This is a genomic window from Mesorhizobium sp. M0296, assembly GCF_040321675.1.
Lineage (GTDB): Bacteria > Pseudomonadota > Alphaproteobacteria > Rhizobiales > Rhizobiaceae > Mesorhizobium.
The window spans coordinates 1-40815 of the sequence record NZ_JAMYRZ010000047.1 but is presented as its reverse complement, the minus strand read 5'-3'; the positions used below and the strand labels follow the sequence as shown (position 1 = coordinate 40815).

The window sequence follows — 40815 nt, the reverse complement described above, 5'->3', positions numbered from 1 at the left end:
GCCGGGCGGATCTGCTGCACTGGTCTAGCCTGCCCTCATCACCTGCGTTGGCGTCAACGGCTTTGGCAGCGTCGCTCGACAGGGCTGGGACATCATGACGGAGTCGCGTTAGACATTCCAGCGAGACGAAGGCCATGAAGTTCGGGACGTGGGTCAGAATTCCCCGTGGTCTTGCTTTGGTAATGTCCAGGAAGGGGCGCATTGCTGCCATTCGCAACGAGAGAATGAAGGCCTCCGACGAGTCAGAAGTGCCCACCAACACGCTCCCACGCCGACGGTGCTTTCACTGCTTGTAGCAGTGCTCGCGGTGCCATTGTAGGAAATGAGGATGCGGGCGTTCAAAATGTCGACTGGGCGTAAGTGCTCGACCGGTTTTGTTTATGAATCCCTGCACGCTGTCGAGATCGTTGACCTGCCGGGAGATCATGATTTCCAAATCGTCGGATAGGCTGATCAACCCGCGATCGAACATCCAATGCGCGGTGCCGGACAATGCGATCCCATTGTTGATGATATCGGGACCATTGGCTTCAACCGGTCGAACATGCGCGGCGGAGACCTCCGCTCGGCCGCCGCCGTTTATCAACTTGAGTCCCGTGATCGCACAGCGCTCATCATAGGCGCGCAAGACGATGCGGCGAAAAATACGATCCCGCACGATTCGCGACGCGATGTAACTCACGCGATCACGGCTCTGCTCCAACTCAAATGGCGCCTGCTCGTCTTGAAAGCCAAGCGACGTCCCGATCTCATCAACGCGCGGCAGCAACGACTCATTGCTGCCCAGGCCGAGATCGATAATGCGGTTGAAGTCACTTAGACCGATTGGGCGGACGGCAGATTGGGCGCGACCGGAAATCCGTCCTTCCTCGTTGAGTTCACTCTTCTCCACGATGCCATTCGCCCCGTTGAACGAAACAGGATTGGCGAAGTCGAGATAGGTCCCGGGCTCAATCAGAGCGAGGTACATGTCAGGCTTCGCAGGATCGGGGATGACCTGTTGGACTTTGGCTACGGCGAAATAGCCGCGGCTCTCTTCTACCTTGCTGGGCTCATAATAGATGATCCAGTCGCCTACGCATGCTTCGACGCGGCGCAGATACTGGCTAGGAAACTGGTATTGCTCAGCGGGGCGGTCGTTGTAGATCGAATCTGACCGGTGAATGAAGACCCCGAATCCCATGATCTTTTTACAGTTCGTTTTTTGGAGATATCTGCCTCAGATACCAATCCGATCTTGGGAGCTTAGTCCAGGTCGGAGAAGTTTTTCCCCACAGTATCGGTCCTTGGGAGCGAATAAGCGAATAGGGAAAGCCCTCCCCTTGAAAATGCGCGGCGCTAGTTGACGGTGCAGTTCGCACAAGACCCGCACGGCCCGTCCCGACAGAGACAGAAAGGAACCCGCCATGCGAAAACTCATCGTCACCGAATTCATCAGCGTCGACGGATCGCCGAGGTCGAGAAGCTGCCGAGCGTGGCCTGGCGCGCCGAATGGCGTCGCTCTCCCGCGATTGATGCGATCGAGTTCGCAGCCACCAGGCGGAAGGCGCCCTTTCTTGCTGCTGCGGACTTCTTGATTCAGCCACAAGCCCAAATTGCTGGATTTGGCGGCCCAGGAAGTATACGCTTGGTTTTTGGTTCAGCGATGGAACAGAGACTAGCCGCAATTCTGGCTGCCGATATGGCGGGCTACAGTCGGCTAATGGAGGCCGATGAATCCGGCACGCTCGCACGCCTTCGGACCCATCGCATAGAACTGGTCGATCCCGCCATCGCGAAGAACAAGGGCCGGATCATCAAGACCACCGGAGACGGCATGCTCGTTGAGTTCCAGAGCGTGACCGATGCCGTGAAATGCGCCGTGGAAATCCAACAGCGTATGAAACGGCGCAATTCGGATGTGCCGCAAGAACGGCGCATCGAATTCAGGATCGGCATAAATCTCGGCGACATCATTTTCGACGATGAGGATATTTTCGGCGACGGCGTCAATATTGCCTCGCGCATCGAGCAACTCGCCGACGTCGGCGGTATCTGCGTGACCGCAGCGGTGGCGACCCAAATTGCCGACCGTCTCGAAATTGCCATGGAGGACCTGGGCGAGAAGACGTTAAAGAACATCAGCCGCCCGGTTCGCCTCTATCGCGTTGGGTTTGACAGTCCTGCCCTGCCAGAAGTCGAGGCAAAGCGATCCATCTCGAAACCTTCGATAGTGGTGCTGCCATTCACCAACATGAGCGGCGATCCCGAGCAGGAATTTTTCGCGGACGGACTGACCGAGGACATCATCACCGAACTGTCCCGCCACCATGAGCTGTTCGTCATTTCGCGCAATTCCAGCTTCGTCTACAAGAACCGCGCCGTGAATGTGCGCGAGGTGGCCGAGAAACTCACCGTCCAATACCTGGTGGAGGGAAGCGTCCGCAAGATCGGCGACAGGGTGCGCGTGACGGTTCAGCTCATCGATACGGCGAACGACGCTCATATTTGGGCAGACAAGTATGACCGGAAGCTGGATGACATATTCGCGATTCAGGATGAGGTGACCGCGGCGATCGCAGCCACGCTGCCCGGTCGTGTCGAGGCGGCTCAGCGGGACCAGCTCGCGCGGGCGAAACCCGCAAACATGGCCGCGTATGAATGTGTGCTTGCTGCCAAGGTGCTGCATCACCGAAGCACCATTGCGGATAATGAACGCGCGCAAACCTTGATAGAAAGGGCCGTCACGCTCGACCCCGATTATGCCCATGCCCATGCCTGGCGGGCCTGCATTCTTGGCCAGGCCTGGGTCCATAACTGGTGCGAAGACAGGGATGCCGTCTGGAACAACATTATGACGGCGCTGGACAGGGCGCTGGCGCTGGACAACAACGATGCCGATGTCCATCGCATTCTCGCGGCCGTGAACGTGAACAACAATGAGCTGACCACAGCGCGCTACCATCAAGAACGGGCGCTGGCCCTCAATCCCAATTACGACCTCGTGGTGGTGCAGCAAGGCGAGTTATTGACGTGGCTGGGGAGGCCGGAAGAGGGAATTGAATGGATCCGCAAGGCAATGCAGTTGAACCCGCACCACCCGGAGAGGTTCTGGAGCCATCTGGGAAAGGCGCATTTCGCCGCGCGCCAGTATGGCGAGGCGATCGAAGCTTTCATGCATCTGTCAACCATGGACTCGGCTCAGCACGCTTTCGCCGCTGCCTGCTACGGCTGGCTCGGCGACGAAATCGCGGCCGCGGCGCATCTAGGCAAGATCAGAACGCTCGATCCCCAATTCGACCTCGATTCATTTATCGCCACCCTGCACTTTGCCCAGGAGTCTGATGTGCAGCACGTCCGCGAAGGACTGCTGAAAGCCGGAATTGCCCACCTGTAGGCAGCCCGTGACTACGACCCAGATCCAATCTGGGACAGGCAAAAAAAGACCGGCCCCCGATGCGGACCTTGTGGCATGACCGAACGACGGGCAGGTCGGAGAAGCTTTTCCCACGGTATCGGTCTTTGGAAGCGAACAGGGAAAACCCTCCCCGTGAAAAAGCGCCGCGCTAGTTGACGGCGCATGTCGCATAAGGCCCGCGCCATTCGGCCCTGCCAGAAAGGAACCCGCTATGAGAAAACTCATTGTTACCGAATTCATCAGCGTCGATGGCATTGCCGAGGTTGAAAAGCTGCCGAGCGTGGCCTGGAACGATGAGATGCAAAAGTTCAAGGACGACGAGCTTGCCGACAGTGGCGCCATGCTGTTGGGGCGCACGACCTATGAGATTTTTGCCGGCTCGTGGCCCAAGGAGACCGGAGACTTCGCCGACCGGTTCAATGCGCTGCCGAAATATGTCGCCTCGACCAGCTTGCAGGCGCTCGACTGGCAGCCGGCCGAGCTGCTGCAGGGCGCGTTGCCGGACGCGGTCAGAGGGCTGAAGCAAGGCAGCGGCGGCAACATCTATGTGCATGGCAGCCTCAGCGTCGCGCAGGAATTGCTGCGCCACGGCCTGGTCGACCGCATCCGCCTGCTCAGCTATCCCGGTGCCGTCGGCCAGGGCAAGCTGCTGTTCCCGCCCGGCGCGCAATTGCCGCTCGAGCTGATCTCCGCCACGCAATTCAGCAACGGCGTAGTGGCGCTGGAGTATGCGGCTGGGATGGCGTGATGAGCCAATCTCCCCCCTTGAGGGGGAGATGCCCGGCAGGGCAGAGGGGGGCGTCTCGCGTAATGCGCCAACCCCTACCGACGCAAGAGGGAGGCCGCGCCCGGTCGAACCGACCCCCTCTGGCCTGCCGGCCATCTCCCCCTCAAGGGGGGAGATCGCAGCTTCGCCCATCAGCGCCCCCGCCCGCCTGCCTCTACCTTCTGCACGGCCGCGATCAGCATCTCGACAAACCTCGTCACCTTGGGCGGGCGGAAGCGGGCGGCGGGGTAGACTGTGTAGATGCCGCCGGAGGGCAGCCGCCACTCGGGCAGGATCTGCACCAGCCGCCCGGCGGCCAGTTCGTCCCGCACCAAAAAGTCCGGCAGCACCGACAGGCCGGCGCCGGCGCGGACCGCTGCCAGCACTGCCGGCGTTGCGTCGATGGCGATCGTTGCCTGCATGCGCACGGCCTGCTGCTCGTCATCGCCGCTCGAAAATTGCCATAGCAGCGGTTCGCGCAGCGCCATGTTGGCGACGAAGGGCAGCCCGGCGAGGTCTTGCGGTTCGCCGGCGGTGAACCGGCCTGCAAAGCCGGCGCCGCATACCATGAATTGCTGGAAGGTGCCGATGCGCCGGGCCTGCAGGCTGGAATCGGCCAGCCAGCCGACGCGGATGGCCACGTCGATGTGGCCGGAAACCAGGTCGATCGTCTCGTCGCCCAGCGTCAGCTCCACCCGGCAGGCGGGATAGCGCGCGCTGAAGGCGGCGACCACCGGCACCACCGCCGATGTGCCGTAGTCGTTGGACGCGGCGATGCGCAGCGTGCCGGTCGGCTCGGCGGCGGCCTGCGCGAGCTCGTCGAATGCATCCTCGGCCTGCTGCAGGACCTGCAGGCAGCGGGCATGGAACGTTCGGCCGGCCTCGGTCGGATGGACGCGCCGCGTCGTGCGGATCAGCAGCGTCGTTCCGACATCGCGCTCCAGCCGCGCCACCTGCTGGCTGACCACCGCCTTGGTGATGCCCAGCCGCTCGGCGGCCCGCGTGAACGAGCCGGCATCGACCACCGCCGCGAAATAGGCCAGCCGGTTCAGGTTCATGCTTCGCTCATAGCAGGGGCAGTCTCATTGTCAGGCAATGGCATACATTACGTCTATTTTGTCGGCCTTCAATACGCATTCCGCTTTTGCCATCTTGCGGGCATCGAGGCCGCCGAATTCCGGATCCCAGGAGACATCCATGTTCACACGGAGAAGCATCATGAAAACCACCCTCGCCGCCGGCGCTGCCGCGGTCTTTGCTCCCGCCGGGCTTGGCCATGCGGCCGGCGGGCTTTCCTGGAAACATTTCCCCGCCGGGCAAAACGGCTTCTTCCGCGCCCCGGTGCTGGTCTCCGGCGCCACCGAAGCCGTGCTGATCGATGGCGGTTTCACTTACCCCGACGGCCGGGCCGTGGCCGAGGCGATCAAGGCGACCGGCAAGACGCTCACCACCATCTATGTCAGCCAGTCCGACCCGGACTATTATTTCGGCCTCAAGCCGATCAAGCAGGCGTTCCCGCAGGTACGGGTGATCGCCGCAGCCGAGACGGTGGCCGCCATCAACGGCAATGTCGAAAAGAAGCTCGCCGTCTGGGGGCCGCAGCTCAAGGAGAACGGCCCGCAGGCGCTAGCCGACGTCGTCATCCCCGAAGCATTCGACGGCAAGACGCTCAGCGTCGATGGCGAGACCATCGAGATCGTCGCCGCGGAAGGCCTCGCCAACCGGCGCTATCTCTTCGTGCCGTCGCTGAATGCGGTGTTCGGCGGGGTGATGATCTTTGCCGGCGTGCATGTCTGGACCGCCGACACGCCGACCAGGGAACTGCGCGCCGCCTGGCTCGCCAATCTCGAAAAGATCGCGGCGCGCAAGCCGGCAATCGTCGTGCCCGGGCACATGACGCCTGAGGCCGCTACGGATCTTTCAGGCGTCGAGCACACCAAAACCTATCTCGTCGCCTTCGAGGAAGAACTGGCCAAGGCCAAGGACGCGGCCGCACTGAAGAGCGCCATGGAAGCCCGCTTCCCCGGTCTCGGCATGGGCGTGGCGCTCGACATCGGCTCCAAGGTTGCCACCGGCGAGATGAAGTGGGGCTGAGATGGCCGCCAATCGCGAGCTGATCCGCGCCACTTACGAAGGATTACGCTCATGGTCCAGCGGGCGCTGACGCTCGACGACTGATGGCTGTCATCCGCCGAGACGGTTCGTGCGCTTGCTGGCTTCGGCCTTGGCGCGGGCCTCGACCGCCTTCTCGATCTCGCGCTTCAGCTCGTCCTTGATCGCCACCGTCTCGGCCATCAGCGCCTCGACCTTCATGAAATCGAGCACCCGGTATTTCGACACCGCCGGCCTGATCAATATGTCGGGCCGGCTCTGGTTCAGCTTGCTGGCGATGATCGACTGCATCATCAGCTGCGTGGCGCCGAACATCAGGTCGACGGAGGTCGGGAATTTGCGGCCCGCCTCGGTCGGCGCGCCGACCACGTCGACGGCGATGATGATGTCGGCGTCGAGCTCGATCAGGTCGAACGGCACGGGATTGTAGATGCCGCCGTCGATCAGCAGCCTGCCGTCGCGCATCACCGGGCGGAACACCGCCGGGATCGCCGCCGAGGCGGCCAGCGCCGAATGCAGCTCGCCTTCGTCGAACACGGCGAGCTGGTGGCCATAAAAGTCCGTTGCCGTCACCTTCAGCGGTATCTTCAATTCGGCGAAGGTTTCGGGAATGGCGTCGGGCAGGAACGCCTTGAGGATGCGCTCGACATTGAACTGGCTGACCCGCAGGCCGCCCTGCAACGCTTCGGCAAAAGTGCCGGGCCGCGCCCGCCACATGCGCGTCGCCACTTCGGCGCGGCGGCCGAGGATCGAGCGCGTATAGTCGTGGATGTCCTTGCCGGTCATGCCCGAGGCCATGCCGGCGCCCATGATGGCGCCGATCGACGAGCCGGCGATTGCTGCCGGCCTTATGCCCAGCTCGTCCAGCGCCTCGATGACATGGATATGCGCCAGCCCACGCGCCCCGCCGCCGCCAAAGGCGATGCCGAAGCTAGGGCTCATCCCTTGTTGGCCGCGCCGAGCTTCGGCCCGACCACCATGACGGCCGGCTCGGCGGAGAGCAGCTTTTTCGCCACCTCTTTCACCTGATCCAGCGTCACCGCGTTTATCAGGGCGGCGCGGCGCTGCATGTAGTCGATGCCGAGCTTGCCGAGCTGGATCTCGAGCAGCGTTGAGGCGATCGCGCCGGAGGAATTCAGATTGTTGATGGCATAGGCGCCGATCATGTATTTCTTGGTCGCCACCAGCTCGGCTTCGGTCGGCCCCTCCTCGGCCATGCGCTTGACCACGTCGCGCACCACGGCCAGCGTCTCGGCCGCCCTATCGGCGCGGGTCGAGGTGGTGATGGACAGCGCCTCGGAATGCTGGTGGTCGACGAGGTCGGAGCTGACGCTGTAGGCCAAGCCGCGCTTCTCGCGCACCTCGTCGAACAGCCGCGAGGTGAAGGTGCCGCCGCCGAGGATCTCGTTCATCAGCACCGCGGCGAAGAAATCCGGCGCATTCCGCTTCACGCCGGGATAGGCGAGTTGCAGCGAGGCCTGCGGCTGGTCGTAAACGACCTCGAGCTGCTGGCCGAGCTTCAGGTCGATGTCGGGAACGGGCGTGAGCGCCTGCTTTTCCGGCAGGCTGCCGAACACAAGGTCGAGCTTCTGCTTCAGCGTCTCGGCGTCGATGGCGCCGACCACCGCGATATGCAAGCCGTCACGGGCGAAACTTGCCTTGTGGAAGGCGCTGAGATCGGCCGGCGTAATCGTCGCGATGCTTTGCCTGGTGCCCTGGTCGGGCCGCGCATAGGGATGCCTGCCGTAGATCGCGTCCAGCCATTTGCGTTGGGCGAGCGTATCGGGATCGCGCTCGTTGGCGATGATGCCGGACAGGATTTGCGAGCGGATGCGGTCGATCGGCACCTGGTCGAAGCGCGGCTGGTTGACCGCCACCCGCAACAGGTCGAAGGCGCCGTCGCGCTGCTCGGCCAGCATGCGCATCGAGCCGTAGATGCCGTCGCGCTGCGCATCGAAGCTCATCTCGGCGCCGACATCGTCAAGCTTGATCTGGAAGGCCTCGCTGTCGAGGTTGCCGGCACCTTCGTCGAACAGGCCGCTCATCAGATTGGCAAGCCCTTCCTTACCGGGCGGATCCTGCGTCGCGCCGCCATCGAAAACGAAGCGGATGGCGACGATCGGCACCGAATAATCCTCCACCAGCCAGGCGGCAATGCCCTTCGACGAGGTCACCTCCTGGATGTTCATGGCGGCGCGAGCGGAAAGCGCCGGCAGGAGGAGGAAGACGAGGGAGAGAATGAGGGTGGCCAGAAGAGGGCCGGCGCGCCAATTGCCAAGGTCGGCGCCGCCCCTCATCGCCCTGCCGGGCACTTCTCCCCGTATAGTGACGGGGAGAAGGGGCTGGCCGCTGTCCCGGCGCTCGCTCTGCAAACGCTGAAGATTGGCGAAACCGTCGGTGGCGGCGCCCCTCTCCCCGTCCCTATACGGGGAGAGGATGCGGGCAGGCAGGTGAGGGGCGGCGCCGACGCTCAAACTCATCATCAAATCAATTCCCAGCCTGGGTTTCGGGAAGCAAATAACCGGTCGTTGCGTGGTTGAGATTGAGATAGCGGGCAGCGACTTCCTTGACCTGGTCGGCGGTGACCTTGCGGATGCGGTCCGGCCATTGCTGGACGTCCTGGACGTTACCGCCTGTGGCGAGCGTCGAGCCGTAGATGTTGGCCATGTCCTCCTGCTTGTCGCGGGCAAAGATCATCGAGCGTACGAAACGGTCCTTGGATTTTTCCAGCTCGTCGCTGGTGACGCCGTCTTTCGCGATGCGGGCGATCTCGGCGTCGACCGCGGCCTCGATGTCGGCAAGCTTGGCATCGCCGCGCGGCGCGCCGTAGACGGTGAAATTGGTGTCGTCGAGCATGGCGCCCTGGAAGAAGGCGCCGGCCTCGGCGGCGATGCCTTGCCTGACGACAAGCTCCTGGTAGAGCCGGCTGCGGTTGCCGCCCCCGAGGATTTCGGACAGCACGTCGAGCGCTTCGGCTTCGCCGGGCTTTGCCGTGTGATAGGACGGGACCACCCATTGCGTGGTAAAGCTCGGCACGCTGACGCGCCCGTCGGTCAGCGTCACCGTGCGCCTGGTGTTCTGCTCGGGCTCGACGGGGCGGATGCGCGGCGGCAGATCCGGGCCGCGCGCGATCTTGCCATAGGTCTTTTCGGCCAGCGCCTTGACCGTTTCCGGCTCGACATCGCCGGCCACCACCAGCACGGCGTTATTGGGTGTATAATATTTGTTGTAGAAAGCCATCGCGTCGGTGCGGTTCAGCTTCTCCATCTCCTGCATCCAGCCGATGACCGGAATGCGATAGGGCTGGTTCTGCCACAGCGTGGCGTCGATCTCCTCGTCGAGCACTGCCTGCGGATTGCTATCGATGCGCGAGCGGCGCTCCTCGAGGATGACGTCGCGCTCGGTTTTGATGACGTCGTCGTTGAGGATGAGATTGCGCATGCGGTCGGCCTCGAAGCCCATCATCTCACCGAGCGCCTGCGGCACCACCGTCTCGTGAAAGGCGGTGTAGTCGTAGGAGGTGAAGGCGTTGTCCGAGCCGCCGATGGCGGCGACGGCACGGTCGAGCTCGCCCGCCGCATGGTTGCTGGTCGCCTTGAACATCAGATGCTCGAAGAAATGGGCAATGCCGGACTTGCCCGGCGGCTCGTCGGCGCTGCCGATCTTGTACCAGACCATATGGGTGACGATGGGGGCGCGGTGATCGGGGACGACGACGACCTCCATGCCGTTGTCGAGCAGGAAATCGGTCACGACGCCATCGTCAGGATTGTTATCCGCCAGAGCCGGCGCGGCCATCACCAGAGCCAGTCCCAAGAGCGTTCCGCGCAGCCATTCAGCCTGAAATGTCATAGATGGCTCCGGTTTGTGGTGGGACGATAGGCGGGGTTGCTGGTCGAGGCAAAGCGAATTGTTCGTCATTTTGAAGGCGCCACCGTGGAAGCCGAACTCAGGCGGCCTCGATGAACCGGATGACCGTCTCGCCATAGTTGCGCTCGTCGACAACCGAAAAGCCCGGCGCTGCCTCGAACGGCGCCGCCGCCACTTCCTCGACGACGCAGAGCGCGCCAGGGGCGAGCCAACCACCGGCCTTGGCCGAGCGCAACGCACGTTCGCCAAGGCCTTTGCCATAGGGCGGATCGGCGAAGACCAAGCCGAATGCGGCGATGGTGCCTGCCTCGCCCAAGCCCGTCGCGTCGCGGCGGAATATCTTGGTGCGGCCGGTGAGGCCGAAGGCCTCGACATTGGTGCGGATCAGGCCGCGCCCTTCGGCGGATTCTTCGATGAAGACAGCGTAGGAGGCGCCGCGCGAAAGCGCTTCGAGGCCGAGTGCGCCGGTGCCGGCGAACAGGTCGAGCACGCGCGCGCCGTCCAGTTTTTCAGGAAAGCGATGCGCCAGCACGTTGAAGACCGCCTCACGCGTGCGGTCGGTGGTCGGGCGGATGGCAAAGGTGCGGGGCGTCGCCAGCGGACGCCCGCGAAACTCACCGCCGACGATCCGCATTGCTTCCTTTCGGGCCGCCGCGCGGCCGGTCGCCACCGCCATCCGGGCGCTCGCCGCGCGGTTTGCCGAACGGCTTTGCACCGCCGCCTTGCGGCTTGCCGCCGGGCTTGCCGTAAGACGGCTTGAACGATGCCTTGCGCGCCTTGATTTCTGCCGCCTTGGCGGCGTCTGCCTCCGCCCTGCCCTTGCCGATCGGCCGTGCGCCTGGCGCCATCCAGACATTGGCCTTGCGCTGGCCCGGCGGCTCGATCGGCCGCTGCTCGCGTTCGGATTTTTTCCCACCGAAGCCGCCACGAGGCTTGTCGCCACGGGGTTTGTCCCCGAAGTCGCTGCGTTCAGGTCTGGGGCCACGCTCGCCAAAGCTCTTTTTTGGCCCAAAGCTCCTGTCAGGGCTTGTCGACAGCTTGCCGAGCGCTTCGTCGCGGCTGCCCTCGCGCCGCTTGCGGTTCTTGATCAGGCCGCCCTCGCCGATCGGCCGGCGTTCGCCGTCGCGGGTGAATTTCGGCCGCTCGGGCTCCTCCTCGCGCTCACGCCTGACCGGCTTGTTGGAAAACGGCTTGGCGATATCGGCGTCGAAATTGGCGCCGGATTCTTCGACCAGACGCTCGCCGAGTTGGTCGCGCAGCACGCGGCCCTTGATCTCCAGTACATGGCCTTCCGGTAAATCGTCGAGCTGGAACGGCCCGTAGGAAATACGGATCAGCCGCGTCACGTCGAGACCGAGCGCGCCCAGGATGTTCCTGACCTCGCGGTTCTTGCCTTCGCGCAGGCCGAGTGTCAGCCAGGCGTTCGAGCCCTGCTCGCGGTCGAGCGTCGCTTCGATGGCGCCGTAAAAGACACCGTCGACGGCAATGCCTTCGCGCAGGCCGGCAAGCGCGCTTTCCTCGACCTTGCCGTGGACGCGCACGCGGTAGCGTCGCAGCCAGCCGGTCGCCGGCAGTTCGAGCACGCGCGACAGGCCGCCATCATTGGTGAGCAGCAGCAGGCCTTCGGTGTTGATGTCGAGCCGGCCGATGGTCATCAGCCGCGGCAGCCCAGGCGGCAGCACGTCGAAGACGGTCTTGCGGCCTTCGGGATCGCGGTTTGTCGTGACCACGCCGGCCGGCTTGTGGAACAGGAACAGCCTGGTGCGCTCGATCGGCGGGATCTCCATGCCGTCGAGATGGATGATGTCGCCGGGCATGACGTTGAAGGCCGGCGAGGACAACACCTTGCCATTGACCTTGACGCGGCCGGCCGCAATCAGTTCCTCGGCGTCGCGGCGCGAGGCCAGGCCGGCACGCGCCAGCCGCTTGGCAATGCGTTCGCCGGCTTCTTCCGTTGCCTCGACGCGACGCGGGCGCGGCTTGAAGCCGCCTTCCGATGCCGCCTGTGCCCTTTGTGCCCCTTGCGGACGATCGCCAAAATCACGCTTGGGACGGTCGAAACGCCTCTCGCCGCGCTCGCTTTCGGCAGCTGCTGGCCGGTCGCCGCGCGGTGCGTAAGGCTTGCGCGGACCTTCGCGCTTTTCATAAGGCGTGCCCTCCGGACGCGGCCCTTTGCTGAACGGCCTGTCGCCGCCTTTGAAGTCGCGCTTCGGCCGCTCGCCTTCGGCAGCTGACGGCCGGTCGCCGCGCGGCGCATAAGGCTTGCGTGGACCCTCGCGCTGTTCATAAGGCTTGCCTTCCGGACGCGGCCCTTTGCTGAACGGCCTGTCGCCGCCTTTGAAGTCGCGCTTCGGCCGTTCGCCTTCGGCCGCCGCCGGCCGGTCGCCGCGCGGAGCGTAAGGTTTTTTGGCGCCGAAGGGCGGCTTGCCGCCCTTGTCGGGAGCGCCATCGCGACCACGCGGCCCCGCCGGCTTCGGGCCGGCCTTGCGCGGGAATTTCTTGTTTTTGTCGTCCATGTGGCCTTTGCTCGTTTGCGCGGGTAGTAACAGGATCGCGCTCTAGTGGCGAGGAGATAATCGGAATGGAAACCGCGTGAAGCGGCAGGATTTCATGGCACTGGCGCTGAAAGAAGCCGAAGCCGCCGCCCTGCGTGGCGAGGTGCCGGTTGGCGCGGTCGTCGTCGGCGGCGATACGGTCGTTGCGAGTGCCGGCAACCGCACCCGCGAGTTTGCCGATCCCACCGCCCATGCCGAGATGCTGGCGATCCGCGAGGCCTGCCGCAAGCTTTCCAGCGAGCGGCTCAGCGGCCACGATCTCTATGTAACGCTGGAGCCGTGCGCCATGTGTGCCGGCGCCATCTCCTTCGCCAGGCTGCGCCGGCTTTATTTCGGCGCTGCCGACGAGAAGGGCGGCGCAGTGGTCAACGGCGTTCGCTTCTTCACGTCACCGACCTGCCACCATGTGCCCGACATCTATCCGGGCATGGCCGAGAACGCAGCAGCGGCATTGCTGAAGGACTTTTTTCGCGAGCGACGCGGAGCCTGATTTCTGGTCCGGCAGACGGTCCATCCAAGTCAGCCAATCCAGCCAGCCAATCCAGGGCAAGAACGTCTCTGGCGCCGTCAGCCTACCAGGGCAGCCAGTCGAACATGCCGCCGCTCTTACTCTTGGCGGCCGCCTCCCTCTTGAGGCGGCGTTCCTTCTTGTACTCGTCCTCGCCGAGGTCACCCTGCGGCGCGGTGGCGGCGGCAGCGCGGTATTGCACCGGTGGCTCGCTCAGATATCTGCGGGTGGTCGGGTCGCCCTGTTTGCCTTCAGCCCGGCGGCGCATGATTTCCGCGGCGCGGCTCTTGTCCGAATCGGCCGGAGTCCAGGCTGGCGGGTGGCTCGAGCCCGACAACTTCAGCGCGGCCTTGACCGACGCCGGATCCGTCTGCACGTCGTCGATGACCTGCGCCTGGTAGGCCGGGTCGTCCTGATGCAGGGTGGCATCGGCGCGCAGGCGGGCACGGCGCTGCTCCGGCGATTCGGGCCATTCGGCGCTTGCCGTCTCGATGCTTTCCTGCGGCGGCGGCAAGACTTCCTTCTGCCCCGGCCCTGGCTTCACCAGCGTGGGGCGCGGCTTGTAGTCGATACTATCCTTGCGCTTGGGTGCGAAGGAAAAAGCCCCGGTGAGGTCGCCGGCAAGCTGCGCGCCCGCAGTCTTGTCGGTCCCGTAAGTGGGCGAGCCCATGCAGCCGGACAAAGCGAGGCCCGATACGACAAGCGGCGCCAGCAGCGCAACGCGCGCGTAAGTTCTCTCGGTCATGCCAAAAAGTCCCACTGTAGACAGCCTCTCGATTGCCGCCGGCCAAAGAAAGGTCCGGTCCCCATCGCCTATGCTCTTCCGACGGAATTCCGGCGACAATTTGTCGTCCGGAGTTTCGCGTGTTTACCTCAACCACTCGTTAAGGGCAACGCGCGGGGGCCGATCGGCCGCCCGCCGTGGCATTTGTGCACCGCCTTAAAGACGGCTCAAAGCCTTCAGCTCATGCAGAACAGCGGCGTCACGGGCCGAAACATCCGGGAATTCCGGATCTGAGCCGACATCGGCGGTGTAGCGCCAGGAGCGCGCGCACTTCACCAGGCCACGGTCCTCCGCCTTCTCGACGACCACGGCGACGCCCTTGACGTCGTCGAGGGTAAAGCTGCCCGCCGGCGCTTTGCCGTGCATGATAACCAGATCGCTGGTGATCGCCATCTCGGCCATGTCGACATCGGCGATCGCCGCTTCGAGCACGGCATCGTCGAGGGTGACGACCGGCACCGCTTCCAGCGAAGAGCCGATGACCTTCTGCGCACGGGCGATTTCCAGCGCGCCGGTGACGACACGGCGGACCTGCCGCACCTTACGCCACTTCTCCGCCAGCGCCTCGTTCCTCCAGTCCGCCGGGATTTCCGGGAACTGGTCGAGATGCAGGGAGACCGCATCCGGATGACGGTCGAGCCAAGCCTCTTCCATGGTGAAGGGCAGCATCGGCGCCAGCCATTTCACCAGGCAGTCGAAGAGATGGCGTACCACCTGCACGGAAGCCTTGCGCTTCACGCTGGAAGGCGCTTCGCAGTAAAGCGCATCCTTGCGGATGTCGAAATAGAAGGCCGACAGCTCTACCACCATGAAGTCGAGCAGCGCGCGGGTGATGCGCTTGAATTCGAACGCGTCGTAGCCCGAGCGTACGACCTCATCGAGTTCAGCGAGCCGGTGCAGCATCAGCCGCTCCAGTTCAGGCATCTTATCCAGCGGCACCTCCTCGCCATCGTCGTGGGCGAGCGTGCCCAGCATCCAGCGGATGGTGTTGCGCAGCTTGCGGTAGGCGTCGATATTGGTCTGCAGCACGTTCTTGCCGAGCCGCTGGTCTTCCCAATAATCGGTCGTCACCACCCATAGCCGCAAGATGTCGGCGCCGGACTGCCTGATGACGTCCTGCGGCACGACGGTGTTGCCGAGCGACTTCGACATTTTCCGCCCCTCCTCATCCATGGTGAAGCCATGGGTGACGACGGTGTCGTAGGGCGCCCTGCCCCTGGTGCCGCAGCTTTCGAGCAGCGAGGAGTGGAACCAGCCGCGATGCTGATCGGAGCCTTCGAGATAGACGTCGGCCGGCCATTTCAGGTCGGGCCGGTCCTCAAGCGTGAAGGCATGCGTCGAGCCTGAATCGAACCAGACATCGAGGATGTCCATGACCTGCTGCCATTTCGAGGCCTCGTGATTGCCGAGGAACCGCTCCTTGGCGCCGACGGCGAACCAGGCGTCGGCGCCTTCTTTCTCGAAGGCGTCCATGATGCGCTGGTTGACTGCCTCGTCGCGCAGCACATTGCCGTCGGCATCGGCAAAGACGGCGATCGGAACGCCCCAGGCGCGCTGGCGCGACAGCACCCAGTCAGGGCGCTCCTCGATCATGGCGCGGATGCGGTTCTGGCCGGCGGCGGGTACGAAGCGGGTATCGTCGATGGCTTTCAGGGCGCGGCTGCGCAGCGTCGTGCCGTCGCCAAGCTCCTTGTCCATATAGACGAACCATTGCGGCGTGTTGCGGAAGATGATCGGCTTCTTCGAGCGCCAGGAATGCGGATAGGAGTGCTTCAGGCGGCCGCGCGCGAACAGCGCGTTGCGCTTGATCAGCTCGTCGATGACAGCCTGGTTGGCGTTGCCCTTCTTGCCATTGTCGTCGATGACGCGCGCCGCTCCACCCTCGTGGTCCGGGCCGAAGCCCGGCGCGTCCTTGGTGAAGAAGCCGGCATCGTCGACGGTGAAGGGGATCGCGGTGTCGATGCCACGCTGGCGAAGATCAGAGGCAGCATCCATCCAGGCGTCGAAGTCTTCGCGGCCATGTCCCGGCGCGGTGTGGACGAAACCGGTGCCGGCATCGTCGGTGACGTGATCGCGGGCGAGCATCGGCACGGGAAAATCGTAGCCGCCACCCAGAGCTTTGAGGGGATGCGAAAGCGTAAGGTTTTCAAGCTCTTCGGCGCCAACGCTGCGAAGCCGATTCAGAGTGACCTTGGCCTTCGCGGCAGCGTCGTCCGCAAGCTTCTCGGCAAAGATCAGCTTTTCGCCGGGCTGAGGACCAAAGGCGTTCTCGGCCGCCGTAACCTCGTAGAGACCATAGTTGATGCGCGGCGAGTAGTTGACGGCGCGGTTGCCGGGGATCGTCCACGGCGTCGTCGTCCAGATGACGACGTTGGCATCAAGCAGATCTAGCGACGTCTGCGTCAGCTTGGGGTCCAGGGCTGGCTGCCCATCCTCGATGTTGATGACCTGGCGAGCGAGGCTGACGACCGGAAACTTCGCCCAGATCGTGTCCGACTCATAGTCCTGGTATTCGACCTCCGCCTCGGCCAGCGCGGTGCGCTCGACCACGCTCCACATCACCGGCTTGGAGCCGCGATAGAGCTGGCCGGACATGGCGAATTTCAGCAGCTCGCCGGCGATCCGCGCCTCGGCATGGAAAGCCATCGTCGTATAGGGATTGTCGAAGTCGCCGACGACGCCGAGCCGCTGGAATTCGGAACCCTGCACCTTGATCCAGTGCGCCGCAAACTCACGGCATTCCTGCCGGAATTCGTTGACCGGCACCTCGTCCTTGTTCTTGCCCTTGGCGCGGTACTGCTCCTCGATCTTCCATTCGATCGGCAGGCCGTGGCAATCCCAGCCTGGTACATAGTTCGAGTCATAGCCGCGCATCTGGAACGAGCGGGTGATGACGTCCTTGAGGATCTTGTTCAGCGCGTGGCCGATATGGATGTTGCCATTGGCGTAGGGCGGGCCGTCGTGCAGCACGTATTTTTCGCGGCCGACTGCGTCTTCGCGCAACTTGCGGTAAAGGTCCATGTCCTGCCAGCGCTTGACCAGCAGCGGTTCCTTTTCCGGCAACCCGGCGCGCATCGGGAAATCCGTCTGCGGCAGGTAGAGCGTTTTGGAATAATCGATCGTCTCGGCGGTCTCGGTATCAGTCATTCGTCTGCCATATGCGTTGCCGGCGGCAAAAGAGCCCGGGCGTTGAACTATCATGATCTGGAAAAAGCGCGAGAGGCCGCGCGCAAGATTCCCGGCGGCTCCGGCGGCGGTCAGGCCGCCCGGAACACCGGGCCTGTAATTCGTATCGCAGTCGCGAATGCGCTGATAAAGTGCGTCATGACCGGGCTTTTAAACGAGGCCGGCCCTATTGAAAAGCCCGAACTCTGATGCTTCCTCCTAAGAGCATGTACCAACTGCGGTTTACATTTCACAGTTAGCGCGCCGGAAGGAACGAAATGTGACTCTGACGATTACTGAGTCCGAACGCGCCCTGCGACTTCGTATTTCAACGATGGCGGATCGTGTGTTCGGCAACCATGAAAGGGCGCAGCGCTGGCTGCGCAAGCGAAGTCGGGTGCTCAACGAGGCGCCCATCAATCTCCTACAATCCGAAACAAGTGCGATGCTTGTGGAAGAGGAACTCAACCGCATCGCCTACGGCATAGTCGCCTGAGCCATGCGGCTGCGCGCAGTATATAACCTGCGACATCACATCGAGAAATCGAAGCGATAGGTCGTCGACATGCCGATCATGAACTGATCCCTGGAGCCGCGCTCCTTGACCAGGCTGGAATCGGCGGCCGGGCCCATCAGGCGGGAATATTCGCCGAACAGACTGGCCGTCATCGGCTCGGTCACCTTCCAGGTCACCGCGCCGCCCAGGCCCGCCGACTTCACCCCGCCACCGGGATGATATTCGCTGAGCCCCGAGGCCAGGGACTCCTCGGCATCAACGCCGTAATTGGCGTCGAAATAGTCCGATGAGGCGAACGAAACGCGCGGTCCGGCCGAAATCCTGACGTCGGGCGTCACATCGTAAAAGGCGTCGGCGGCGATGTCGGCGACAAAACCGTTATGGGCGCGAATGCCGTGCCGCAATTCGGCGCGGGCACGCAGCCAATCCAAAGGATAGAATTCGAAGAAGCCGCCAGCCTCGCCGCCCCAGCGCACCGGGTCGAGACCCTTCAATTCGTCGGCGTCACCACCGTCGCGGGAAAACAGGAACTTGCCTGTCAGGCCGGCGCGGACGCCGCCATCGTCGATCAATGCCAATGAAATATTGTCGTTGCGCGAGGTGAAGCGCGCCGCGGGACCAGCCTTGCCGAGCGAGATGATCGGCGAGGCACTGAGCAGGTACTTCTTGCCGCCCTCGAAATTCGGGGCAACCATGCCGGTGGCGCCGACCGTCAGGTACCAGTCTCCGGACAGCCAGCCGAAGGTGCCCTCGCCGGCCTTGGCAACGCCGCAGGTGCCGAGCATGAATGCGGCCAAGATCGTCGGGACAGACCGCATCGTTACTCCATACGTCGAACGCATTGGCCGATACAACCAGCCTTGACTGAAGCCATGGCGCCAGTTCGGTAAAATTTGACTTAATATCCGCAACATTGGCCGCGTTGGCCGGCCTGTTCCGCGTTGCAGTCGATTGCTTGGCGCACCAAGATTCCAGATCAAGTGCTTGGAATACGATAGCAGTTGCCTCGGCAGGGGTTACAAACATTCGCGGACAAACATGCCTGCGCTGTGAAGAGCGCGGCGACCGGCGCTCAACCCCGCATTCCAAACCGGCCAAGCGTGAATCATATGCGGCCAAATTTCGAGACCTACTTTAACGTCAGCCGCGCCAGCGGCTTCGGCGAGCCGAGTTGCGTCCGACAACAGCGTCTCGGCCGAACCGGCTTGTATCAGCATTGGGGGAAATCCGCTCAGATCGGCGAACAAAGGCGAGATCAGCGGATCGCGCCGACCAACGCCATTGGGAACATAGGCCGTTGCCAGTTCCTCCAAATACGCCCGGTGGATGATAGGGTCGATTGCGTCCTTGGTTGATAATGTCGCGCCGGACATCGAAAGGTCCGTCCAGGGCGAAACCAGCCAAAGACATCGCGGCAACGGCTCGCCTGCCGTGCGCAATATACTGACCAGGCACAGAGTGAGGTTGCCGCCCGCACTGTCTCCGCCAACCACGATGCGATCCGACGCGATGCCTTGCCGGCTCAGAAAGCGCCATGCGGTGAGTGCGTCTTCATGTTGCGCAGGGAAAGGATGTTCCGGTGCGCGGCGATAGTCGATCGCAAGGGTGCGCATTCCCATTGCCCGACCTGCCTCGGTAACCATTCGACGATGACTTTTAAGGGAGCCGGAGCAGTAGCCACCACCGTGGAAAAAGAGCAGAACCTTATCCCTGTCACTCCCAGGCGCCAGAGACCACTCTCCCTCAAGGCCATCGAAAACCACGCGCTCGCATCGGATGTCCTCCGCGACCGGCCAGACCGAACCGACTTCGTCGAGCCGCGCCCGGCGTTCGTCCCAGCGGACCGTTCGTGGTTTTGACGTCAACAGCCTGCGGACGGCGTTGATCTCTGTCAGATCGAGGTGTTCGTCCACATCGCCCATTTGCTCCCCCAGTCTTGCCAAGCGCCGAGAAAGGCGAACAGCCAAACGTCATCGACAAGATAACGATTGCCCGCTTGCAAATACAGCGACGAACCAGCGCCACGATCATCTTGCGATCAGCCCGATCAGCATCAGCGAGAAATCGCCCGACGTCCGTGCCATATTTGGCGGTGCGCTGCCGTGTCAGCCAATTTTCGATTTGCTCGACGGTGCAAGGTTCAAAAGGGGGGGAATTCCGATGCCGGACAATTCGTATGCCGGAACCACTGCCGAGCGGCTTGTCAATCCGCGCAGCGTAGGACGATTGGGGCTGATCGTGATGGCGCTGTTCCCCACCCTGTGGGGTTTTCTCGGTCTGTTGAACGATGCAACCGACTTCAAAGACACTCTGGTGAATGCCGTGAAGCCGACGATCGAAATGACCAACACCTACGGCAACCCATGGCAGCAATGGCGTGCCATCACCATGCCATGGGCTGCCCCTGTGGCACTCGTCGGCATCATGGCCGTCGAGACCCTGGCGGGGATATTCGGACTGATCGGGGTTGTGCTTATGCTGCGCAAGGTGGTTGGCAGCAGCGCCGATTTCGCTCATGGCAAGGCATGGATGATGTTGGGCTGCCTGTGCGCAATCCTGGTGTGGGGCATCGGCTTCACGGTGATCGCCCCCGGCGACTATTTCCTGTCATGGGAAGCCAAGACCATGCCGCTCTCGAACCAGCTCGGCGGAACAATCTACTTCTTGCCCAACGCGCTCGGGCTAATCCTCGCGACGCTGCATCGCGAGGGCGGCGATTACTGAGACCTCGACGCAAGGTTGTGACATGCGGATGCTGATGCGACCGGCGTTGCGCGGCGTTTGGAGGTTTGGCTCTGTATCATAGCTCGACGTTGCGGCCGCTTTACGGACAGGAGCTATTCTCCAACTAAACCTCGGCGTGACCACGGTTTGGCCTGAGGGCGCAAGCCCACGTTTCACGGAAATGAACTCGCAGCGGCTGCTCTTGCCAAAAGCAGACGTCTCGCAGGCGTACCGCCCGAGCATGGGTGTGACCCTCACAGCCTGCTCGCTTTACGAGAAGGCCTATCGGCGTTACCTTCAAAGCCGACAAAAAGGCCAAGTAGCCTTGAGGGAGAGGGCGATGACACTGCACGGCGATGCCTTGAAAGATGCGATCAGCCAGACGCGGGCGAAATGGGGATGGTTCGTCGCGCTCGGGGTGCTGCTGCTTGTCTTCGGCGGCATTGCCTTCGGCAATCTGTTCATCGCAACCGTCGCCTCGGTCTTTGTCGTGGGCTGGCTGATGCTGATGGCCGGCATTGTCGAAATCATCCATGCCTTCGGCGTGAAGACATGGGGCCGCTTCTTCTATTGGCTGCTCAGCGGCCTCCTCTACGCCGTCGCCGGCTTCTTCGCCTTCGACAATCCGGTCCTCGCCTCGACGGTGCTGACCTTCCTCCTGGCGGTCGCGCTGCTTGCCTCAGGCGTGCTCAGGGCCTGGGTAGGCTACAGCCACCGGCCGCAGCCGGGCTGGGGCTGGGTGGTCGCGGCCGGCGTCATCAGCGCGCTGGCGGGACTGGTCATCGCCATGGGCTGGCCGGTCAACAGCGTGTGGGTGCTGGGCCTATTCCTGGCCGTCGACCTGATCTTCCAGGGCTGGAGCTTCATCGCCCTTGGCTTGGCGCTGAAGAGATAAATTCTGGTTGAGCATGATCTTAATCGGAAAACCGGTTCCCATTTTTTGCTTCGCTGACCTTCGGTTCGGGACCGTGCTCTAAAAAGCTATGGCCGCGTCCAGCCCGGAAAGCGGCCTGACGCCGGCGAGCAGTGCCTTCGCCTCGGCCTCGTCGCGCTTCATCTGGGCGACCAGCGCGTCAAGCCCGTCGAACTTCACCTCCGAGCGCAGGTAGCCGAAGAAGGACACGGCACAAATCTCGCCGTAGAGGTCGCCGGAAAAGTCGAAGACGAAGGTCTCCAGCAATGGCGCGCCATTGTCGTCGACCGTCGGCCGGCGGCCGAAGCTGGCGACGCCATCGTGTAGCGAACCGTCGGCGCGGCGGAAGCGGACGGCATAAATCCCTTCATTGAGGGTGACTTCCGGCGAAAGCCTCATGTTTGCGGTCGGAAAGCCGAGTGTCCGGCCGAGCTGCTGGCCGCCGATCACCTCCGCCTCGACGGTGAAACGGTAGCCGAGCAAGCCGGCGGCCTCGGCCACATTGCCCTCGCACAGCAGCGTGCGTATGCGGCTCGACGACACCACCTCGGCGCTTTCGTCGCGAAACGCATCCACCAGCGTGACGCCGAAGCCGTGGCGCTCGCCGGCAGCCATCAGATAGGCCGGACCGCCCTGGCGGTCCTTGCCGAAATGGAAATCGAAGCCGGTGACGGCGTGGCTTATGCCGAGGTTGCGCTCGAGCACGCCGGTGACGAAAGCCTCCGCCGACAAGGAGGCGAACTCGCGTGTGAACGGCTGCTCGACCAGCGCCGCAAAGCCCAGATGCGACAACAGCCGCGCCTTCATCGGCGGCGGCGTCAGCACGAACAACGGCATGTCCGGCCTAAACACCTTTCGCGGATGCGGTACGAAGGTCAGCACCAGGGCGGGTACGCCGCGACGCTCCGCTTCGGCGCGCGCGCGTTCGAGCACCGCCTGGTGGCCGCGGTGGACGCCGTCGAAATTGCCGATAGCCACCACGCCGCCGCGCAGATGGGCCGGCAGCGGTGCGGTTGCGGAAATGCGTTCGAACATGGCCGTCATGGCTTGAACCTATTGCAGCCTGGGAATCACCGCGACCGGCCTGTAGCCATATTTTTCCAGGAAGGCCGCGAGCCTGGCCGGATCCGGCTGCAGCGTCTCACCGTAATCGCGGGCATGGATGCCGCCCGATACGTAGAGCACGTCGAAGCCATTGTCGGCCGCGCCCTTGATGTCGGTCATCATGCCGTCGCCGATGGCCAGAACTTGCGAACGCTCGACCGGGCGGCCGAGAATGGCGGCGATCTCCTTCATGGCGACGTCATAGACCGGCGCGTAGGGTTTGCCGGCGATCAGCGTGCGTCCGCCAAGCTGTGCGTATTCGCGGGCCAAAGCGCCTGCGCACCAGATCATGCGTTCGCCGCGCTCGACGACGATGTCGGGATTGGCGCAAATGAAGGGCAGGTTCCTGGCACGCAGCCTCTGCAGAAGATCGGCATAATCTTCCGGCTTCTCCACCTCGTCATCGAACAGGCCGGTGCAGACCACGCCGGATGCTTCGAACTCCTCGACGAGTTCGACGTCGAGGCCCTCATAGAGCGTGAAATCCCGATCGGCGCCTATATGGAAGATCTTTCGCGGCCCTTCGGCGATCAGGTCGCGGGTAACGTCGCCGGACGTCACGACACGGTCGTAGGCGGCGGGCGGAACGCCGATGGCGCTCATCTGTGCCACCACGTCGGCGCTGCGACGCGGCGAATTGGTGATCAGCACGACAGGTATTTTCGCCGCGCGAGCAGCGATCAGCGCGGCAGCCGCCGCCGGGAAATGCCATTCGCCATTGTGCACCACGCCCCAGACGTCGCACAGGATGGCTGAATAGGCTCCCGACAAGTCTGCGAGCGAACCGATGATGTCGGGCGAATCCGCCATGCCGTTGTCCCTGTACCATGATGCTTGCAAGCGCCGCGACCGACGGTCCGTAGCGGCCGGCCCGGATTAACCGAAGCGCTTCGCTCTGTCACCAGCTTTCGTTGTGCCCGCAAGATTGCCGCCCGGGGACGCCGGCGAGGACGTGATGGCGAAAGCCTTCTTTTTCAGAGCCTTGTCGGGCTTTGCCGCGGAGCAGCATTGCCGATTGCGGACGTGTGGTTAACGGGCATTGAAAAACCGTGCCGACCTTGAACGTATTTTAGCAATCGGAAATTTAAAAATGCGTGGCATCGTCCGGGAAAAAACGGGGCGGGCGGGAATGCTGAAGGCAATGATCGGAAATTTCCGACGCGACAGACGTGGCAACTACTCCTGACCGCAATCACCATTGTACCGCTGATGGGCGGGTTGGCGCTCAGCGTCGATTACGGGGAGTTGTTGCGCCAGAAGCACGAAACGCTGAATGCCCTTGACGCGGCCGGCCTCGCCGCCGCCCAGCAGATCGTCGCCGGCGCCAGCGACGACGACGTCAAGGCCTACGCCAAGACATTTTTCGAAACCAATCTCGCACGTGTCGATCCGGCGAACACAGCGCTGACCGTCACACTGCCCAACAACAATGCCGGCGGCGGCACCTTGAAGCTCTGCGCCGGCCTCACCTTCCACCCCTATTTTCTACCGGCCGCCAGCCTGCTGATCGGCGGCACGGCAAGCGACACGACCTTCACCGAATGTTCGGAACTCCGCCTCAAGAACACCCTCGAAGTCGCGCTTGTGCTGGATAATTCCGGCTCGATGAGCGATCTCGGCTCCGGCACCGGCGAGAAGCGAATAGACCTGCTGAAGTCGGCCGCCAAGCAGCTTGTCGATACGCTGGCGCTTCAGGCGCAGCAGATGAAGCAGATCACCAAACCGGTGCAGTTTTCTCTCGTGCCGTTTGCGGCCTCGGTCAATGTCGGCCCTACCCACGACCAGGACGGCTGGATGGATCAGGACGGCATCTCCCCGATCCAGCACGAGGATTTCGACTGGACGACGATGAGTGCCGCCAACAATCCGGACAAATATGCCGAGAAGCTCAACGGCGTCTGGTACAAGCGCGGCACCGGCTGGGGCGAGACCAAGGACCAGCCGCTGACGCGTTTCAGCCTCTACGCCGACATGACGGTCGAATCGGGCCGCGAAGAGGTACCCAATTCGAAGCAATATGTCTGCGACACATACAAGAAGAACGGCACCTGCCAGTACGGCCACTGGAGCGCACCGGAATATATCTACACCACAAGCCGCTATGCGAGCTGGCAAGGTTGCGTCGAAGCACGGCCATATCCCTACAATGTCGACGACACCACGCCCGATACGGCCGCGCCGGCCACGCTTTTCGTGCCGATGTTCGCCCCGGATGAGGCTGGCACTCTGTGGCTCGATTTCAACCGTGACGGCATCAACGACGTCATCAGCACGTCCTACAATTACGGCAACAACTGGTGGGCCGATTGGCCCTATGTCGCCGGTCCTACCGCTTCCCAGCGCCAGTCTGACATGCGCAAATATTTCCTGGTAAAACCATACGGTTCGCAATCCGCAGCCGCGGGCGATGGGCCGAATTCCTCCTGCACCACCAACCCGATCACGCCGTTGAAGGACGTCAGCCAGGACGCAGAGAAGCAGGAAATCAAGGACGCCATGGCGCCGAACGGCAACACCAACGTGCCGGAGGGCCTTGCCTGGGGCTGGCGAACTGTATCGAGCAACCCACCGTTCACCGATGGTCGGCCGAACAGCGAGAGGGGCAACGACAAGGTGGTCGTGGTGCTGACCGACGGAGCCAATACTTATAGTGCCGTCAGCGACGGCAGCTACGCCAACAACAGGTCGACCTACGCCGCCTACGGCTACACTGGGCTGACCTATCCGGGATCTGGAAGCGTAACCCGCCTGTTCATGAATACCAGCACCGATATCGGTAAGACCACCTATACCAGTGCCAACTACACGGCAGCACTCGACGAGCAGATGAAAACGCTCTGCGCCAATGCAAAGAATTCGAACATTCTGGTGATGACGGTGGCGCTCGACCTGTCGCCCACAGATGCCAGCGACAAGAAGGCAATCGATGCGCTGAAGGCGTGTTCGTCGGATTCGCGCTTCCGCAAGGATTCGGCCGACCCGAGCAAGCCGGCCAAGCTGTTCTGGAATGCGACGGGCGCGACGCTGTCGGACAATTTCAAGGAAATCGCCAACGAATTGTCGAACCTGCGCATCGTCGGCTGAAGGCGATGGGATTGGCGACTAAGGCAGGGGCCCCGGCGCACTGGCGCAAAGGCTCCTGCCCTCATGCCCTTGCGGGTGATGGAAGCATGTGGTGAGTGTCCTCATCCGGAGATGCGCTCTTGCCTGAACCCGCCAACCACCTTGCCTTTGCGCTGGTCTGCCTCGGCATGGTGCTGACGCCCGGCCCGAACATGATCTATCTGATCTCGCGCTCGCTGTCGCAAGGGCCGAAGGCCGGGCTGATCTCGCTGGGCGGCGTGGCGCTCGGTTTTTTGTTCTACGTGCTGTCGGCGGCGTTCGGCATCACCGCGCTGCTGCTCGCCGTGCCCTTCGCCTATGATGTGCTGCGCCTTGCCGGCGCGCTCTATTTGCTGTGGCTCGCCTGGCAAGCGGTGAAGCCCGGCGGACGCTCGCCCTTCCAGATCCCCGAACTGCCGAAAGACAGACCGCGCAAGCTGTTCGCCATGGGCCTGATGACCAACCTGCTCAACCCAAAGGTGGCAGTGCTCTATCTGTCGCTGCTGCCGCAATTCATCAGCCCCGGCAAGGGCCACGTGCTGTCGCAGCTTCTGGTGCTCGGTGCCACGCAGGTCGCGATCAGCCTGACCGTCAACGCCATCATCGCGGTGACGGCCGGCTCGATCGCCATCTTCCTCGCCGGGCGGCCGCTATGGCTGGTGATCCAGCGCTGGATGATGGGCACGGTGCTGACCGCGCTGGCCGTCAAGATGGCAACCGACGCGCAACGCTGATCGGTCCTACATCGGCCGCCTGACCTGCTGTGCCCGCTCCGGTTCGACCACCCTGCGGTAGAGATGCCAGGTCGCGTGGCCAAGGATGGGCATGACGACGGCAAGCCCGGCAAATAGCGGGATCGAGCCGATGACCAGGAGCACGGCGACCATCAGGCCCCACAGCGCCATCTGCAGCGGGTTTGTCATAACTGCCCTTGCCGACGTCTCGACTGCCGAGACCGCGCCGACATCGCGGTCGAGCAGCAGCGGAAAGGCGACGACAGTCGTCGCCAGCACGATCGCGGCGAAGGCGAACCCGGCCAGGTTGCCGAGCAGGATCAGCGTCCAGCCCTTGCTGGTCGTCAGCACCTCGCGAATAAAGCCGACGATAGAGGCCGGAGGCTGATTGCCGTACAGGCTGGTGTAGATCGATTGCGCAGTGAACAGCCAGAGCAGGAACAGTACCACCAGCATGATACCGATGACTGCAATCGCGGGCAGCGCCGGCGAGTGGCGCACGTCGAGCGCATGCCACCAGGATGTATCCATGCCGAACTCGCGCCGGCGGCTGATTTCGTAAAGGCCGATAGCGGCGAACGGACCGACCAAAGCGAAGCCGGACATCAGCGGATAGATGAGTTGGATGGCGTTCGAGCCCGAGGTCCACTGCGTCAGGATCAGGCCGACCACCGGATAAATCAGGCAAAGGAACACGTAATGCGACGGCTTGGCCCAAAAATCCTCTACGCCGAGACGGAGCGCATCGATCAGATCCTCGGTGCTGATGCGGCGCACCGTGGGCTGTACATGCATTCCACGTGCGTCCGCCATGACATGAAAGCCGGCCATAACCTTTCTCCCGTGTGTCGGGGCGGTCACCGCCAGGATGGCCGCCCGCAGCTGCCACTTCAAGAACGCCCGTATGATAGCGGATCTCGGTGTGCTTGTCGCCACCGCCCGGCGCCGGGGCGCCGGGCGGCTGAACGAACGGATTAGGCCGTGAAGCGATCGATCACCTCGGCCAGCGGCACGTGACCGAGGCAAGCGCCGGACCCGGCGGGCTTTTCGCCAGCCTCGACAGCGAGCGCGTATCGCACGGCCGGATCGGCTTCGATGCGGCGGCGGAGCGCCGCCAGTTTGGGATAAGCGGCGCCGTCGACCGCCTGGTGGAACTCCGCCCAGCGCGCCACGCCGATCAGCGTGGTATCGGCAAGCGTCAGCCGGCCGCCGACCAGGAAATCCGTGTCGACGATCATCGCCTCAAGCTGCTCATGGCGGTTGGTAACGACCTTGCGGCCGAAATCACGCAAGGTCGCCAGCAGCACCGGTTCCGCCGATTCCATTTCATATGCGGCCCAGAGCGGGGTGAAGGCGGCGGTGAAACCGGTGTTCACGAAAGCCATCAGCTGGTGCATCCGGTCGGCCTCCGGCGAGCGAGGCTCGAAGCTGATACGGCGTTGCGTATCGCGGGCTTCGAGCCAGGCGGCAATCGCCATGGTCTCGGTGAGCACCCTGCCTTCGTCGGTGATCAACACCGGCGTTTCCTGACGGCCGTTGATGCTGGCATAGGCATCGTTCTTCATCTCAGCGAGCATGTCGACACGACACAGGCGGTAGCGTTGTTCGAGGCGTTCAAAAGCAGCGACAAGCCCCATCGAACTTCCCAGCGGGAAGCCGTAAAGGAGAATAGGTTCCATTTCTTTGTCTCTTCCATGATTTAGGGATCACGCTGCGCAGCGAAACTTGACCCTAAACGCTGGTCGCCCCATGTAAATTACGCACTATTCTGTAACCAGGTCCCCGCCATGAAAGATGTCGTCTCACGCTGCCCGATCGAGGAGACCATGCGTGTGCTCAGCGGTCGCTGGCCCACCTTGCCGTACCAAGCGCTTCAGCGACCTGAGGCGTGACAATCCGACAGTGTCGCACCGCATCCTGGCGCTCGAACTACGCAAGCTGGAGGAAGCCGGGATTGTGCGGCGAACAGCGCATGCCGGCTATCCGCTACACGTGGATTACGACCTGACGGAGCCCGGTCTCAAGCTTGTGCCGCTCATCGACGCCCTGGGCGATTGGTGGGAAGATACCGAGGACGATCGGGCCAGCCGGGCTACATCGACGCCGGAAACCAAACTCGTGGCGGCGGAATAGCCGCCCGGCGATCACCGCGCCGCAAAGAACTGCCGGCGAGAGCCCAGCGCGCTCCAAGCCGTTCATACATTAGATTCCGCAAGACCAAGGCGACCGGCTATGGGGCGCGCCATTGTGCCAGCCAAACCGGGACAAGGCACCGCCATCCGGCACCAACTCCTGTAGCATAGCTCGCCAATCCCGATCACCTGACCCGCCGTTCGATCTCGTTGCCCGATCAGATCGGCTTGACCATGCTGGCTGGCTGTCGCTTTTGATTCTGTGTGAATGAAGAGCCTACTTATGCTCTTGAAGTTTCTCCTGAGACTTTGCCATTTGATCGTCCCCAAGTTCCATATTGTGCATCGTTGCAATCAACCATTCATCATGATCCCGCGTCGCCACTACGCTGATTAATCCGCGCCGACGCGGCCATTCGTTTCCCATCGGATCGAGCGCGCCAGTCATGGACCACCCCAGGTCGAGCGTGGCAACATCAGGGCGAACAAGCCTGTTCCGCACGCTTTCGGCGGATAGGTGGCTGTGCTTGAACATCTTCTCAAAAATTGGGGCATGGAACTGCTCGATCTTGTCACGTCCAGTCGCCTGCATACCGAAGACGTTTGTAAATTCGGCATCTGCCGCGAATACGGCGGCAAAGGCGCGAGCATCGTGACGATTCCAAGCTTCGATCAGCCTGTGCGCGACACTTTCCACCCCTTCAGTTCGGACGTTGCCCGTAGCCATGCTGATCTCCTGTCATATAGTTCGGTTGCCATACTATATGGGCACCATATAAGTTTGGAAAGATGGATAATCAGCCATACACGCAGTCTCTGCTTCTCTATGCTTATCAATCGTCGGCGAGCGCTTTGGTCCAGGTTCTCCGGGAGAGCGGCCATTCGGCAATCAAGCCCAAACACGGCGCTGTATTCGCCAACATCGACGCGGAAGGAACCCGACCCAGCGTCCTCGCAGAGCGTGCTGGCATTGGCAAAGCATCGATGGGTGAGTTGATCGATGAACTAGAGCGCCTCGGTTATGTTCGGCGTTCGCATGATCCGAACGACCGACGGGCCAAATTAATCGTTGCAACTGATGCGGCGCTTGCGGTGATCCGGACCGTCCACGATTTCAATCAGCGTCTCGAAGACCAATACCGAAGGCTGCTTGGTGCTCAGGCGTACGAATCGCTCCGGTCGTCATTGCAAGCGATATCCCCCAGAGAAAATTTGCAACCGAGGATACCTCCCCAGCGCTAGTGAAGCCGCAAAGGTGGGGAAAAGAAGCTCTCTGTCCGTGAAGGCCTGACTGGGTATCGAGCTCCTGGGAGTATCGAGCCCGAACAGCCGTCTGGGCGAATGCTGCCATCCGAGCAGGCCTGTTTCGATTGAGCGGTGAAATCAATCCGACAAAGTGTCATCGCGCCGAAACCATTCATCACGCATTTTCACCGCCCTGCCCGGCAAAAGCCATCATCGCGGTTATGTCAGGCGGGCATGACCGTTACGAAAATCGAAAATTATGAGGCCCAACCAAGCCTAAGCAGGCGCGTGCTGCTCAGAGCTGCCGGCCTTGGCGCCCTTGCCGGGCTCACCGCCTGCGCAACCGCCGTGCTGCCAATCGGCGATAGCGCCGGCGTCTCTGCTTCCGCCGCCGGCACCCTGGCCGGCATCCGCGCTTCGGCGGGTCTGGGGCCGCTCGCCCCCGATGCCCGGCTCGAGCAGGCGGCGCTCCAGCAGGCCGGATACATGGCGCGCGGCGGCCGAATGAACCACACCACCGGCTGGGGCAGGGACTTTGCCTCGCGCGTCAAAGACAATGGCATTGCCGGCGCTGCCGCCGAAAATATTGCCGAAGGCCGCTTCGACCAGCAGAAGCTGTTCGATATCTGGGTGCATTCGCCAGGCCACCGCCGCAACATGCTCGACCCGCGCTTCACCCGCTTCGGCCTCGCCTATGTGCGCGACGGCCGCGACAGCACGCTTCGCTACTGGTGCCTTGTGCTCGGCAGATAACTTCCACCATTTGGACGGCGGAAGCCTGCTGGCGACCGATCCGTCAGTCTTTGCGGCCGCCGCCGAGCAATTCCTCGATGTCCTGCGCACAAACCGGCATGCTGAAATGGTAGCCCTGCATTTCGTCGCAATTGTTCCTGCGCAGGAAAGCCACCTGATCATCTGTCTCAACGCCCTCGGCGATGACCCTCAGGTTGAGATTTTGCCCCAATGAAATCACCGCGCTGGCCACAGCCTGATCGTTCTCGTCGGCGGCGAGATCCTTGATGAAGGACTTGTCGATCTTCAGCCGCGCCACGGGAAAGGTCTTGAGTGCGCTGAGGCTGGAATAGCCGGTGCCGAAATCATCGATCGAGATCTGGACACCCAGGCTTTGCAGGGCGTTCATGGTGGCGACCGCCAGCTCGATATCCTGCATGATAAGGCTCTCGGTCACCTCCAGCTCGAGATACCTGGCCTCCAGGCCGCTATCCTTCAGCGCGCTGACGATGCGATCGATCAGGTTGCGCTCCCTGAATTGCCGCGCCGACACATTCACGCAAACGGTCAAGGGCGGCAGTCCTGCGTCTTGCCAGGCTTTGTTCTGCCGGCACGCCTCATGCAGAACCCAGTCGCCGATCGGTACGATCAGACCTGTCTCCTCGGCGGTCGGGATGAACATCGTCGGCATTACCGTGCCAAGCGTTGGGTGGTTCCAGCGTATCAGCGCCTCGACCGCAAAAACCCGACCTGACCGAAGGTCCACCTGCGGTTGGTAGAGCAGCGTGAATTCCGAACGCGCCAAGGCGTTTCGCAACTCTTCCTGAAGCACGAATTTTTCATGCGCCCTGGTGTTGAACTCCGGAGCGTAAAACTGGAAATTATCGCGGCCGAACTCCTTGGCGCGATACATGGCCGCATCGGCATTTGCCAGCAGCGTATCGGGATCCGTTCCATCCTTGGGATAGTTGGCAATGCCGATACTGGCCGTCGCCCGCACAAGATGCGCTCCGAGCTGAACCGGCTCGGCGAGTGCAGCCCTGAGCTTTTGCAAGGTCTCGGAAACGAGATCGACGTTCGCCGGCTGGTCGAAAAGCACGACGACGAATTCGTCGCCGCCAAGTCGCACGACGGTATCGGTCGCCCGGACGCAGTCGACCATGCGACTTGCGACGATCTTCAGGAGCTCGTCGCCGGCATTGTGGCCGAGCGTGTCGTTGACGAATTTGAAATTGTCCAGATCGATGAACACCACTGTCACCCAGCGATCGTATCGCTGGGCGTACAAGACCGCCTGTGAAAGCCGGTCCTCCAACAAGGCGCGATTGGGAAGCCCGGTCAGCACGTCATGATTGGCCATGAAGTGGATCCGGTCTTCGGCCTGTTTGCGTTCGATGGCGATCCCGGCGATGCGCGTGGTGAAATCGATGAGGCGGGTCTCGGCCTCGGTCGGTTCGCGCACCGTCATAGAATACATTGCAAAAACGCCGAGCACGGCGCCCTGATGCGACAGGATCGGCGTCGACCAGCATGAACGCAAACCGTGTGGCCGCGCGAGTTCGCGATAGTCCCGCCAAAGTGGATCCTGCATGATGTCAGCGACAATCACCGGCTCGCGCCGATAGACTGCGGTACCGCAAGACCCTGCCCTTGGGCCTACCGCGGCGCCGTCGACGGCGTCGGTGTAGTCTCTCGCCAGGCTCGGCGCGGCGGCGTGGCGCAAGTGGCTGCCATCCTTGTCGAGCAACAAGACCGAACCGAATATCCCCGCCAGTTGGGACTCGACCAGACGCATGAGCCGCTCGAGCACGTCTTCGAGGGGAGCGCTCTTTGCGATCATCTCGAGGATATGCGCCTGCCCGTCGCGAAGGATTTCGGCCTGCTTGCGCGCAGTGATGTCGCGGGCAATGCCGACGAGGCCGAAAATGTTGTTCTGAACGTTGCGCAACGGCAGTTTCGTAGACAGGAACCATTTGCCGGTGCCTGACGCATCGACGACGAACTCCTCCTCGTCGATCATCGGTTGTCCGTCGCGCATCAGTTGCTGCTCGATGAGGCGAAATTTCTGCGCAAGATCCGGCGCGTGAAGGTCGAAGTCGCTCAGACCGATCATGTCGCTCGTGCTGTCTCGACCGCTGTCGGACGCAATGGCTCGGTTGGCGACGACGAAGCGGCTTTCGGTGTCCTTCACCCACATGTAGTCAGGCACCAGGTCGATCAGCGTCTGCAAGGAGATACGCTCGTCGACGACCAAGCGGTTGGCGCTGAGCTCGCTGATGTCCTCATGCGTGGCCACCCAGCCGCCGTCAGGCATCGGCTGATGGCAGACCTGAATTGTCCGGCCATCGGCGAGCTCGGCTGTCCAGTTCCCCGAAGCCGTGCCCGAATTGACTGCCCGGGCCAACGCCAGATAAGCGTCCGCATTCATTGCCGAGGTTCCGACAGCGACGCGCCGCTCGACGATTTCGCGCAGCGCCGCACCCGGCTGCAATTGCTCCGGTGCAAGGCGATAGATTTCCGCATAGCGTCGATTGCACAGGATCAGCCGTTCATCGGCATCAAAGAAACAGATGCCTTGCGAGATGTTCTCTATCGCGGTCTGGAACCGCAGTGCCTGGTCCTGAAGTGCCGCAATCGTGGCGCGAAGCTCGCGCTCGAGGGCCTCATATGAGGCAGTCGCCAGTTGTGCCAGCGTCGTCAAATTTGCGGATTCGGGCGCGCCGGCGGTTTGCCTGGATGACTTCGTGGCCAAACACAATTCCTCCCGCTGATGCTTGAGGCAAGCAAAGGAGGCTCGCCTTCAACCCAAAAGCGACTGCATATTGGTCCGGATATACTAATGGCAGGTGAACCTGGCTCAACGCCGACGCTACCGGCACAGGCGACGGAAGCCGTGAGCCGGTCGCGGTGCCGGAGCCGTGAGAACTTAGTCCATATGCGCGGCAGGCGCCCCACCGGCGGGCGGCGCCGCCTTTGGCTTGCGCAGCAGGAAAACAAAGGGGACAGCAAGCAGTGTCATCATCATCAGCAGCTTGAAGTCATTGACGTAGGAGATCATCATCGCCTGGATATTGACCATGCGATCCATCAGCGACAGCGCCGTCGGATCGCCGCCCGCCGCTGCCGGCGATGCCGCCCAGAGGTTGGGATTGAACGCATTGATATAGGCCGAGAGCTCGGCGTGGTTGATCTGCGTGTTGCGTACCAGCAGAACCGTCACCACCGATACGCCGATCGACGAGCCAAGATTGCGCACCAGGCTGAACAGCGCCGTTGCATCGGTGCGGAAGCGTGCGTCGAGCGTGGCGAAAGCCACGGTGGACAGCGGCACGAACACCATTCCCATTCCAAGGCCCTGGATGACGCCGGAGCTGAGGATAAGCCAGTTGTCCATCTGCGGCGAAAAGCTCGACATCGTGTAGAGCGATTGCGCGGTCAGCAGGAAGCCGATGACGACGAGGATCCTGGCATCGATCCTGTGCATGATCCGCCCGACGAACAGCATCGCGATCATCGTGCCGACACCGCGCGGCCCCAGGACGACGCCGATGGTGAGGGTCGGATAGCCGAAGATGGTCGACAGCATTGGCGGCAGCAGCGACATGCTCGCCAGGATGAGCACGCCCATGACAAAGATGAACGCCAGCCCGGTGACGAAATTGCGATCGAGGAAGATCTTGGGGTCGATAAAGGGGTGCTCCGCCGTCAACGTATGTATGGTGAATACCCAGAAGCCGGTGATGGAAAGACCAAGCTCGATCCATATCTCGATCGAGGAAAACCAGTCGACCTCGCCGCCGCGATCGAGCATCAGCTGCAGCGCGCCGACACCGAGCGAGAGCATGGTGAAGCCGAAGAAATCGAAGCTGCGCACCCGCCGGGCGACGCTGGGAAGATATGCGGCCATGCCGAGGAAGGCGATGATGCCGACCGGCAGGTTGATGAAGAACACCCAACGCCAGTTGAAATTCTCGGTCAGCCAGCCACCCAGCGTCGGGCCAAGGATCGGTCCCAGCATGATGCCGGCGCCCCAGATGGCCATAGCCTGGCCGTGGCGTTCCCTGGGGTTGATGTCGAGCAGGAAGGTCTGCGACAGCGGCACGATGGCCGCACCGAACACGCCTTGCATGAGCCGGAACAAAACGATGGTCTCAAGGCTCCAGGCGATGCCGCACAGCATTGAAAAGACGGTGAAACCGACCACGGCCGTCAGGAACAGCTCCTTGCGACCGAAGCGGTCGGCCAGCCAACCGGTCACCGGCGTCATGATCGCCGCGGCAACGATGTAGGAGGTCAACACCCAGTTGATGTTGTCGGGGGAGGCGCCGAGATCGCCGGTCATGGTCGGCAGCGCAACGTTGGCGATCGTCGTGTCGAGCGCCTGCATGATCGTCGCAAGCATGAGCGCAACTGTGATCAGGCCGCGGTGCGGTACTTCGCGAAAGGGTTCTGGGCTGCTCATGACGTAAAACTTCCAGCAGGTAACAAAAACGTGTACATTAGGTTTCCGGACGGCGAGGCCCCGCTGTAGAGAGACCCTCATCGCGGTGGGACGCGAGCATCGATGTGGGGGTTACATCGACTGAGCGTCTCGACAAAGCGGGCGCCTGCCGCCCGGAAACCTGAGGACCGAAGATCCTGCGCGACGTTGTCTGCTCAGGCAGGCTACAGCGCAGCCCGTCTACGCATTCAACTTTTCCTGCGCCTCCCTCGGACCAATCCTGCATCCATCTCGCTGTTTGCTATATGCGGCCGCTACCAGGCCTCTTTACCTGGCCTCGCCTGCCGTGGCGCGGCGGAAAATGCTCGGCAGCCCGCGGGAAACGCCGGTGTCCACCGTGACGGTCGCGCTCATGCCGGTGCGCAGCGCCGCCTCGGCGTCGGCATCGGTCAATTCCAGGCGGACCGGAATGCGCTGCGTGACCTTGACCCAGTTGCCGGTAGCGTTCTGCGCGGGCAGCAGCGAGAACTCGGCGCCGGTGCCGGCGCCGATCGCCTTGACGGTGGCTTCGAACGTCTTGCCCGGATAAGTATCGACCATGATTTCGGCCTTCTGGCCGGGTTTCATGTTGGTGAGCTGGGTTTCCTTGAAATTGGCGTCGACCCAGGTGTCGCCGGTCTCGACCAGCGAAAACAGCGGCGTGCCCGAACCGACATACTGGCCGACCTTGAACGAAGCGGCCTGGCTGATGATGCCGTCGGCGGGTGCCTTGACCGTGGTCTGGACCAGATCGTAGGCCGCCTTGTCGCGTGCGGCGAGCGCCGCCATTACCGTTGGATGCTTGTCGGTCTCGATGTCGGGATTGCCGCCAAGTGCCGCCTTGGCGCTGACGATCCCTTGCTGGGCCACGGCCAGCTGCTGCTTCGCCTTGTCGAGGTCGTTCTTGGCTTCGTCCAGAGACGACTTGGCGTTGATGCCCTTCTGGGCAAGGTCGGCGGCGCGGTCATATTGCGACTGCGCGTACTGGACCTGGCTTTCGTCGGACTTCTCCTGCGCCAGCGCCTGGCTGTAGGCCGCACGCAACTGCTCGACATTGAGCCGTGCGCCGGCCACCGCCGCGTCGGCCTGGGCCAATGCGATCCGGTAGGGCTCGGGATCGATAGCGAACAACACGTCGCCCTGCTTGACAGACTGGTTGTCGAAAATGTCGACCTGAACGATGCGGCCCGCCGTATCGGCGGCTATCGACACCTTGGCCTGCTGCAGATTGGCGTTCTCGGTCTCCTGATAGCGGCCGCCGGTCACCCAGACATAGCTGCCGCCGGCGATCAACGCAGCGGGCAGCACAAACATCAAAAGGAAGCGGCCGGCACGGCGCTTCTTCTTCGGCGCCACCGGCGCCGGAGCTATCTGCGGAGCGACCGTTACCGGAGCTGCCGCCGGCTTCGCGGGAGCTTCCATCTCCAGTTTGGCCGCATTCTCATCTAGTTTGGCTACCGCGTTCATGCTGCTGCGCCTTCCGTATTCTTCACTTTTTCCGAGGGCGGCGTCTCACCATCTGCAAGATTCTGCACCATTGTCTCCAGCGCCCTGACCAGGACGCGGCGATCTTCCGGCGAAACGCCAACGAGCGATTCCTCATAAACCTCGCCGGCAAGGCTCTTGACGTGGGTGTAGGCCGCGTTCGCCTTGGCGGTCGGGAAAATCATGCGCACTCGCCTGTCGGTTGCGTCGGGACGGCGCTCGATCCAGCCGCCCTCCTCCATGCGATCGACAAGACGCGAGACGCTGATCGGCTCGATTTCGAGAAGCTCGGCAAGCCGCGCCTGCGCGACACCCGCCTCCTTGGCGACACGTACCAGAAGCCGCCATTGCGCCGAAGAAAGGCCGAAACCACTGGCGCGCGCCTCGAAGCGCTTGCGCATCAGGCGCTGCACGTCGTGGATCAAAAAGCCCAATCTGTCGATGCCGTCGGAAACCATGAGCGACGTATATAATAAGCGTGCTCATAATTCAAGGAGCCGGATTGTGCCAGACGCCGGCAAGTGTGCATGGCAGTCAGTGCAGGGCGATCGTGGTTAGCAATTTATTACGCCGGGCGCTTGTGATGAGTATGCAGAAGGTCGGCGTTCAGATGCTCAGACTATCGATCTCATCCAGGCGGAAAACGCTTCGATATGCGCTTGTCGGGGGTGATTGGCTACGCAGGCAAGGTAAAAGCCATAGCCTGGCAGACAGAGATCATGTGCCTTGACTAGCCTGCCAGCCTCGAGTTCGCCACTGACGACCACATCGCTGCAGATAGCGATACCTTGGCCTGCCGCTACCGCGTCAATCGCGTGCAGCTCTTCGCGGAAGCTTAGGTCCCATGCCTGGTTGGCATTGGGGATGCTGGGATCGATCGAGCGTGCGATCGCCAGCCATCGTTGCCAAGTCGGCGCTTCCGGGTCGCGGTTCGTCCAATTGAAATGGATGAGCGGGTATTGCAGCAGATCGGCGGCGCGCTCGATCTGTCGGTCGCCTCCTGCGAACAGCTCCGGGCTGCATACCGGAAAGAATGCGTCCCGAAAAATTTCCTGCGCGGGAACATCCCGCGGCATCCTGCGCGCATAGCGGATCGCGACGTCGGCGTCACCGGCTCGCAGGTCCAGAACGGCGTCTGTCCCGATGATCTCCAGTGGAATGTTCGGATGCTGTTCGCGCCACTTCGACAGGCGCGGAACCAGCCATCGGCTGGCAAATGCATTTGGGCTCGTCACGCGCAACGGGCGTTGGCCAACTCCGGCCGAGGCTGATGCTATTGCCGCAGCGAAAGCGTCGAAGCCGCTGCAAATTACCGGGAATAGCCGTTCGCCCACGCCTGTGAGCACGAGCGGTCGTGGGCGCCGCCGGAACAGCAGTTGCCCACAGACCTCCTCCAGCAATCGAATCTGGTGGCTGATGGCCGTTGGCGTCACTCCGAGTTCCGTCGCGGCCTTCCTGAAGCTCATCAGCCTGGCAGCGGCTTCGAAGGCGCGAAGCGACCCGAGCGGCGGAAGTTTCTCATCCAGGCAGTTTAGATGAATTTAGCTCATCCAGCGACTGAGATATTCGATTTTGCAGCGAATGGCGCCGCATGAGATATTTATGATCCGGTGAACGACAGCGGCCTGTCCGACCGTGCTGGATCACGAAGGGTATCCCTCGATGAGCATGTTCAAGCTTATAGACGGTTCCGAGCCGACGTTGCAGGCGCCAGATATCGCCCGGCTCAGGCAGGCGATTCGCGGCGATCTGATCCTTCCGGACGACCCTGGCTATGACCAGGCGCGCAGAGTTTGGAATGGCATGGTCGATAAGAGGCCGGCGGCTGTCTTCTATTGCGCCGAATCCAGCGATGTCGTCACGGCCGTCAACTTCGCCCGATCGCAAGGCTTCCTCGTCGCCGTCCGCGGCGGTGGTCATAACGTCGCCGGCAGTTCGGTATGCGACGGCGGCTTGGTGATCGATGTGTCACGCATGAAGCGGATCGAAGTCGACCCGATCCGCCGTGTCGCGCGCGCCGAAGCCGGCCTGAACCTGGGCGAGTTCGACGCAGCCACACAGGTCCATGGTCTTGCGACGACCATGGGTGTCAACGCGGATACCGGCATAGCCGGACTGACACTCGGCGGCGGGTTCGGCAAGCTTGGCCGCAAACATGGACTGAGCTGCGACAACCTTGTCGCTGTCGAAATCGTGACGGCGGACGGCCGGTTGCTCACGGCAAACGCGGCCGAAAATGCAGATTTGTTCTGGGGCATTCGGGGCGGCGGCGGCAATTTCGGAATAGTCACCACCTTCGAATACAAGCTCCATCCCGTGGGTCCGCTCCTCATCGCGGGATCGATGCTATACCGCTACGCAGAGGCACGCGAAGCGATGCGGTTCTATCGTGCGTTCTCGAGCGGCGCCCCGGATGAGCTGAGCCTGGATGCAGCACTTGTGACGGCTCCCTCGGGCGAACGCTTCTTCAGCATATCGGCGTGCTACATCGGCCCACTCGACGAAGGCCAGCAAATCATTCAACCTCTGAGAGAGTATGGCACGCCAGTTGAGCGCCGGATTGCTCCTGTCCCCTATCTTCAAATCCAATCGGCCGGGGACAGCCTCTTTCCGCGCGGGCGGCGCTACTACTGGAAGGCGCAGTTCATGCGCGAAATCACAGATCAGGCGATCGATACCATGCTTGCGGCTTACATGACTGCACCCAGCGAATCGCTTCTAGTCCTGCAGCAGGTTGGCGGCGCCATCTCGCGAGTACCGATGGACGGAACGCCCTACGCCAACAGAGATGCACTTTACGATTGCTTCCCGATATCGATCTGGGACAATCCGTCTGACGACGAAACGCACATCCGATGGGCGCGCGACCTGTGGGATGCAATGAGACCGTTCTCGACCGGCGGCGTCTACGCCAATAATCTCGGCGAAGAGGGCACTGATCGGGTTCTGGCGGCTTACGGCGAGAATTATCCGAGGTTGGCCGCACTAAAGAACAAGTATGATCCCACCAATTTCTTTCGCTTGAACCAAAACATTAAGCCTGCGACCTGAGCGACCGCCCCAGGCCGATGCTCGAAATTCTGCGGCGCTGCTACAGCTCCAAATTCCAGTTCTGGCCGACCAGATCCTTGCCAAAGGAATGGTGGCGCTCCTCGTTGCTCAATTTAAAGCCCGCAGCCTCATAGATGTGGCGAGCGGCGGCGAGCACGTCGTTGGTCCACAGCGTCAGTGTCCTGTAACCCCTGGCGCGGCAAAAGCCGACACATTCCTCGACCAGCCGCTTGCCGATCCCGAGGCCGCGCGCCGACGGCTCGACATAGAGCAGGCGCAACTTCGCCACCGCGTCCGACTGGCGCACGACGAAGACCGAGCCGACGACCTCGCCTTCCCGCTCGGCGATCCAGCTGCGTTCCCATTTCGGATCGAAGGATTTGACGAAGGCACCGAGGATTTCGGCGACCAGCGCTTCATAGGTTTCGTCCCAGCTATATTCCTGCGCGTAGAGCAGGCCCTGCCGATGGATGATCCAGCCGATGTCGCCGACTTGCAGGGGCCGCAGCATATAGGGAATTTTGGGCTCGGCGCTTCCGCCCAGCAAACGCTGCACCGTCTGCATGGCCTTGACCAGCCTGTCCTGTTCGGCAACCGAAAGCCGTTCGAGCAAAGCCGCGACCTGGTCGTGCGAACCCTGGTTCAGCGGCGCGAAGGCCTGCCGCCCGGCCTTGGTCAGCGCGATCGACGAGCGCCGCGCATCCGCCTCGATCGTGGCGCGCTCGACCAGATCACGCTCCTCGAACTTCTTCAGCAGCCGGCTGAGATAACCGGCATCGAGGCCGAGATCGCGCGCAAGGTCGGTGGCGGTCAGGCCATCGCGATGCGCCAGCTCATAGAGCACCCGCGCCTCGGTCAGCGAGAAGGTGCTTTTCAGCAGCCCTTCGTCGAGCAGCCCGATCTGGCGGGTGTAGAAGCGGTTGAAGGCTCGCACCGCGTCGATCCGGTCCTTGCCTGGGTGATGATGAATGGTTATGGCATCCTCCTCCCGGCAAGATCAGCGATTTAGTTGACTTGGTCAAGTATCCGTTTGAAGCAATTGTCCTGATTATGCCCAGCGGGCGCCTTGACTCGCACGAGCTGCCAGCCTATTTCAGCGCCACGTTAGCACTCCCCCAAGATGAGTGCTAACCACATGTCCGGCGCCGCCGGACGGAGGAACTGTTCTCACCATTCTCATCGAGGAATAAAAAATGGCAAAGTCGAAGTTCCGCCCGCTTCATGACCGCGTGGTCGTTCGTCGGGTCGAATCCGAATCCAAGACCGCGGGCGGGATCATCATCCCCGATACAGCTAAGGAAAAGCCGCAGGAAGGCGAGATCATCGCCGTCGGTTCCGGCGCCCGCGACGAAGCCGGCAAGCTCGTCCCGCTGGACGTCAAGGCCGGCGACCGCATCCTGTTCGGCAAGTGGTCGGGCACCGAAGTCAAGCTCAATGGC

Annotated in this window: 36 protein-coding genes and 2 pseudogenes; 15 read left to right on the top strand and 23 right to left on the bottom strand. The window is 62.4% G+C overall.

The window, feature by feature from the left end; genetic code table 11:
* Positions 1 to 283 precede the first annotated feature (283 nt).
* On the bottom strand, positions 284 to 1183 hold the full coding sequence (locus NKI97_RS30430) for an HNH endonuclease (RefSeq protein ID WP_352838059.1): 900 nt from the start codon (positions 1181 to 1183) through the stop codon (positions 284 to 286).
* 462 nt (positions 1184 to 1645) lie between these two features.
* Here NKI97_RS30430 and NKI97_RS30425 point away from each other — a divergent pair, with 462 nt between their 5' ends.
* Positions 1646 to 3376 carry an adenylate/guanylate cyclase domain-containing protein gene (locus NKI97_RS30425; protein ID WP_352838065.1) on the top strand — a complete coding sequence of 577 codons (1731 nt, stop codon included), beginning with the start codon at positions 1646 to 1648 and terminating at the stop codon, positions 3374 to 3376.
* 232 nt (positions 3377 to 3608) lie between these two features.
* On the top strand, positions 3609 to 4145 hold the full coding sequence (locus NKI97_RS30420; RefSeq protein WP_352838057.1) for a dihydrofolate reductase family protein: 537 nt from the start codon (positions 3609 to 3611) through the stop codon (positions 4143 to 4145).
* Positions 4146 to 4315: 170 nt separating this feature from the next.
* Here the strand turns inward: NKI97_RS30420 and NKI97_RS30415 are convergent, their stop codons facing one another.
* Together NKI97_RS30415 and NKI97_RS30410 are read right to left on the bottom strand one after the other, a co-directional pair.
* A complete protein-coding gene (locus NKI97_RS30415; protein ID WP_352838055.1) occupies positions 4316 to 5221 on the bottom strand; it encodes a LysR family transcriptional regulator in 906 nt (301 codons plus the stop codon).
* Between the two features lie 30 nt (positions 5222 to 5251).
* Positions 5252 to 5383, bottom strand: a complete 132-nt coding sequence (locus NKI97_RS30410) for a hypothetical protein (RefSeq protein ID WP_023674354.1) — start codon at positions 5381 to 5383, stop codon at positions 5252 to 5254.
* Between NKI97_RS30410 and NKI97_RS30405 the strand changes: the two genes are divergently transcribed.
* On the top strand, positions 5361 to 6257 hold the full coding sequence (locus NKI97_RS30405; protein ID WP_352838053.1) for an MBL fold metallo-hydrolase: 897 nt from the start codon (positions 5361 to 5363) through the stop codon (positions 6255 to 6257). The genes NKI97_RS30410 and NKI97_RS30405 overlap by 23 nt on opposite strands.
* Before the next feature lie 90 nt (positions 6258 to 6347).
* Here the strand turns inward: NKI97_RS30405 and NKI97_RS30400 are convergent, their stop codons facing one another.
* From NKI97_RS30400 to NKI97_RS30380, 5 genes are all read right to left on the bottom strand, one after another.
* Positions 6348 to 7217 carry a patatin-like phospholipase family protein gene (locus tag NKI97_RS30400; RefSeq protein WP_352569779.1) on the bottom strand — a complete coding sequence of 290 codons (870 nt, stop codon included), beginning with the start codon at positions 7215 to 7217 and terminating at the stop codon, positions 6348 to 6350.
* Complete coding sequence (locus NKI97_RS30395; RefSeq protein ID WP_352838063.1) at positions 7214 to 8572, bottom strand: M16 family metallopeptidase; 1359 nt, start codon at positions 8570 to 8572, stop codon at positions 7214 to 7216. The genes NKI97_RS30400 and NKI97_RS30395 overlap by 4 nt, the downstream gene beginning before the upstream one ends.
* Positions 8573 to 8762: 190 nt before the next feature.
* Positions 8763 to 10127, bottom strand: a complete 1365-nt coding sequence (locus tag NKI97_RS30390; RefSeq protein WP_352838051.1) for a M16 family metallopeptidase — start codon at positions 10125 to 10127, stop codon at positions 8763 to 8765.
* Positions 10128 to 10224: 97 nt separating this feature from the next.
* Complete coding sequence (rsmD, locus tag NKI97_RS30385) at positions 10225 to 10779, bottom strand: 16S rRNA (guanine(966)-N(2))-methyltransferase RsmD (RefSeq protein ID WP_352453462.1); 555 nt, start codon at positions 10777 to 10779, stop codon at positions 10225 to 10227.
* A complete protein-coding gene (locus tag NKI97_RS30380; RefSeq protein ID WP_352453463.1) occupies positions 10760 to 12661 on the bottom strand; it encodes a pseudouridine synthase in 1902 nt (633 codons plus the stop codon). The genes rsmD and NKI97_RS30380 overlap by 20 nt, the downstream gene beginning before the upstream one ends.
* Positions 12662 to 12737: 76 nt before the next feature.
* On the opposite strand from NKI97_RS30380, the gene NKI97_RS30375 reads away from it, so the two are divergent.
* Entirely contained in the window at positions 12738 to 13190 is a 453-nt protein-coding gene (locus tag NKI97_RS30375; protein ID WP_352453464.1) for a nucleoside deaminase, read from the top strand.
* A gap of 82 nt (positions 13191 to 13272) precedes the next feature.
* On the opposite strand, the gene NKI97_RS30370 is transcribed toward NKI97_RS30375, so the two are convergent.
* Both NKI97_RS30370 and ileS read right to left on the bottom strand, forming a co-directional pair.
* Entirely contained in the window at positions 13273 to 13953 is a 681-nt protein-coding gene (locus NKI97_RS30370) for a hypothetical protein (RefSeq protein WP_352453465.1), read from the bottom strand.
* A 195-nt stretch (positions 13954 to 14148) separates the two neighbouring features.
* Complete coding sequence (gene ileS, locus NKI97_RS30365; RefSeq protein WP_352838049.1) at positions 14149 to 17139, bottom strand: isoleucine--tRNA ligase; 2991 nt, start codon at positions 17137 to 17139, stop codon at positions 14149 to 14151.
* A 42-nt stretch (positions 17140 to 17181) separates the two neighbouring features.
* Here ileS and NKI97_RS30360 point away from each other — a divergent pair, with 42 nt between their 5' ends.
* Both NKI97_RS30360 and NKI97_RS30355 read left to right on the top strand, forming a co-directional pair.
* Positions 17182 to 17367 carry a hypothetical protein gene (locus NKI97_RS30360; RefSeq protein WP_352838048.1) on the top strand — a complete coding sequence of 62 codons (186 nt, stop codon included), beginning with the start codon at positions 17182 to 17184 and terminating at the stop codon, positions 17365 to 17367.
* A gap of 70 nt (positions 17368 to 17437) precedes the next feature.
* Complete coding sequence (locus NKI97_RS30355) at positions 17438 to 17653, top strand: antitoxin Xre/MbcA/ParS toxin-binding domain-containing protein (protein ID WP_352569773.1); 216 nt, start codon at positions 17438 to 17440, stop codon at positions 17651 to 17653.
* Positions 17654 to 17688: 35 nt separating this feature from the next.
* On the opposite strand, the gene NKI97_RS30350 is transcribed toward NKI97_RS30355, so the two are convergent.
* Both NKI97_RS30350 and NKI97_RS30345 read right to left on the bottom strand, forming a co-directional pair.
* Positions 17689 to 18492, bottom strand: a complete 804-nt coding sequence (locus NKI97_RS30350; RefSeq protein WP_352838047.1) for a MipA/OmpV family protein — start codon at positions 18490 to 18492, stop codon at positions 17689 to 17691.
* 198 nt (positions 18493 to 18690) lie between these two features.
* Positions 18691 to 19596, bottom strand: a complete 906-nt coding sequence (locus NKI97_RS30345; RefSeq protein ID WP_352831790.1) for an alpha/beta hydrolase — start codon at positions 19594 to 19596, stop codon at positions 18691 to 18693.
* 238 nt (positions 19597 to 19834) lie between these two features.
* Here NKI97_RS30345 and NKI97_RS30340 point away from each other — a divergent pair, with 238 nt between their 5' ends.
* Together NKI97_RS30340 and NKI97_RS30335 are read left to right on the top strand one after the other, a co-directional pair.
* Entirely contained in the window at positions 19835 to 20398 is a 564-nt protein-coding gene (locus NKI97_RS30340) for a DUF2165 family protein (protein WP_352838045.1), read from the top strand.
* Between the two features lie 340 nt (positions 20399 to 20738).
* Positions 20739 to 21293: an HdeD family acid-resistance protein gene (locus NKI97_RS30335; RefSeq protein WP_352474525.1), complete on the top strand. Its 555-nt coding sequence runs from the start codon at positions 20739 to 20741 to the stop codon at positions 21291 to 21293.
* 78 nt (positions 21294 to 21371) lie between these two features.
* Here NKI97_RS30335 and NKI97_RS30330 read toward each other — a convergent pair whose 3' ends face one another.
* Positions 21372 to 22355, bottom strand: a complete 984-nt coding sequence (locus NKI97_RS30330; RefSeq protein ID WP_352569769.1) for a bifunctional riboflavin kinase/FAD synthetase — start codon at positions 22353 to 22355, stop codon at positions 21372 to 21374.
* A gap of 9 nt (positions 22356 to 22364) precedes the next feature.
* On the bottom strand, positions 22365 to 23225 hold the full coding sequence (locus NKI97_RS30325; RefSeq protein ID WP_352453473.1) for a TIGR01459 family HAD-type hydrolase: 861 nt from the start codon (positions 23223 to 23225) through the stop codon (positions 22365 to 22367).
* Positions 23226 to 23556: 331 nt separating this feature from the next.
* Here NKI97_RS30325 and NKI97_RS30320 point away from each other — a divergent pair.
* Positions 23557 to 25499, top strand: a pseudogene (locus NKI97_RS30320) (pilus assembly protein TadG-related protein).
* Between the two features lie 119 nt (positions 25500 to 25618).
* On the top strand, positions 25619 to 26251 hold the full coding sequence (locus NKI97_RS30315) for a LysE family translocator (RefSeq protein WP_352838043.1): 633 nt from the start codon (positions 25619 to 25621) through the stop codon (positions 26249 to 26251).
* 6 nt (positions 26252 to 26257) lie between these two features.
* Here NKI97_RS30315 and NKI97_RS30310 read toward each other — a convergent pair whose 3' ends face one another.
* Together NKI97_RS30310 and NKI97_RS30305 are read right to left on the bottom strand one after the other, a co-directional pair.
* Positions 26258 to 27082, bottom strand: a complete 825-nt coding sequence (locus NKI97_RS30310) for a DUF2189 domain-containing protein (protein WP_352453716.1) — start codon at positions 27080 to 27082, stop codon at positions 26258 to 26260.
* Positions 27083 to 27225: 143 nt separating this feature from the next.
* Positions 27226 to 27930: a glutathione S-transferase family protein gene (locus NKI97_RS30305; protein WP_352838042.1), complete on the bottom strand. Its 705-nt coding sequence runs from the start codon at positions 27928 to 27930 to the stop codon at positions 27226 to 27228.
* 108 nt (positions 27931 to 28038) lie between these two features.
* Here NKI97_RS30305 and NKI97_RS30300 point away from each other — a divergent pair.
* A pseudogene (locus NKI97_RS30300) lies at positions 28039 to 28384 on the top strand (winged helix-turn-helix transcriptional regulator).
* 276 nt (positions 28385 to 28660) lie between these two features.
* On the opposite strand, the gene NKI97_RS30295 reads toward NKI97_RS30300, so the two are convergent.
* Positions 28661 to 29110 (bottom strand): SgcJ/EcaC family oxidoreductase, encoded by a 450-nt coding sequence (locus tag NKI97_RS30295; RefSeq protein ID WP_352838040.1) that lies wholly within the window; start codon positions 29108 to 29110, stop codon positions 28661 to 28663.
* Between the two features lie 62 nt (positions 29111 to 29172).
* Between NKI97_RS30295 and NKI97_RS30290 the strand changes: the two genes are divergently transcribed.
* Together NKI97_RS30290 and NKI97_RS30285 are read left to right on the top strand one after the other, a co-directional pair.
* On the top strand, positions 29173 to 29625 hold the full coding sequence (locus NKI97_RS30290) for a MarR family winged helix-turn-helix transcriptional regulator (protein WP_352750251.1): 453 nt from the start codon (positions 29173 to 29175) through the stop codon (positions 29623 to 29625).
* 237 nt (positions 29626 to 29862) lie between these two features.
* Positions 29863 to 30381, top strand: coding sequence for a CAP domain-containing protein (locus tag NKI97_RS30285; RefSeq protein ID WP_352750252.1), 519 nt, complete (start codon positions 29863 to 29865; stop codon positions 30379 to 30381).
* 43 nt (positions 30382 to 30424) lie between these two features.
* Here NKI97_RS30285 and NKI97_RS30280 read toward each other — a convergent pair whose 3' ends face one another.
* The 5 genes from NKI97_RS30280 to NKI97_RS30260 form a co-directional block, all read right to left on the bottom strand.
* On the bottom strand, positions 30425 to 33112 hold the full coding sequence (locus NKI97_RS30280) for an EAL domain-containing protein (protein ID WP_352838038.1): 2688 nt from the start codon (positions 33110 to 33112) through the stop codon (positions 30425 to 30427).
* A gap of 174 nt (positions 33113 to 33286) precedes the next feature.
* The gene (locus tag NKI97_RS30275) at positions 33287 to 34822 is read right to left on the bottom strand and encodes a DHA2 family efflux MFS transporter permease subunit (protein WP_352453710.1); all 1536 of its coding nucleotides are present in this window, start codon (positions 34820 to 34822) and stop codon (positions 33287 to 33289) included.
* A gap of 306 nt (positions 34823 to 35128) precedes the next feature.
* The gene (locus NKI97_RS30270; protein ID WP_352838036.1) at positions 35129 to 36307 is read right to left on the bottom strand and encodes an HlyD family secretion protein; all 1179 of its coding nucleotides are present in this window, start codon (positions 36305 to 36307) and stop codon (positions 35129 to 35131) included.
* On the bottom strand, positions 36304 to 36783 hold the full coding sequence (locus NKI97_RS30265) for a MarR family winged helix-turn-helix transcriptional regulator (protein WP_352838034.1): 480 nt from the start codon (positions 36781 to 36783) through the stop codon (positions 36304 to 36306). The genes NKI97_RS30270 and NKI97_RS30265 overlap by 4 nt, the downstream gene beginning before the upstream one ends.
* 156 nt (positions 36784 to 36939) lie before the next feature.
* Complete coding sequence (locus NKI97_RS30260; RefSeq protein WP_352838061.1) at positions 36940 to 37851, bottom strand: LysR substrate-binding domain-containing protein; 912 nt, start codon at positions 37849 to 37851, stop codon at positions 36940 to 36942.
* Positions 37852 to 37987: 136 nt separating this feature from the next.
* Between NKI97_RS30260 and NKI97_RS30255 the strand changes: the two genes are divergently transcribed.
* On the top strand, positions 37988 to 39376 hold the full coding sequence (locus tag NKI97_RS30255) for an FAD-binding oxidoreductase (protein WP_352838033.1): 1389 nt from the start codon (positions 37988 to 37990) through the stop codon (positions 39374 to 39376).
* Positions 39377 to 39416: 40 nt separating this feature from the next.
* Here NKI97_RS30255 and NKI97_RS30250 read toward each other — a convergent pair whose 3' ends face one another.
* The gene (locus NKI97_RS30250; protein ID WP_352453717.1) at positions 39417 to 40352 is read right to left on the bottom strand and encodes a bifunctional helix-turn-helix transcriptional regulator/GNAT family N-acetyltransferase; all 936 of its coding nucleotides are present in this window, start codon (positions 40350 to 40352) and stop codon (positions 39417 to 39419) included.
* Positions 40353 to 40569: 217 nt separating this feature from the next.
* On the opposite strand from NKI97_RS30250, the gene NKI97_RS30245 reads away from it, so the two are divergent.
* Positions 40570 to 40815: co-chaperone GroES (locus NKI97_RS30245; protein ID WP_292539378.1), on the top strand; the 246-nt coding region annotated here is incomplete at its 3' end.

What these genes read in the sequence shown, in the direction of transcription:
- NKI97_RS30430 (WP_352838059.1), bottom strand. Translation starts at nt 1,183, where the DNA reads ATGGGATTCGGGGTCTTCATTCACCGGTCAGATTCGATCTACAACGAC.
- NKI97_RS30425 (WP_352838065.1), top strand. Translation starts at nt 1,646, where the DNA reads ATGGAACAGAGACTAGCCGCAATTCTGGCTGCCGATATGGCGGGCTAC.
- NKI97_RS30420 (WP_352838057.1), top strand. Translation starts at nt 3,609, where the DNA reads ATGAGAAAACTCATTGTTACCGAATTCATCAGCGTCGATGGCATTGCC.
- NKI97_RS30415 (WP_352838055.1), bottom strand. Translation starts at nt 5,221, where the DNA reads ATGAACCTGAACCGGCTGGCCTATTTCGCGGCGGTGGTCGATGCCGGC.
- NKI97_RS30405 (WP_352838053.1), top strand. Translation starts at nt 5,361, where the DNA reads ATGTTCACACGGAGAAGCATCATGAAAACCACCCTCGCCGCCGGCGCT.
- NKI97_RS30410 (WP_023674354.1), bottom strand. Translation starts at nt 5,383, where the DNA reads ATGATGCTTCTCCGTGTGAACATGGATGTCTCCTGGGATCCGGAATTC.
- NKI97_RS30400 (WP_352569779.1), bottom strand. Translation starts at nt 7,217, where the DNA reads ATGAGCCCTAGCTTCGGCATCGCCTTTGGCGGCGGCGGGGCGCGTGGG.
- NKI97_RS30395 (WP_352838063.1), bottom strand. Translation starts at nt 8,572, where the DNA reads ATGAGGGGCGGCGCCGACCTTGGCAATTGGCGCGCCGGCCCTCTTCTG.
- NKI97_RS30390 (WP_352838051.1), bottom strand. Translation starts at nt 10,127, where the DNA reads ATGACATTTCAGGCTGAATGGCTGCGCGGAACGCTCTTGGGACTGGCT.
- rsmD (WP_352453462.1), bottom strand. Translation starts at nt 10,779, where the DNA reads ATGCGGATCGTCGGCGGTGAGTTTCGCGGGCGTCCGCTGGCGACGCCC.
- NKI97_RS30380 (WP_352453463.1), bottom strand. Translation starts at nt 12,661, where the DNA reads ATGGACGACAAAAACAAGAAATTCCCGCGCAAGGCCGGCCCGAAGCCG.
- NKI97_RS30370 (WP_352453465.1), bottom strand. Translation starts at nt 13,953, where the DNA reads ATGACCGAGAGAACTTACGCGCGCGTTGCGCTGCTGGCGCCGCTTGTC.
- ileS (WP_352838049.1), bottom strand. Translation starts at nt 17,139, where the DNA reads ATGACTGATACCGAGACCGCCGAGACGATCGATTATTCCAAAACGCTC.
- NKI97_RS30350 (WP_352838047.1), bottom strand. Translation starts at nt 18,492, where the DNA reads ATGCGGTCTGTCCCGACGATCTTGGCCGCATTCATGCTCGGCACCTGC.
- NKI97_RS30345 (WP_352831790.1), bottom strand. Translation starts at nt 19,596, where the DNA reads ATGGGCGATGTGGACGAACACCTCGATCTGACAGAGATCAACGCCGTC.
- NKI97_RS30340 (WP_352838045.1), top strand. Translation starts at nt 19,835, where the DNA reads ATGCCGGACAATTCGTATGCCGGAACCACTGCCGAGCGGCTTGTCAAT.
- NKI97_RS30335 (WP_352474525.1), top strand. Translation starts at nt 20,739, where the DNA reads ATGACACTGCACGGCGATGCCTTGAAAGATGCGATCAGCCAGACGCGG.
- NKI97_RS30330 (WP_352569769.1), bottom strand. Translation starts at nt 22,355, where the DNA reads ATGACGGCCATGTTCGAACGCATTTCCGCAACCGCACCGCTGCCGGCC.
- NKI97_RS30325 (WP_352453473.1), bottom strand. Translation starts at nt 23,225, where the DNA reads ATGGCGGATTCGCCCGACATCATCGGTTCGCTCGCAGACTTGTCGGGA.
- NKI97_RS30310 (WP_352453716.1), bottom strand. Translation starts at nt 27,082, where the DNA reads ATGGCCGGCTTTCATGTCATGGCGGACGCACGTGGAATGCATGTACAG.
- NKI97_RS30305 (WP_352838042.1), bottom strand. Translation starts at nt 27,930, where the DNA reads ATGGAACCTATTCTCCTTTACGGCTTCCCGCTGGGAAGTTCGATGGGG.
- NKI97_RS30295 (WP_352838040.1), bottom strand. Translation starts at nt 29,110, where the DNA reads ATGGCTACGGGCAACGTCCGAACTGAAGGGGTGGAAAGTGTCGCGCAC.
- NKI97_RS30290 (WP_352750251.1), top strand. Translation starts at nt 29,173, where the DNA reads ATGGATAATCAGCCATACACGCAGTCTCTGCTTCTCTATGCTTATCAA.
- NKI97_RS30285 (WP_352750252.1), top strand. Translation starts at nt 29,863, where the DNA reads ATGACCGTTACGAAAATCGAAAATTATGAGGCCCAACCAAGCCTAAGC.
- NKI97_RS30275 (WP_352453710.1), bottom strand. Translation starts at nt 34,822, where the DNA reads ATGAGCAGCCCAGAACCCTTTCGCGAAGTACCGCACCGCGGCCTGATC.
- NKI97_RS30270 (WP_352838036.1), bottom strand. Translation starts at nt 36,307, where the DNA reads ATGAACGCGGTAGCCAAACTAGATGAGAATGCGGCCAAACTGGAGATG.
- NKI97_RS30265 (WP_352838034.1), bottom strand. Translation starts at nt 36,783, where the DNA reads ATGGTTTCCGACGGCATCGACAGATTGGGCTTTTTGATCCACGACGTG.
- NKI97_RS30255 (WP_352838033.1), top strand. Translation starts at nt 37,988, where the DNA reads ATGAGCATGTTCAAGCTTATAGACGGTTCCGAGCCGACGTTGCAGGCG.